42 protein-coding genes and 1 other RNA gene (1 of these 43 running past the window's edge) are annotated in these 57671 nt (G+C 72.7%); 27 read left to right on the top strand and 16 right to left on the bottom strand.

Annotated features, from left to right (window positions below):
* Nucleotides 1–280, bottom strand: the beginning of a protein-coding gene (gene galE / locus AB0I06_RS31295; RefSeq protein ID WP_363122216.1) for a UDP-glucose 4-epimerase GalE. 701 nt of this gene lie to the left of the window's left edge; only the first 280 of its 981 coding nucleotides appear in the window; it begins with the start codon at nt 278–280; its stop codon lies off the left edge, out of view.
* Nucleotides 281–356: 76 nt separating this feature from the next.
* Nucleotides 357–2033, bottom strand: a complete 1677-nt coding sequence (locus tag AB0I06_RS31290) for a glycosyltransferase family 2 protein (protein WP_363122215.1) — start codon at nt 2031–2033, stop codon at nt 357–359.
* Nucleotides 2034–2190: 157 nt separating this feature from the next.
* On the opposite strand from AB0I06_RS31290, the gene AB0I06_RS31285 reads away from it, so the two are divergent.
* The gene (locus AB0I06_RS31285) at nt 2191–3753 is read left to right on the top strand and encodes a glycosyltransferase family 39 protein (protein ID WP_363122243.1); all 1563 of its coding nucleotides are present in this window, start codon (nt 2191–2193) and stop codon (nt 3751–3753) included.
* 349 nt (nt 3754–4102) lie between these two features.
* On the opposite strand, the gene AB0I06_RS31280 is transcribed toward AB0I06_RS31285, so the two are convergent.
* Nucleotides 4103–4591, bottom strand: a complete 489-nt coding sequence (locus AB0I06_RS31280; protein WP_363122214.1) for a MarR family transcriptional regulator — start codon at nt 4589–4591, stop codon at nt 4103–4105.
* 123 nt (nt 4592–4714) lie between these two features.
* Here AB0I06_RS31280 and AB0I06_RS31275 point away from each other — a divergent pair, with 123 nt between their 5' ends.
* Nucleotides 4715–5128 (top strand): organic hydroperoxide resistance protein, encoded by a 414-nt coding sequence (locus tag AB0I06_RS31275; RefSeq protein ID WP_010039835.1) that lies wholly within the window; start codon nt 4715–4717, stop codon nt 5126–5128.
* Between the two features lie 18 nt (nt 5129–5146).
* Here the strand turns inward: AB0I06_RS31275 and AB0I06_RS31270 are convergent, their stop codons facing one another.
* From AB0I06_RS31270 to AB0I06_RS31230, 9 genes are all read right to left on the bottom strand, one after another.
* Entirely contained in the window at nt 5147–6487 is a 1341-nt protein-coding gene (locus AB0I06_RS31270) for a hypothetical protein (RefSeq protein WP_363122242.1), read from the bottom strand.
* A 297-nt stretch (nt 6488–6784) separates the two neighbouring features.
* Entirely contained in the window at nt 6785–8623 is a 1839-nt protein-coding gene (locus AB0I06_RS31265) for a hypothetical protein (RefSeq protein ID WP_363122213.1), read from the bottom strand.
* On the bottom strand, nt 8620–10860 hold the full coding sequence (locus tag AB0I06_RS31260; RefSeq protein WP_363122212.1) for a bifunctional glycosyltransferase family 2 protein/CDP-glycerol:glycerophosphate glycerophosphotransferase: 2241 nt from the start codon (nt 10858–10860) through the stop codon (nt 8620–8622). Before AB0I06_RS31260 ends, AB0I06_RS31265 begins: the two co-directional genes overlap by 4 nt.
* Nucleotides 10861–10868: 8 nt before the next feature.
* Nucleotides 10869–13067: a CDP-glycerol glycerophosphotransferase family protein gene (locus AB0I06_RS31255; protein ID WP_363122211.1), complete on the bottom strand. Its 2199-nt coding sequence runs from the start codon at nt 13065–13067 to the stop codon at nt 10869–10871.
* A gap of 172 nt (nt 13068–13239) precedes the next feature.
* On the bottom strand, nt 13240–15501 hold the full coding sequence (locus tag AB0I06_RS31250) for a bifunctional glycosyltransferase family 2 protein/CDP-glycerol:glycerophosphate glycerophosphotransferase (RefSeq protein WP_363122210.1): 2262 nt from the start codon (nt 15499–15501) through the stop codon (nt 13240–13242).
* A 142-nt stretch (nt 15502–15643) separates the two neighbouring features.
* Nucleotides 15644–16504, bottom strand: coding sequence for a carbohydrate ABC transporter permease (locus tag AB0I06_RS31245; RefSeq protein ID WP_363122209.1), 861 nt, complete (start codon nt 16502–16504; stop codon nt 15644–15646).
* Nucleotides 16501–17847: a sugar ABC transporter permease gene (locus AB0I06_RS31240; RefSeq protein WP_363122208.1), complete on the bottom strand. Its 1347-nt coding sequence runs from the start codon at nt 17845–17847 to the stop codon at nt 16501–16503. The genes AB0I06_RS31245 and AB0I06_RS31240 overlap by 4 nt, the downstream gene beginning before the upstream one ends.
* A 4-nt stretch (nt 17848–17851) precedes the next feature.
* Entirely contained in the window at nt 17852–19264 is a 1413-nt protein-coding gene (locus AB0I06_RS31235; protein ID WP_363122207.1) for an ABC transporter substrate-binding protein, read from the bottom strand.
* Nucleotides 19265–19439: 175 nt separating this feature from the next.
* Complete coding sequence (locus tag AB0I06_RS31230; RefSeq protein WP_363122241.1) at nt 19440–23516, bottom strand: FHA domain-containing protein; 4077 nt, start codon at nt 23514–23516, stop codon at nt 19440–19442.
* Between the two features lie 362 nt (nt 23517–23878).
* Between AB0I06_RS31230 and AB0I06_RS31225 the strand changes: the two genes are divergently transcribed.
* The 4 genes from AB0I06_RS31225 to AB0I06_RS31210 all read left to right on the top strand — a co-directional run bounded on the left by AB0I06_RS31225 (nt 23879) and on the right by AB0I06_RS31210 (nt 29040).
* Nucleotides 23879–25585, top strand: coding sequence for a serine/threonine-protein kinase (locus AB0I06_RS31225; protein ID WP_363122206.1), 1707 nt, complete (start codon nt 23879–23881; stop codon nt 25583–25585).
* Between the two features lie 122 nt (nt 25586–25707).
* A complete protein-coding gene (locus tag AB0I06_RS31220; RefSeq protein WP_363122205.1) occupies nt 25708–26955 on the top strand; it encodes a serine/threonine-protein kinase in 1248 nt (415 codons plus the stop codon).
* Between the two features lie 58 nt (nt 26956–27013).
* Nucleotides 27014–28117, top strand: coding sequence for a peptide chain release factor 2 (gene prfB / locus AB0I06_RS31215; protein WP_363122204.1), 1104 nt, complete (start codon nt 27014–27016; stop codon nt 28115–28117).
* 290 nt (nt 28118–28407) lie between these two features.
* Nucleotides 28408–29040: a hypothetical protein gene (locus tag AB0I06_RS31210; RefSeq protein WP_363122203.1), complete on the top strand. Its 633-nt coding sequence runs from the start codon at nt 28408–28410 to the stop codon at nt 29038–29040.
* A 108-nt stretch (nt 29041–29148) separates the two neighbouring features.
* Here the strand turns inward: AB0I06_RS31210 and AB0I06_RS31205 are convergent, their stop codons facing one another.
* A complete protein-coding gene (locus tag AB0I06_RS31205) occupies nt 29149–29340 on the bottom strand; it encodes a hypothetical protein (RefSeq protein WP_363122202.1) in 192 nt (63 codons plus the stop codon).
* Between the two features lie 257 nt (nt 29341–29597).
* On the opposite strand from AB0I06_RS31205, the gene ftsE reads away from it, so the two are divergent.
* The 6 genes from ftsE to AB0I06_RS31175 all read left to right on the top strand — a co-directional run bounded on the left by ftsE (nt 29598) and on the right by AB0I06_RS31175 (nt 33995).
* Nucleotides 29598–30287, top strand: coding sequence for a cell division ATP-binding protein FtsE (gene ftsE, locus AB0I06_RS31200; protein WP_003990615.1), 690 nt, complete (start codon nt 29598–29600; stop codon nt 30285–30287).
* 40 nt (nt 30288–30327) lie between these two features.
* Nucleotides 30328–31245, top strand: coding sequence for a permease-like cell division protein FtsX (ftsX, locus tag AB0I06_RS31195; protein WP_363122201.1), 918 nt, complete (start codon nt 30328–30330; stop codon nt 31243–31245).
* A gap of 68 nt (nt 31246–31313) precedes the next feature.
* Nucleotides 31314–32483 (top strand): S41 family peptidase, encoded by a 1170-nt coding sequence (locus AB0I06_RS31190; protein ID WP_363122200.1) that lies wholly within the window; start codon nt 31314–31316, stop codon nt 32481–32483.
* A gap of 46 nt (nt 32484–32529) precedes the next feature.
* A complete protein-coding gene (gene smpB, locus AB0I06_RS31185) occupies nt 32530–33012 on the top strand; it encodes an SsrA-binding protein SmpB (RefSeq protein ID WP_363122199.1) in 483 nt (160 codons plus the stop codon).
* Between the two features lie 100 nt (nt 33013–33112).
* Nucleotides 33113–33501: a transfer-messenger RNA gene (gene ssrA / locus AB0I06_RS31180) on the top strand.
* Nucleotides 33502–33575: 74 nt separating this feature from the next.
* Nucleotides 33576–33995, top strand: coding sequence for a hypothetical protein (locus AB0I06_RS31175; RefSeq protein ID WP_363122198.1), 420 nt, complete (start codon nt 33576–33578; stop codon nt 33993–33995).
* Here the strand turns inward: AB0I06_RS31175 and AB0I06_RS31170 are convergent.
* The 3 genes from AB0I06_RS31170 to AB0I06_RS31160 all read right to left on the bottom strand — a co-directional run bounded on the left by AB0I06_RS31170 (nt 33975) and on the right by AB0I06_RS31160 (nt 38515).
* Complete coding sequence (locus AB0I06_RS31170; protein WP_363122197.1) at nt 33975–34985, bottom strand: LacI family DNA-binding transcriptional regulator; 1011 nt, start codon at nt 34983–34985, stop codon at nt 33975–33977. The two genes, AB0I06_RS31175 and AB0I06_RS31170, sit on opposite strands and share 21 nt — an antisense overlap.
* Nucleotides 34985–37234, bottom strand: a complete 2250-nt coding sequence (yicI, locus tag AB0I06_RS31165) for an alpha-xylosidase (protein WP_363122196.1) — start codon at nt 37232–37234, stop codon at nt 34985–34987. The genes AB0I06_RS31170 and yicI overlap by 1 nt, the downstream gene beginning before the upstream one ends.
* 75 nt (nt 37235–37309) lie before the next feature.
* Nucleotides 37310–38515, bottom strand: a complete 1206-nt coding sequence (locus tag AB0I06_RS31160) for an MFS transporter (RefSeq protein WP_363122195.1) — start codon at nt 38513–38515, stop codon at nt 37310–37312.
* A 250-nt stretch (nt 38516–38765) separates the two neighbouring features.
* Here AB0I06_RS31160 and AB0I06_RS31155 point away from each other — a divergent pair, with 250 nt between their 5' ends.
* The 15 genes from AB0I06_RS31155 to AB0I06_RS31085 all read left to right on the top strand — a co-directional run bounded on the left by AB0I06_RS31155 (nt 38766) and on the right by AB0I06_RS31085 (nt 57414).
* Complete coding sequence (locus AB0I06_RS31155; RefSeq protein ID WP_363122194.1) at nt 38766–39011, top strand: hypothetical protein; 246 nt, start codon at nt 38766–38768, stop codon at nt 39009–39011.
* Nucleotides 39012–39023: 12 nt separating this feature from the next.
* Nucleotides 39024–39863 (top strand): hypothetical protein, encoded by an 840-nt coding sequence (locus AB0I06_RS31150; RefSeq protein WP_363122193.1) that lies wholly within the window; start codon nt 39024–39026, stop codon nt 39861–39863.
* A gap of 278 nt (nt 39864–40141) precedes the next feature.
* Nucleotides 40142–41107 carry a LysR family transcriptional regulator gene (locus AB0I06_RS31145; RefSeq protein WP_363122192.1) on the top strand — a complete coding sequence of 322 codons (966 nt, stop codon included), beginning with the start codon at nt 40142–40144 and terminating at the stop codon, nt 41105–41107.
* A 271-nt stretch (nt 41108–41378) separates the two neighbouring features.
* Nucleotides 41379–42284, top strand: a complete 906-nt coding sequence (locus AB0I06_RS31140) for a hypothetical protein (protein ID WP_363122191.1) — start codon at nt 41379–41381, stop codon at nt 42282–42284.
* A gap of 412 nt (nt 42285–42696) precedes the next feature.
* Entirely contained in the window at nt 42697–44895 is a 2199-nt protein-coding gene (locus AB0I06_RS31135) for a glycosyltransferase (protein WP_363122190.1), read from the top strand.
* Nucleotides 44892–46181, top strand: a complete 1290-nt coding sequence (locus tag AB0I06_RS31130) for an acyltransferase (RefSeq protein ID WP_363122189.1) — start codon at nt 44892–44894, stop codon at nt 46179–46181. The genes AB0I06_RS31135 and AB0I06_RS31130 overlap by 4 nt, the downstream gene beginning before the upstream one ends.
* A 103-nt stretch (nt 46182–46284) precedes the next feature.
* A complete protein-coding gene (locus tag AB0I06_RS31125; protein WP_363122188.1) occupies nt 46285–47289 on the top strand; it encodes a hypothetical protein in 1005 nt (334 codons plus the stop codon).
* A 154-nt stretch (nt 47290–47443) separates the two neighbouring features.
* Nucleotides 47444–48829 (top strand): nitrate/nitrite transporter, encoded by a 1386-nt coding sequence (locus AB0I06_RS31120; protein WP_363122187.1) that lies wholly within the window; start codon nt 47444–47446, stop codon nt 48827–48829.
* A 116-nt stretch (nt 48830–48945) separates the two neighbouring features.
* The gene (locus tag AB0I06_RS31115; RefSeq protein ID WP_363122186.1) at nt 48946–50097 is read left to right on the top strand and encodes a uroporphyrinogen-III synthase; all 1152 of its coding nucleotides are present in this window, start codon (nt 48946–48948) and stop codon (nt 50095–50097) included.
* Between the two features lie 200 nt (nt 50098–50297).
* Entirely contained in the window at nt 50298–50891 is a 594-nt protein-coding gene (locus AB0I06_RS31110; RefSeq protein ID WP_363122185.1) for an ABATE domain-containing protein, read from the top strand.
* A gap of 352 nt (nt 50892–51243) precedes the next feature.
* Complete coding sequence (locus tag AB0I06_RS31105) at nt 51244–51765, top strand: sigma-70 family RNA polymerase sigma factor (protein ID WP_010039908.1); 522 nt, start codon at nt 51244–51246, stop codon at nt 51763–51765.
* 74 nt (nt 51766–51839) lie between these two features.
* Nucleotides 51840–52592, top strand: coding sequence for a zf-HC2 domain-containing protein (locus tag AB0I06_RS31100; RefSeq protein ID WP_363122184.1), 753 nt, complete (start codon nt 51840–51842; stop codon nt 52590–52592).
* 125 nt (nt 52593–52717) lie between these two features.
* On the top strand, nt 52718–55015 hold the full coding sequence (locus AB0I06_RS31095) for a UvrD-helicase domain-containing protein (RefSeq protein ID WP_363122183.1): 2298 nt from the start codon (nt 52718–52720) through the stop codon (nt 55013–55015).
* Between the two features lie 342 nt (nt 55016–55357).
* A complete protein-coding gene (locus AB0I06_RS31090) occupies nt 55358–56791 on the top strand; it encodes an NAD-dependent malic enzyme (protein ID WP_363122182.1) in 1434 nt (477 codons plus the stop codon).
* Nucleotides 56792–57132: 341 nt separating this feature from the next.
* Nucleotides 57133–57414, top strand: coding sequence for an HU family DNA-binding protein (locus tag AB0I06_RS31085; protein ID WP_003990598.1), 282 nt, complete (start codon nt 57133–57135; stop codon nt 57412–57414).
* The last annotated feature ends 257 nt before the right edge of the window (nt 57415–57671 follow it).

Raw genomic sequence — 57671 nt, 5'->3', positions numbered from 1 at the left:
CGTTCTCCCGGTAGTAGTGCAGCGGCAGTTCGACCGACTCGCCCACCTGCTTCTTCGCCGCGAGATGGACGACGCCGGTGACCGCGTGGTCCACCAGGGCGCGGGCGAGCCGCTCGGCGTCCAGGGTCGAGCCCACCACCAGCGGCACCCCGTCGGGCACGCGCTCGGCGATGCCGGTGGACAGGTCGTCGTACACCACCGCCCGTTCCCCCGCCGCGGTCATCGCCCGTACGACGTGCGCGCCGATGTAGCCGGCGCCGCCGGTGATCAACCAGGTCATGTGCGGCCGTCCCCTCGTCAGTTGACCGTGGTGGTGCTGTGCGCTGATCCGTCGTGGTCGTCGTACGCGCGTGCTCTCAGTGAAGCAGGCGGCGCAGTCGTGAGCGCGCGACCGACAGCACACCGCGTACGCCGGGAGCCACCCGCAGCGCCAGCGCTCCGGAGTGGGTGATGTACGGCTGTACAAGTACCACGCCGTGCCGGGCGCTCGGGACGGCGCCGCGGCGCAGCAGACCGGTGCCCGTGAGGGCGTGCGCGGTGACGTCGCGGCTCGCGCCGTCGCGGAAGCGGATGCGAAGGCGCAGGTCCCAGGTGCCCGCGCCGCGCGCGGCCAGGGCGGCGAGGTCGACGGTCGTCTCCGCCCACCAGCTTCCGGCGGACTCGGGGCCGGTCCCGGCGGCCTCGGCGCCCGGCTCGTACGGCGTGAGCGCCAGGGTCGCGCCGCGGACCACCACGTCCCCGTCGTCCCGGTGCCGCCACTGCGTCTCCACCGTCTCAGGACCCGCCTGCGCCACCCGCCCGTACAGCTCGTGCAGCCGCAGCCGCAGCCGCAGCCGGGCGTCCCGCCCCCGGGCCCGCAGCTCCGCGTCGACCGCGAGGGGCAGCGCACCCACCGGCCGGGCCAGCAGGGGTTCCAGGGAGACCTGGGGGAGGTCGGCCGACCATACGGGCGTGCCGTCCGCGGCGTGGGCGTACGGCGGGCACAGGCGGGCCGGGCGGGCCGCGAGTTCCCGCAGCCGGGGCAGGTCGCGCGGCTCCGGACAGGCCAGGACGACCCGCCCGGCCAGCCGGCCGGGAGCAGCCGGGTTGCGCGCCCAGTCGTCGGCGTCGTACTCGGCCAGATGCGCCCGCGTGAGTTCCCACCAGGCGCGCCGGTAGGCGGCGTCGCGCAACCCCAGTTCGCGCAGGTACATCCGAAGATCGTGGTCGAGGAACTTGGCGCGCACGGCCCGCGCGAGTTCCTTCTGCCCCGCGCCCAGCAGCACCTCGTACGCCTGCCGGCAGGCCTCCGTACGGGCCCGCCAGTTCGCGACCCCGGCCCGGTCCAGGGAGATCGACAGCCGCTCGGCGGACCGGCGCACGTGCCAGACGTACACCCGGTCCGGGATCAGGGCGATGCGTGGGGCCGCGGCGAGCACGCGCGCGGTGAAGACGACGTCCTCGTAGGGGAAGCGGCCCTCGGGGAAGCGGATGCCGTGCGCGCGCAGGAAGGCGGTGCGGTAGAGCTTGTTGACGCAGAGCGTGTCGTGGACCAGGCGTGTGCGCCGCGCGGGGTGCGGCACCACGGCGTGCAGCGCGTAGAGGCGGGGCTGCCAGGGGACTTCGCGGCCCGACGGCACCTCCCGGCGCACACACAGACCGCTCGCGACCTCGGCGCGCGCGCCCGATGCCGCCTCGAGCAGCGCGGCGACGGCGCCGGGCGGCAGGACGTCGTCGCTGTCCAGGAACATCACGTACGGCGAGGCCACCGCGTCGAGCCCGGTGTTGCGGGGGGTGCCGCAGCCGCCGCTGTTGACCCGGCGGCGGATCACCTTCAGGCGTGGCTCCGAGGCGGCGAGCCGGTCGAGCAGGCCCGCGCTGCCGTCCGTCGAGCAGTCGTCGACGGCGATCACCTCGCGCACGGCGGGCCCCTGGGCGAGCGCCGAGCGCACGGCGTCCGTCACATGGGCGGCGTCGTCGTAACCGATCACCACGACGGCGACCTCGGCGAGCGGCCCCCGGGTGTCCCTCTCGGCATGCGTCTCGGCGTTCATCACAGCGGATCGTAAGCCGGGCGAATGACATGAAAGTGATAACACACCACCAAACCCGATCAAAGAGCTTCAATCATCGCAGAATCGGGCCGTGGAGAGCGGACAGTCGAGGGGGAGCGGCCGGTTCGGGGCGGGCACGGCGGCGGTGGCGGTGTCCATGGCGGTGATGCTCTCGACCGGGTTGTGGGGTCTGGACCGCGGCGGCATGTGGGGCGACGAGAGCGTCACCTTCCAGGTCGCGCAGCGCACGGTCCCGCAGATCTGGCGGCTGCTGCACGAGGTGGACGCGGTGCACGGCCTCTACTACCTGTTCATGCACGCCGTCCTCGCCGTCCACCCGAGCGAGGTCGTGCTGCGCCTGCCGTCGGTGTGCGCGGCGGCGGCGACCGCCGGCCTGGTCGCGGCCCTGGGCGTCCGGCTGGCCGGCCCGCGGGTGGGCCTGTGGGCCGGTGTCCTCTACGCGATCACGCCGATGGCCGGCCACTACGCCCAGGAGGGACGGTCCTACGCACTCGTCGCGGCGGGCGTGGCGGGGGCGACCCTGCTGCTGGTGCGGGCCGTGGACGCGGGGGGCGTCCGGGCCTGGTGGCCGTACGGGACGGTCGTCGCCCTGACCTGCGCGCTGCACGAACTGGCGGTGCCGGTGCTGGGCGCGCACGCGGTGACGCTGGCCCTGCTGCGGGTGCCGAGGAGGGTCTGGTCCGGCTGGGGGCGGGCGACGGGGGTGGTCGCGTTGCTCCTGCTGCCGCTGGTGTGGGTGTCCCAGGGGCAGTCCGGGCAAGTGGCGTGGCTGGTGTCGCCGGGCTGGGACCGGGTCGAGAGGCTGGCCAGGAACTTCGCCCCGGGCCCGGCGGCGCCGGTGTTCTGGGGGGCGCTGGTGCTGACGGCCGTGGGGCTGCGGGAGCGGCGGACGGCGGCGGTCGCGCTGCCGCTGCTGCTGGTGCCGCCGGCGGTTCTGATGACCGTCTCGCAGGCCCGGCCGCTCTATCACGACCGGTACGTGCTCTATGCGCTCGCGGGCGCGTCCCTGCTGGCGGCGGCCGGGGCCGGGCGGGTGGGCCGGGCCCTGGGGCGTGTGCGGTTCGACGGGCGGCGGATGCGGGTCGGCGGCCGGCGGGTGCGCGCCGTGCTGGGCGTCGCGGGGGTCCTCGTTCTCACCACCACCTTCCTGACGCAGCTCCCGGTGCATCGCCAGGACCGGTCCGCCTCCCACCGCCCGGACAACCTCGCCTGGGTCTCCGCGCTCGCCGTCCGGCAGATGCGGCCTGGCGACCCGGTGCTGTTCGTGCCGTCGGTCGGCAGGCTCGCCGCGCTGGCCTACCCGAAGGGGTTCCGGCGGACCCGGGACATCGCGCTGCGGGAGTCCGCGCCTCACTCCGGGACGCTGTGGGGCCGGGAGGCCACGGCCGGGGAACTGCGCCGGCGGCTCGCCGCGGTGGACCGCGTCTGGGTCGTCGCCGAGCGATCCGCGCTGGACCCGCGCCGCAGCCCGTCCGACCCGGTCGAGCGCACCAAGCTCGCGGTCCTGGTCGGGGAGTTCACCGTCCGAGAGGAGCACGTCCGCGAGGAAGGCATCCGCGACGATGTCCTCCTGCGCCTCTACGTCCGGCGCCGGACCGGAGACATCCCGACCGGCGAGGAACCACCCCGCGAACCGGCCGACGGCCGCACCCCCGAAATCTCAGCCGGCGCCCCCGCCTCCGGCACGCCACCGCCCTGATACGGCATGCCGGCGCCTTGGCCCTGGTCCCGGTCCTGAGGCGCCCCGGGCGACGGGCCGTGCCGGCCGGTGGTCCGACGGTCGGCCGCCTGCCGCGTCCGCCGCCGTTCTTGCCGGTCCGGCTTTCTCCCGGGTGCTCGGGGCGCACGTGGCGTGGTGCTCGCGCTCCGGTTCCGGCGTGCTGGCGCGGCGCCTCGCCCTGGTTCCCGGCCCGGAGGCGCCCCGGCGGGCGATGGGCCGTGCCGGCCGGCGTCCGCCCGCCGCGTCCCCGTCCCCCGGCTTCAAGGTGCCCGCTCGGCAAGCACCCGCCTCCCTTACGGCCGCAGCCGCCCCCCGGCACCCGGTGCTGTCACGGCCGCTCGTCGGCCGGCGCGCCCTCCTGCGGCTCCGCGAGCGCGGCCGCGTCCAGGGCGGTGGTGAGTTCGTCGAGGCGGCTGCGCAGGGCTCGGATCTCCTCGGGGGCGAAGCCGGTCGAGACGGCGATCCGGCGCGGGACCTGAAGGGCCCGCCCGCGCAGGGCGGTGCCCTCCTCGGTCAGCCGCACCTCCACCGACCGCTCGTCGCGCGCACTGCGCTCCCGGCGCACAAGACCGGCCGCCTCCAGCCGCTTGAGCAGCGGCGACAGCGTGCCGGAGTCGAGCCGCAGGTGCTCGCCGAGCTTCTTGACGGGCAGCTCGTCGTGCTCCCACAGCACCAGCATCACCAGGTACTGCGGGTAGGTGAGCCCGAGGTCCTTGAGGATCTGGCGGTAGACGCCGTTGAAGGCGCGGGAGGCCGCGTGCAGGGAGAAGCAGATCTGCTGGTCCAGGCGGAGCCAGTCGTCGTCGGGCGTGTTCATGCGTCCAGGGTAGCTCGCGCTCGCCATTCAATTGCGCACAACTTAATTGTGTGCTCTAATTTCTGGGTGTCGGGCGGCCCGGAAGCGGGCCGCCGATCGTTGACGTGAGAGGGAAGGTTTTCCATGGACGCGCTCTACACCGCTGTCGCCACCGCCACCCACGGCCGTGAGGGCCGGGCCGTCAGCTCCGACGGCGTGCTGGACCTCGCCCTGGGCATGCCCCAGGCGCTGGGCGGCAACGGCCAGGGCACCAACCCCGAGCAGCTCTTCGCCGCCGGTTACGCCGCCTGCTTCGGCAGCGCCCTCGGGCTCGTCGGCCGCCAGGCCAAGGTCGACGTCAGCGACGCCGCCGTGACCGCCGAGGTCTCCATAGGCAAGCAGGGCGAGGGCTTCGGCCTCGCCGTCACCCTCCGCGTGGAGCTCCCCGACAGCGTGGACGAGGCGACCGGCCGCAAGCTCGTCGAGCAGGCCCACCAGGTCTGCCCGTACTCCAACGCCACCCGCGGCAACATCGAGGTCGACCTCGTCATCGAGTAAGCCCGGGGACACCGGACCTCACCCGACCCGCGCCAGCACCTCCCCCGTCCGTCTGCTCCACGCCACCACCACGGCCTCCTCGGGCACCGGGTGCCAGCGCGTCAGCAGCAGCCAGCGCACGTGATAGCGGCGGACGACGGCGGAGCGCTCGGCGCGGGTCGAACCGGCGGCCAGATAGGCGCGCACGTCGGCCGCCCGGCGCTTCCGCTCCCGCTCGTCCAGGGCGGGGTCGGGCCAGATGGGCGCCGCGAGGTTCGGCCCGTACCCGGCGATCGCGTGACCGGCGAGGTACCCGTCGGTGATCACCACCTCACCGGGCCCGATGTACCGCGCCGCCCAGTCGTACGACGGCCAGCGCGTCGGCTGCGGGAAGCCCACCGGATCGACCGAGCGCGGCACCACCGCACCGGCGTGCACGGTGAGGAACCCGACGCACACCCCGGCCGCCGCCGCCCCGCCCAGCACCCGCCGGGCCCGCCGCCAGGGCCGGGGCGCCGCAAGCTCCACCGCCAGGGCGAACTGCAACGGCACCAGCAGGGCCCACAGCGCCCGGGCGTACGTGTAGTGCCCGCTGACCCAGCCGTACGCCACGAGCAGGCACTCCAGCACGAACATCCACACCAGCGGATCACGCGCCGACCGGCGGGCCCGCACCCACAGCGCGGGCAGCCCGAGCAGCGCCAGCCAGGAATTGGCGGGCATCCTCTCGTACAGCTGCCGGTGCATCGCGTCCATGCCGGTGTCGCCCACCAACGTCCACACGTCGTAGTACGGCCAGGTCAGGGCGACCGTCGCGCAGGCCGCCGCGGTCAGCGCCCAGCGGGCCACGACCGGCCGGCGCCAGCCGCGCTGCCGGGACGCCACGAGCGCCACCGCCCCGGTCAGCGCCGAAGCCGCCGTGACGGGGTGGGTGAGCAGGATCAGCCCGTACAGCACGCCGATCCCGGCGTACCCCCACCAGCCGCCCAGCCCGCTCGGGCCGACGAACCGCACGGCGGGGGCGTCGTCCCGCGCGCGCGTGACCGTCCAGGCCCATGCCCAGAACGTCAGCCCGATGGCGAGGGCGGACGGGTAGCCCAGGTTCGTCGTCATCGACATCAGCCCGAGGTAGCCGCTCCACAGGATCCGCGCCGTGCCCCACAGCAGCGTCATGAACAGCAGTGCCCACACCGGCGCCCAGGGACGCGGGGTGAGGGTCCTGACGAAACGGCCGAGCCCCGTCACCAGCACCAGCAGGTGCACCGGCCCGGCGAGCTTCACGACCTCCCAGCCCGACAGCCCCGTCAGGCGCGCCAGCACGCCCTGGGCGACGGCGTACGGGCCGTAGTACGGGCTGCCCTCGCCCGGCAGATCGGCCATGGTGTGCGCCGGGTGCAGCAGATCGGCCTTGAGGCGCTCGACGACCGCCGCGTGCTGTCCGGCGTCGCAGCACAGCGGCACCCGCCAGAACGCCAGCGTCATCACCAGCCAGAACAGGGCGCCGTAGAACCGGTACGGGGTGAGCCTCCCGGCACGGCCGCCGCGCAGTGCGCTCGCGCCGCGCACGGCCCGCCGGACCAGGGCCGGGGCGCTCGGGGCGCTCACAGGAGGGGGGAAGGGGTCTGGGGCATGCGCCGAATGTTCCCGCCGCCGCGCACGCCCTGACCCCGGGTCACTTCATCGGGTGAGGCCGCTACGCCCACCTGCCGCCCCGTCGCACAGCGCCTGCCGCGCCGCCGCCGGCCAGCGCGCGAAACGGAACCGTGTCCGTTCGGCCGCCCCGGTGAGGTTCCGCCAGAACCGCTCGGCGGTGAGCGGGGCGCGCACCGACTCCCGCAGCTCGGCGAGTTCGCCGCAGCCCAGCGCGGCCCGGGCCGCCTCCACCGCCTCCCGCGACGTCCCGGCCCGCAGCAGATCGCGGTGAGGCGGATGCCTCACCGCCCACTGGGCGAAGACCCAGTGGTTGCGCAGGAACTTCTCGTGCCCGGGCCAGCTCCACCGCTCCAGCGCCAGATGCGCGCCGACCGGACTGGCCAGTCCCCAGGCGTCGTTGACGTAGGCGTCCAGCGGCGCCGCCGCACCCGTCACGCCGAGGTGACGGCCCACGATCACCACCTGGTACGGGGAGTCCGCGCGCGCCGGCGTGGCGTGCAGCCGCCGTCCGGCGTCGAAGTAGAGCAGCGTCGGCGAGGCGGCGCGCTCGGCCCGCGCCAGCATGGCGCGTCCCTCCGGCAGGGCGGGCCAGTTGGCCACCCAGGTCGCGGTGCGCACCGGGTTGTGGTCGCCGAGGCCCTCCACGTCGGAGCTGCGGACGTTGAACGAGCCGGGCGTGCTGCGCACGTCGAACGGCGTGCGCAGCGGACTGACCGCCGCGCACAGCCACACCACCAGCAGCACGCTCGCGGCGCCGGTGAACCGGGTCGCGGGCACGACCAGCACCGGCAGGAGCAGCAGGAGCAGGGCGGGCAGGATCATGCGGGCGTGCATGTAGTCGCCGCCGACCCGGACGACGTACCCGGCCAGCAGCGCTCCCGCCACCGACGGAGCCAGCAGCACCGCGAGCGAGGCCCGGCGCGGTGCCCGGTCCTGCCGTTGCCGCCGGGTCCGGCGCACCAGCAGCGCGGCCAGCGCCCCGAGCACGGGGACGACGGGCCACAGCCAGTACGGCCCGAGCGTCTCCTGCACGTACCCGGCGCCCCGGCTCCAGTCGCTGGCGCTCGCCTCCTTGGCGATGGCGGGCAGTGGCACCAGGATCCCGTAGTAGCCGGCCCGGAACACCTCGTACGCCAGCGGCACCGCCCCCGCCGAGGCCAGCGTCGCCGCCGTGCCGCGCCGGGAGGGACGCAGCACCCACCACTGGGCCGCCAGGAAGCACGCCGTGACCACCGCCAGGTCGGGCCGGACCAGTGGACCCAGCCCGAACACGAAGGCCGCCGCGCACGTCTTTCGGGCCTCCTGGCCGCGCCGGGTCCGGGTCAGCAGCCACCACGACAGGCCGGTCCAGAAGGCACCGAGGCCGCTCTCCAGACCCGAGGTCATGTACGACCAGAACGGCGGCACGGCCAGCAGCACGAACACACCCGCCGGGAGCAGCGGCCCCGCGCCCCGGTGCAGCCGGCAGGTGGCGAGCAGGGCGAACGCGAACCCGGCCGTGCTCAGCGCCAGGCCGAGCCCGACCGCGAGGAACGCCGGGTCCTCGCCGGTGACCCATGTGGCCAGCGCGAGCAGCCACTGCCACAGGGTGCCGGTCGAACTCTCCGCCCGCTCCCCGACGTTGAACACGGGCCCGTTGCCCGCCAGGATCTGCCGGACCGGGCGCAGGTAGATCAGCCCGTCGTCGCAGATCCAGCGGCGCCGGTAGCCCAGCACGAACAGGGCCGCAGTGGGCACGGCGACCAGGGCGGCGTGCCACCCGGGCACCCACGGCAGCCGCTCGGCGGCGGCGGGCGGCCGGGCCGAGGAGGCCCGCTGGCCCGGCAGGGAGGGGACGGCCTCGGGGGTCGCGGGAGTTCTCATCTCTCGATCAGCGCCTCGGGTCGGGTGCGGACACCCTCGGTCCGGCGGGCCGCGGGCAGCAGCGTGCCGCCCCGCTCACCCAGCATCAGCAGCCGGACGACCCGCTCGGCGGCCCGCCCGTCCTCGAACTCGCAGTAGCGCTCCCGGAAGCCCGAGCGCAGCCGCGCCGACTCCGCGTCCTGCCAGGTGCCGGACGCGAACAGCCAGGCCAGCTCCCGGTACGAGCGCGACACATGGCCCGGCGCGTCGGCCGTGATGTCGAAGTAGGCGCCCCGGCTGGCCGCGAAGGCGCCCCAGTCGTCGGCGTGGACCACGATCGGCCGGTCCAGCAGGGCGTAGTCGAACATCAGGGCGGAGTAGTCGGTGACCAGCACGTCGGAGGCGAGCATCACGTCCTCCACGTGCGGCTCGTCGGTCGCGTCCACCAGCACGCCCCGCCGGTGCAGGTCGGACAGGCCGAGGCCCCGCGCCACGCCCGCCGCCAGCGAGGGGTGCAGCCGGACGACCAGCGTGTGCCCGGGGCCCAGGTCCTCGGCGAAGCGGGCGAGGTCGAACCGCTCGACATGGCCGCCCCGCCGGTAGTCGCGGCGGGTCGGCGCGTACAGCACGACCGTGTCACCGGCCGGGACGCCGAGCCGTTCGCGCACCTGTCGGCCCCGCTCGGGATCCGCCCCGACCAGCGCGTCGTTGCGCGGGCTGCCGGTCCGCAGCGAGGTGAAGTGGCACGGGTAGGCCCGCTCCCAGACGCGCTCCGCGTGCCGCCCCGCGACCAGGCTGTAGTCCCAGCGGTCGGCCCGGCGCAGCATCTGCGGCACGTCGAAGCCGTGCCGGGCGCCCGGCTTGGTCAGCAGGTCCGCGCCCATGAACTTCAGCGGGGTGCCCTGGTGGGTGTGGATGTGCACGCTGCCGGGCCGCTTGGCCAGGGTGCCGGGCCAGTTGACGTCGTTCACCCAGTACGTGGCGCGCGCCATGACCTCGTGGTAGCGCCGCGAGCCCGGCGTCACATGGTCGATGCCGGGCGGCAGCGCGTCCACCGCGTCCTCCCGGACCACCCACACGCCCCGGATGTGCGGGGCGATCTCCAGGGCCTTGGCGTGGATCGCGGCCGGATCGCCCGAGACACCCCGGTGGTGGGACGCCGCGTAGACGGCGAGGTGCGGGTCCAGGGGGCGCTTCGACTGGGCCGTGTACCAGCCGCGCGCCGCCGTCTCCGACGCCTTCCTCACCGCCCGCCGCTGCCCGCCCAGGGCGGCCGCGCGCAGCTCCCGCAGCCCGCGCGCCGCCGCGTACGACGCGTACGGCGCCGAGGCCAGCAGCCGCATCTCGACCCCGCGCCAGCCGTCCGGCCGGGGAAAGCCGCCCTCGGGGAGGTGACGGCGGTGGAAGGAGCGGATCTCGCGGTAGAAGTCGCCCCGGTCCGCGGGCCGCACCCGGTCCTCGCGGGCCAGTACGAACAGCATGTGGTCCAGCGCCCGCTCCAGCAGCAGCGGCCGCGCCCAGTCCAGGTCGGGGCGCTGCTCCAGGAAGGTGAACAACCCCTCGTACTGCGCGAAGATGTCGAAGTGCCGGCGCCCGGGCGTCTTGGTGATCGCGCCCTGCCGGCGCTGCCGGTACTCCACGCCGATCCGGTCCAGACAGGCGATGCGTTCGGCCAGCACCATCGACCGGTAGGTCACCGGGGCGTCCTCGTACAGCCCCGCCGCGTACCGCAGACCGTGCTCCTGGAAGAAGGCCCGCCGGTAGGCCTTGTTCCAGGCCACCAGGAACAGCCTCAGGTACCGCGGGCTCTGACGGATGCCGAACGTCTCCAGACCGGCCGAGGCCAGCAGGTCCGCCGCCTCGCTGCGCCCGCCGCGACCCCAGTAGTGGGTGCGCACATGGTCGAAGACCAGGATGTCCGGGTCGTCGGTCACCGCGAGGCGCGCCGCGACGGCGGCCAGCAGACCCGGCGTGTAGTGGTCGTCGCTGTCCAGGAAGAGGACGTAGTCGCCGGCCGCCTCGGCGAGACCGGCGTTGCGGGCCCGGCCCAGGCCCACGTTCTCCGGCAGGTGCAGCACCCGCACCCGGGCGTCACGGGCGGCGTACTCGTCGAGGATGGCGCCGCTGCCGTCCGGCGAGCGGTCGTCCACGGCGATCACCTCGAAGTCGCCGTAGGACTGGCCGAGCACCGAGTCGAGACACTCGCGCAGGAAGCCCTGCACCTTGTAGACGGGGACGATGATGCTGAAGCGGGGCACTTCTTCGGTCAGCTCCTCACGAGGGTGGCGGCGGGGGCCGGGGCGCGCTCCGCGAGCGGGATCACGGGCGGGATCAACGCGGGCGGCTCCCCCAGCAGCACCCGGCGCACGACACGCTCCGCGGCGCGCCCGTCGTCGAACTGGCAGAAGCGCTCCCGGAACGCGGCCCGCAGGGACGCCGCCGACTCGTCCGCCCAGGAGCCGTCGCGGAACACGGCCGCCAGCTCCCCGGGAGTGCGGGCGACCCGGCCGGGCGGCAGTTCCATCAGGTCGAAGTAGACGCCCCGGGTCTCCCGGTAGACGTCCCAGTCGTCGGCGTACACGACGATCGGCCGGTCCAGGTTGGCGTAGTCGAACATGATCGACGAGTAGTCGGTGATCAGCGCGTCCGCGGCCAGGCACACGTCCTCCGACGAGCGGTGCCCGGTGACGTCGATGATCCGGCCACCGCCCCTGCTCGCCCCCCGGTCGTAGAAGTAGTGGGCGCGCAGCAGCACCACGTAGTCGTCGCCGATCGCCTCGCAGAACGCCGCCAGGTCCAGCCCCGTCTCGAAGCCGGTGGCGTAGTCGCGGTGCGTGGGCGCGTAGAGCAGGGCCTTCTTGCCGTGCGGGACGCCCAGTTCCTCGCGGACGCGGACGACGTCCTCGGCGGACGCCGTGCAGTAGACGTCGTTGCGCGGATAGCCGTACTCGAGGGTCTCGTGGGCGCTCGGGAACGCGCGCTCCCACATCTCGGTGGAGTGCCGGTTGGAGGTGAGGTTGTAGTCCCAGCGGTCCACCCGCGCCAGCAGCCTGGCGAAGCTGCCGGTAGCCGCGGCCACCACCGGGTACGTCGCCTGGTCGGCGCCCATCGTCTTGAGCGGTGTGCCGTGCTGGGTCTGCAGGTGCACGCTGCCGGGGCGCTTGACCACGGCGTCCGCGAAGTTGGCGTTGTTGACGAGGTACTTGGCGCGGGCCAGCACCTCCCAGTACTTCCGGCTGCCGATCACCGCGTACTCCACGTCCGGCGGCACACTGCCCACCGCGTCCGGCTCCACCAGGAACACCGCGCGCAGGTGCGGCGCCAGCTCGCGGGCCTTGGCGTGGATGGCGGCGGGGTTGCAGGCGTAGCCGCGGCCCCAGTACGCGCAGTACACGACGAGGTTCTCGTCGAGCGGGCGACGCAGAGCCGCCGCGTAGCGCAGCCGGGTGCGCAACCCCCGGGGGCGGGGGAGCAGGGCGGCGGCCCGCGACGCCGTCCGGTTGCCGGCCCGCAGGGCGCGGAAGGCCGCGTACGACCCGGAGGCCAGCAGCCGGTGCTGGACGCCGACGCTGCCGCCCGGCGCCCGGTGGCCGGCGGGGCGGTACTGCCGGTACAGCGCGCTCGCCCGCCGGAAGAACGCCCGGCGCCCGGAGGTCAGCCGCCGCGGATGGGCGGCCGTCTTCAGCACGGCGGCGAAGAGCTGCTCGAACAGCGGCACCAGCCGGTCCCCCGGCAACCCCTGCTCCACGGCCCGTGTCAGCACCAGCTCGGTCTGGTCGAGCAGCTCGGTGTGGTGCTCACCGGGGAGGTTCAGGCGGTTGCCCTGCCGGCGCAGCAGGTGCCGGACGACGACCGTGCGCAGGACCGCCACCCGCTCCGCCCGCAGGGTGACCAGGCCGCCGAACCCGACGTCGGTGAAGTGCTCCCCCGGGAAGGTGATGTCCTGCTCGGTGAGGAAGGCCCGGCGGTGCAGCGCGCTCCACGCCGGCAGTGCCACGCCCGTCAGCTTCGGGAACCGGCCGGGGGAGAAGGCACCGTCCGGCGCCTTGGCCAGCAGGGGCGCTGCCGGGTTGGTCGGCTCGCCCTCCCACCAGGGGGCGCGCTCGTGCTCGAAGTACAGGACGTCGACCTCGCCCACCGCGCTCAGCCGGGCGTCCAGCGCCGCCAGCGCCCCCGGGGCCAGGACGTCGTCGCCGTCGAGGAACAGCACATGGCCGCCGACCGCCGCCCGCAGCCCGGTGGTGCGCGCCCCGGCCAGACCGGCCGACGGCGGCGAGTGCACCGGCGTCACCCGCGAGTCCCGCTCGGTGTACCCGGCGACGACGTCCGCCGCCGGCGCGTCGGGTGCGTCGCAGACCGGGATCAGCTCGAAGTCGCCGAAGGACTGGGCGAGGACCGAGTCCAGCGCCAGGGACAGCCGGCCCACGACCCCGTGGGACGGAACGACGATGCTGAAGCGGGGCATGCTGCTCTTTCTGTCAGGAGGCGGGGCTGCCGGAGTCGGAAGTCCTCAGGCGGAGCGCGGACGTCCGGGCCGCCCGGACGGACGGCAGGAGGGCGGTCGGCAGGAGGGCGGCCGGCTGGGTCTCGGCCGCGACGGGCTTGAGGGCATGCGGACTCCCCGGGGTGAGAGGTGGTCAGTGGCTGTCGGCGACCGCGTGCGGCCCGGCCGGCAACGGCACCGTGGTGAGCGGCTCACGCGTCAGCGAGGCCGCCGCCGAGGGCACCGGCCGGCGCTCGCCGAGCGGCACGACCGGCGGCAGCTCCGACTCCCCGAGCACGACCCGGCGCACCACCCGTTCGGCGGCCCGGCCGTCGTCGTAGGCGCAGAACCGCTCGCGGAACGCCGCCCGCAACTGGGCCGAACGGGAGCCGCGCCAGTGTCCGGTGGCGAAGATGTCGATCAGCTCGTCCTCCCCGCGAGCGACCGCACCCGGCGGGAAGTCCCGCAGGTCGAAGTAGGTGCCCCGGGCCGCGTCGTACGCCTCCCAGTCGTCGGCGTGGATCACGATCGGCCGGTCCAGGTTGGCGTAGTCGAACATCAGCGACGAGTAGTCCGTGACCAGGGCGTCCGACGCGAGGCAGAGCGACTCCACGCTCGGGTGGCCGGAGACGTCGACGACCCGGCCGCAGGTGGTGGTCAGCGGGGCGTCGTAGGCGTGGTGGGAGCGGGCCAGGACGACGAAGCGCGGGCCGAGGCGCCGCACGATCCGCTGGAGGTCCAGGGCGTGGCGCTGGGAGCGGCGGTAGTCGCGGTGGGTCGGCGCGTACAGGATCGCCACGGCGCCCCGCGGGATGCCGAGTGAATCGCGCAGCCGGGCCACGTCCGCCTCGGTCGCCGTGCGGAACACGTCGTTGCGGGGGTAGCCGTACTCCAGCATGGTGTAGCGGCCGGGGTGGACCCGCTCGTGGGTCAGGGTGGTGTGGCGGTTGGCGGACAGCACGTAGTCCCACCGGTCGACGTCCTTCAGCAGCCGCGCGAAGTCCCGCCCCCGGGCCGCCGCCGGGCGCTCCTGGAGGTCGAGGCCGATGTGGCCCAGCGGGGTGCCGTGCCCGGTCTGGATCAGGACCTGGCCCCGGCGCTTGGCCAGACGGTCGTCGAAGCCGGTGTTGCTGACCAGGTACCGGGAGCGGGCGAGCGCCGTCCAGTAGGCGGCCGATCCGGGGACGAGGCGGCGCGGGCCGGGCGGGATGGTGTGGTGGTGCTCGCGGCGGGCGATCCAGGAGGTGCGGATGTGCGGCGCGAGATCGCGGAACGCGCCCTCCAGCGCACCCGGGTTGCAGCCGTGGCCGCGCCCGTCGTAGGCGGCGAAGACGGCGCGGTCGGCGCGCAGCGGCAGACACCGCTGGAGGCGGTAGTGGGTCCTCAGGGCGGCCGACCGCAGGCCCCGCAGCAGCTTCCCTGCGGTCCTGGCGGCGGCGCGGTGCAGGGCCGACGCCAGCTGGAGTGTGCGGTAGGTGCGGTGCAGGCCGAAGCGGATCAGGACGTGGTGGATCCGGCAGCGCAGGGGGACGGTGACGCCGGGGGTGCGGTAGCGGCGGTAGTGGGCGCGGGCCCGGCGCAGGAAGTCCGCGCGCGAGCCCCGGGGGAGCCGGTCCCGCCGGGAGTACACGATCGCCAGGTGGTGCACCATGCGGCGGAACAGCACCGGCCGCCACTGGGCCAGCGCGGGCCGCTCGTCGAGGTACGCGAAGACCCGGTCGTACTGCTCGAAGACGTCGAAGTGCCGCTCGCTGGTGGTGCGCAGGATGCTGCCCTGGCGCCGTTGCCGGTAGTGCACACAGACCCGGTCGAGGGTCGCGATCGACTCGGCGGTCATCAGCACCGGGTACGTCCACGGCGTGTCCTCGTAGACGCCGGGCGGGAAGGCGAACTGCTCCCGCTCGACGAACTCCCGCCGGTAGGCCTTGTTCCAGGCGACCATCAGCAGGCGCAGCAGCCCCGGCCGGTCCTCCAGGCGGAACGGCGCCGGGCCCCGCTCGGTGAGCTGGCGGGCCGCCTGGTTGCGGATCGCCTCCCCCGTCCAGTAGGTGCGGGCGTAGTCGAAGACCAGCACGTCCGGCTCGCCGGTCTCCTTCAGCCGGTCGGCGATCGAGCGCAGCGCGTCGGGCGTGAGCGTGTCGTCGCCGTCGAGGAACAGCAGGTAGTCACCGCTCGCGTGCGCCGCCCCTGCGTTTCTCGCGCGGCCCAGCCCGACGTTCTCCGGCAGATGGACGGGGCGTACGCGCGTGTCACGGGCGGCGAACTCGTCGATGATCGCGCCGCACGCGTCCGGGGAGCAGTCGTCGACGACGATCAGTTCCAGATCGGGGCAGGACTGGGAGAGCACCGACTCCAGGCACTCGTGCAGGTACGCCTGAACCTGGTACGCGGGGACAATGACACTGAACCTGGGCAAGAGGCCATCCATCGGTCGGCGCGGGCGTTCGGCCCGGGAACGGCCGGTGGGCCGACTTGGTTACGGTGGCTACGGCATCCGGGGGAACGCGGAAGGGGCGGACCGCCCCCGGCCCACCCCCTCAACTTGCTTGCGCTGACCCCTACTTGACCGCGCCCGCCATCACGCCGGACACGAACTGCCGCTGGAACGCGAAGAAGACGGCCAGCGGGACCACCATCGAGATGAACGCGCCGGGTGCCAGCACGTCGATGTTGTTGCCGAACTGCCGTACCTGCGTCTGGAGTGCGACCGTGATCGGCTGGCTCCCGGAGTCCGAGAAGATCAGCGCGACCAGCATGTCGTTCCACACCCACAGGAACTGGAAGATGCCGAGCGCGGCGATCGCCGGACCGCCGAGGGGCATCACGACACGGAAGAACAGGCGCAGTTCACCCGCCCCGTCGAGCCGCGCGGCCTCCAGCAGCTCCCGGGGGATCTCCGCGAAGAAGTTCCGCAGCAGGAACACCGCGAACGGCAGACCGAAACCGACGTGGAAGAGCACCACGCCGAGCACCGAGCCGAAGATGCCGATCTTGCCGAAGAGTTCGGCGATCGGGATCAGCGCGACCTGCACGGGCACGACCAACAGGCCGACCACACCCAGGAACCACCAGTCCCGGCCCGGGAACTCCATCCAGGCGAAGGCGTAACCGGCGAGCGAGCCGATGATCACCACCAGCAGGGTCGCCGGCACGGTGATCCACACCGTGTTCAGCAGAGAGCTGGTGATGTCCTCGTTCTCCAGCAGCTTCTGGTAGCTGTCGAAGGTGATCTGCGAGGGCTCGGTGAACACGTTCCACCAGCCGCTGGCCGAGATGTCCTCCGGGGCGCGGAGGCTGGACAGCAGCAGCCCGATCGTCGGCACCAGCCAGAACAGCCCGACGACGATGAGGAACACCCGCAGCACCCCGCCGCTGACGGCCTCGGCGAGCCGCGATCCCAGCGACTGTCCGGCCTTCATCGCCGCACCTCCCGCCGCAGCCTGCGTACGTTGAACCACATCACCGGGATCACGAGCAGCAGCAGGAACACCGAGATGGCGCTGGCGATGCCCGGCTGGTCCTCTGAGAAGCCCTTGCGGTACAGCTCCAGGGCGAGGACGTTCGCGTCGTCCTGGGAGGATCCCGGAGCGATGATGAAGACCAGGTCGAAGATCTTCAGCACATTGATCATCAGGGTGACGGCGACGACCGCGAGGACCGGCGCCAGCAGCGGCACCGTGACACGTCTGAACACCTGCCACTCGCTCGCGCCGTCGACCCGGGCCGCCTCCAGCAGCTCCCGGGGCACGCTCGCCAGCCCGGCCGCGATCAGCACCATCGCGAACCCCGCCCACATCCAGATGTACGAGCCGATGATGGCCGGGGTGACCAGGGACGGGCCGAGCCAGTCCAGGCCGTTGTAGGGCTCCTTGAAGTTGCTCGCCGGGAGCCTCAGTTGGGCCCCGTCGGCCGAGGCGGGCAGGGTGAAGGTGCCGTCGCCCGCGGCCGTCGCCGACGCGACGACCTTGCCGTCCTTCACGGCCTCGACCCGCATGCCGGCGTAGCCCAGTTCGGAGGTGTCGACACGGTTGAGGGTGCCGACGCCCTTGCCGCGGGTGAAGTCCTGCCAGGTCGTGCCCGTGATCTTGTCCGGCTCGGGTTTCGGCGCCACCGCGGCCTTCGCGCCGTCGGGCATCTGATCGGGCGCCACGCCCACCAGGGGCAGCGAGACGGCCTCGCCCGTGCGGACGGGCGACGTGGTGATGAACGCGCCCCCGCCGGCCGGCTTCAGCGGCGAGTCGCGGCCCGGGTGGGCCTTCGGGAACGCCGAGGCCTGGGCGAACGTGTCGTGCACGCCCACCCACACCGCGTTCGCGACGCCCTTGTCCGGGTCCTGGTCGTACACCAGGCGGAAGATGATGCCCGCCGCCAGCATCGAGATCGCCATCGGCATGAAGACGACCAGCTTGAACGCCGTGCCCCAGCGCACCCGTTCGGTCAGCACCGCGAAGATCAGGCCGAGCACCGTCGCGACGGTCGGCGCGAACACCACCCAGATGATGTTGTTCTTCAGCGCGGTGCGGATGCCCTCGTCGGTGAAGAGGGCCTTGTAGTTGTCTATTCCGGCAAAGCCGTCACCGGACTGGTCGTAGAAACTGCGTACGACCGAGTACCCGATCGGGTACACCACGAGCGCGCCGAGCAGGACGAGCGCGGGCAGCAGGAACAGTGCCGCGACGATCCTGCGGGTGCCGGTCACACTCTTGCGCGACTTGGGAGCGGCAGGGGGCGCGGTGCCCCCTGCCGCCGGAACCGGCGTCATGTCGTCAGTTCCCGTATGCCGCGGCCGCTTCGGCCTCCAGCTTCGCCTGCGTCCCCGCGATGTCCTTCGGGTTCTTCAGGAAGTCCTGGAGGATCTTCCACTCGCCCTTGCCGGGCGTGCCGCCGAAGGCCTGCGGGGCCTGGTCGGACATGTCGAAGCGGAAGTCGTCACCGGCGTCGATCAGCGCCTTGGCGATCTTCTGCTGCACCGCGTTCGGGTACGCGGAGTTCGGCACGTTCTTGTTCGGCGAGAGGTAACCGCCCAGCTTGGCCTGGATCTGCGCCGCGTCCGGCGAGGCGAGCCAGGTGGCCAGGGCCTGCGACCCCTTTGAGTCCTCCAGGATCACGGCCGCGTCGCCGCCCGAGACCACCGGTCCGTTGTCACCGACCGCGGGGAACGGGAACACCTTCGCGTCCGTGCCGATCTTCATGCTGGAGGGGATGTTGACCTGCGCGAAGTCACCCGCGGCCACCATGGCGGCCTTGGGCTGGTCCCCACCGGTGAAGACCTGTGTGACGGACGCCGGGAAGTCGGTCTGCAACGCCCCGTTCGCCCCGCCCGCGATCCAGTCCGGCTTGCCCCAGACCTGCGCCAGCGTGGTCAGCGCGTCCTTCACGGACGGGTCCGTCCACTTGATCTCGTGCTTGGCCAGCTGGTCGTACTTCTCCGGGCCGGCCTGCGAGAGGTACACGTTCTCGAACCAGTCGGTCAGCGTCCAGCCCTCGGCACCGCCGACGGAGAACGGGGTGACACCGGAGTCGAAGACCGTCTGCGCGGTCTTGAGCAGATCCGGCCAGGTCTCGGGCTCACTCGCCCCGGCGTTCTCGAAGACCTGGTTGTTGTACCAGATCAGGGACTTGTTGGCGGCCTTGTAGTAGACGCCGTACTGCTTGCCGCCCACCTTGCCGATGTCCTGCCAGCCCTGCGAGTAGTTCTCGCCGAGCTCCTTGGCCGCGTCGGAGCCCAGCGGCTTCGCCCAGCCCTTGTCGACGGACTGCTTGATGGCGCCCGGCTGCGGCAGCATCACGACGTCCGGCGGCTGCCCGCCGGCCACCTTCGAGCCGATGAAGTTGATGATCGGGTCCTGGGCGGGCACGAACGTCACCTTGGCGCCCGTGCGCTTCTCGAACTCCGCCAGGACCTTCTTGAAGTTGGCCTGTTCCGTACCGCTCCACACGGCGGCGATCTCCAGGCTCGTCCCGTCCAGCTTGGGAAGATTGACGCTGCCGGCGGTCTCCTCGCTGTCGCCCGTGCTTCCACTGGTGTCCTTGTCGCTGCCTCCGCAGGCGGAGAGCGAGAGCGCGAGCGCTCCCGCGGCGACGGCTGCCGCGGCCCTGGCGGCTCTGCGGTGCTGGGGGGTCGCCTTGTCCCGCTCGGGCGACCAGCGTGTCCGGATGGTGCTGCTCGTCATGCGCATGACTGCCCCGTTCTTCGTTCCTCGTCGAACGTCGAGCGCGCTCCCGTGCGATCTGGTCTACGCCCGGGTGTGCGGGGGCGGCAAGATGGCATCGGCTGTCAAGCGGGGGATCGTGACTCCCTCGTGACCAGGGACGCGACTTCATGACGCCGGTGGGGCCGGCGGCCGTCCTTGGTTACAGGAGCGACGGCACCTTCGCCGCCGCGACCTCCCGTGCCGCCCTTTCCAGCGCGCTGGCCAACAGTGCCAGGTCGGTGGGCCCGTTTCCGAGCTCCCGCACCGGACGGCGGGCCGGAGGGTCACCCATGCGGTGCCATTCCAGGGGCACGACCGTGGGGCGCAGCGTCGCCGTCCGGGGAATCCGGCCGGTGACCCGGCCGCCCTGGAACGGGGTGATCCGCCCGTCCGCACCGGTCAGCCTGCCCCGCCCCGGCGCCGGTTCCTCCGGGCCCTCGACCGGCGCGTCCAGCGCGACACGCAGGGTGGCCCGGCGCACCGGTTCCGTCTCCGCCGTACGGGCGCACGGGCCCGTGGCCGCCACCAGATGGACGCCGAGCCGCTCACCCTCCCGGGCCACGGCCTCCAGCGCCCGCATCACCGAACCGGCCGCCGGCCGCCCGGTCGAACCGAGCGCCGGGGAGACCAGCGCGTCCAGATCGTCGACGACCACCACGAGCCGGGGGAGCGGGGGCGCGGCCGCCTCCGTCTGCCGCCGGGCCGCGCCGGGCCGCAGCCGAACGGTGGCACTGGACAGGGAGTCGAGGTCGCCGGAGCCTTGCGACGCGGCCTCGGCCGGGGCACCGCCCCGCCCTGTCGCCGTGCGCTGGGCGACCATACGGCCCGACAGCTCGCGCCCGGTGTGCCACTCGGCGAAGTCGGACCGCCCGAGCAGCTCGGCACGCCGCTTCAGCTCGGCGCTCAGCGACTGCGCGAACTCCCGCATCCGCACCGGATCGTGGGCCATCAGCAGGGTGGTGACATGCGGTACGTCCGTACACACCCGCAGACCCTCGCCGTGCCCGCCGCCCGCGCCCGGGCCGCCCCGGCCGTCGACCAGCACGATGCCGAGGCGGTCCGGCCGCTCGGCGGCGGCCAGGGACGCGACGATCGACCGCAGCAGCTCCGTACGGCCGCTGCCCGGCGGGCCCTCGATCAGCAGATGCGGCCCCTGGGCTGCGAGGTCCGCGCAGACCGGGCCGCGCGGTCCGGCGCCCAGCACCGCGCGCACCCGCCCGCCCAGCGCGTCGGCGTCGTCGGCCGCGTCCGCCCAGCGGGCCATCAGCGAGGCAGGGGTGGCCCGGGCCAGGCCCAGCTCGTCCAGCAGCCGGGCCGCCTGCGGCAGGGGTGCGGAGACACGCGGCGGGCGGTCGCCCGCCGGGCCGTCCGTCCGCAGCGGCGCCAGCGCCCGCGCGAACCGCTCGGCCCAGGCCGCGGAGACGGCGTCGACGGTGGCGACGGTGCCGTGCCCGACGGGCGCGGCCGGTGCGCCGTCGCCCCCGGCCCGGGCCACGCGCATCAGCCGCAGGGCCGTGGCCACGTCCCCGCTGAGCAGCGCGACCGCGCCGCACTGCCGGAAGGTCGGCGTCACCGAGCAGGCCGCCTCGTAGGTCTCCGTCACCGGCGAGGCCGGGGAGGCGGCGGCCGTCTCGGCCAGGCAGACCACGTGGATCCCGGCCCGGGGGCCCTCCAGCGCCAGTCGCGCCACGGCGCCGCGCAGGTCGGCACCGCCGGGGTCGCCGTCCACGACGAGCACCGTGTACGGGCCGCCGAAGGGACCGGCCCGGCCGACGGCCGGGGCGTCCTCGCGGGCCCAGGAAGGGCGGCGGGGCGCCGGGACGGAGGCGCTCGGGGACGGGCCGGTACCCGTGGGCGTGGCACCCTCGTGTGCCGGGACATCCGCCGGCTTCGGGGCGGTCGCCGCGGCGCCTCCCGGAACCGCCTCCGCGAGGTGGTCCTCCAGACGGCGCGTGAGCTCGTCGGTGCGGGCCGCGGCCTGTTCGCGGTCGTAGGCCAGGAGCAGCCGGCAGTCCTGCCCGTGCCCCGGGCGGACATGCGGCAGCCAGCCCAGCCAGGACCACTCGGCCGTGCGCTCCTCCAGGGAGCGGGAGCGGTCCGCGGCGATCAGGACGATCTCCAGCGAGTCGGGGGAGTGCAGCGCGGTGAGCTGGGCCAGCACGGCACGGGCCAGCCCGGACAGCCGCGCCCGCGGCCCGGCCAGTCCCAGGGCGCCGACCTCGCGCAGTCCGGCGGTCACGGGGACGGCGGGCAGCAGGCCCGAGCCGTCCGGCGCCGCCCGGTCGGCCGTACCGAGCCGCACGGCGAGTGCCTCCGGGTGCCCGGGGCCGCGCTCCCACAGCCGGGGCCCCGGCCCCAGCGCGGTCAGCAACAGGGTGGCCGGGTCGGGCCAGGTCTCCTGCGCGGCCGGCACGACGGCCGGGGGCCGCTCCGCCGGGACCTCGGCGACGACCGGCTCCTCCTCGTACACGCCGTGGGGGTCGGCCGCCTGCTCGCCGCGTCCTCCTCCGGCCAGTCGCCGGGCCCACGCACCGATGCCGCCGCGCCTGCGGGTGCCGGGGGGCACGTCGGTGCCGCGCAGGGGGGTGCCTTTGCGCCCCTGTCCTGCCTGTGCGGCCTGTCCGTCCTGTCCGTCCGCGAGGGCCGGGCCACCGGCACCGTCCCGGCTGCCTCCGGGGCGGGACCCGCCGCCGCCCGTGGCCCCGGCGTCGTACGCCGTCCCGGCGCCGACCGGGCCGGACTCGGCGAACGCCCCGGCCCCGAACCGTCCGGCATGCGTGTCCCCGGCGCCGCCGGCCGGCCGGGCGGCGTGCGCCTGGGCACCCTCGTGCGCGCGGGGGTGTGTTCCGCGCGTGCCCTGTGCTCCCTGGGTGCCCTGCGTTCCCTGTGTTTCGGAGGCGCCCCGCGTGCCGCCGGGGGCGCCGGGGGTGCCGGACCACGATCCACCGCTCCCCGCCGATGGACCCGCGCTCCGGTTGTCCGCCGGATGGGCCCGCCGGGCGGTCGCCTCGCCCCGGTGGTCTCCTCCGTGTGCCGCGCCACCCGCGCCTCGGGGTGGGACCTGGCTCCGGCTGCCGCCCGACCGGGCCTCGGCCCCGGTGCCCCGGGAGTGGCTCTCGCCCCGGCCGTCTCCCGCGTAGGCAGCGTCTCCGGTACTCCGGGCCGGCCTCCGGCTGCTGCCCGGCCCGGCCTCGCCGGCACCCGGCGAAGGCGCCTCGCCCCGGCCGTCCCCCGCGCGGGCCGCGTCCTCGTCCCCCCGGGCCGGCACACGGCTCCAGCCGCCCCCAGTGCCCGGGGAGGGCGCCCCGCCCAGGGTCTCTCTGGCGTAGGCCGCGGTCCCGGTCGCCACCTGGTTCCGGCTGCCGCCCGCGGGGGCCTGGTCCGCGCCCGCGTCTTTCGTCTCGATGCGCGGTGCCCCACCCTGCCCCGGCACCACGGCCGGGTCGTCCGAGCCACGCCCCGACGGGCCCGGCGCGCCCCAGGACGCCGAGCCGTGGGAATGATGCGTGGGGCCCGAGGGCCGGACCGGGCCCGGCTCCGCCGCGCGCGCGGGGCGTTCCGCCTCCTCCGCGGCGGGCCCGGGCACGCGCACGTGCCCCTCCCCGTCCGGGGTCGTCTCCACCCGGCCGCCCCCTGGCCCCCCGGCGGGAGCCAGCCGCAGGGCCGACTCGCCGATCCGCAGCAGCGCGCCCGGCGCGAGGGGGACCGCCCGGCCGCCCACCCGGGAGCCGTTCACCGTCGTGCCGTTCGTGGAGTCCAGGTCGGCGACCGCGACACGCCCGTCCGCGCTCACCGTCACGGCGCAATGCAGCCGGGAGACGTCCGGGTCGTCCAGCGGCACGTCCGCGTCGGCGGAGCGGCCGATGCGGATCTCACCGCCGTGCAGCAGGTGGACGCCACCGGCGTCGGGGCCGGCGACGACCTGGAGCTGGGCCGGGGCGTCGTCCAGCTCGGGGTGCGGCTCGGGCTCCCCGGGGGAGCCCACGGCCAGCACGGCACCGTCGGTCAGCGGGGGCTCGCCGAGCGTGCAGCGCTGGATGTCCAGCCGCTGCTCCCCGGCGTACAGCACCGGCGTGCCCGAGCCGTCACCGCCGTGGACCACCTGGGCGAGCGCCGACGCCACCGCCGCCAGCGCCGTACCGGCGGGTGCGGTGACCAGCACGTCGCTGCGCGGGGCGCGGTCCCGCGCCGGCGCCGACGGGCCCAGCGGATCTACGACGGTCAGCCGGATCTGCATCGCCGTCAGCGGTCCCTTCTGCCCGGGCGCGGAGTCCCCCGCCCCGCCCCGGCACGTCGGCCAGTACTGCACGCATCCTCGCACCTGCCACTGACACCGCGCCCGTCTCTCAGGAAAGAGTGATCTTGATTGGTCGGCTCTGCCCGCAAAAGTGCCTGAGAGAAGACCCACGGGTGACCGCTTGGGATCGGTCACGTTCGTTCCCGGCAACCACAAGACCGAGGTCAGCGTCTTTCCTTCGAACGACTGTGAGAGCGGATACGTAGGACCCACAGAAAGACGACACTCCGGTCCTCGGCTGCCCGGCACTACAGTGGTTCGGACAGGCCAGCAGGCAAGGCAAGCACCAGGGAGCGCATGACGTGCGGCCGGTAGGCAGCAAGTACCTGCTCGAGGAGCCGCTCGGACGCGGCGCCACGGGCACCGTCTGGCGAGCCCGCCAGCGCGAGACGGCGGGCGCCGAGGCGGCCGTGCCCGGACAGCCCGGCGAGACCGTCGCCATCAAGGTCCTCAAGGAGGAGCTGGCCGGCGATCCCGACATCGTCATGCGGTTCCTGCGCGAGCGGTCCGTCCTGCTCCGGCTCACCCACCCCAACATCGTCCGGGTCCGCGACCTGGTCGTCGAGGGCGAGCTGCTGGCCTTGGTCATGGACCTCGTCGAGGGCCCGGACCTGCACCGCTACCTGCGCGAGAACGGGCCGTTCACCCCGGTCGCCGCCGCCCTGCTCACCGCCCAGATCGCCGACGCGCTCGCCGCCAGCCACGCCGACGGCGTCGTCCACCGCGACCTGAAGCCGGCCAACGTCCTGCTCCAGCAGTACGACGGGCGGATGCACCCGCTGCTGACCGACTTCGGCATCGCCCGCCTGGCCGACTCCCCGGGGCTGACCCGCACCCAGGAGTTCGTCGGCACGCCCGCGTATGTCGCGCCGGAGTCCGCCGAGGGCCGCCCGCAGACCTCCGCCGTCGACATCTACGGCGCCGGCATCCTGCTCTACGAGCTGGTCACCGGCCGGCCGCCGTTCTCCGGGAGCTCCGCCCTGGAGGTGCTGCACCAGCACCTGAGCGCCGAGCCGCGCCGCCCCTCCACCGTCCCCGAGCCGCTGTGGACGGTCATCGAGCGCTGCCTGCGCAAGAACCCCGACGAGCGCCCCAGCGCCGAGAACCTCGCCCGCGGTCTGCGTGTCGTCGCCGAGGGCATCGGCGTGCACGCGAACTCCGCGCAGATCGCCGCGGCCGAGGGCGTCGGCGCGCTTCTCGTGCCCGACCCGGCGCCCGCGCCGGTGCCGGACACGCCCGGCGCCGCCGATCCCACCCAGGTCCTCCCGCAGGGCGCCGGCGCGTACGACCCGAACGCCGCGACCAGCGTGCTACCGCACACCGGCGGCCCGGCCGGCGCCGCCGATCCCACCGCCGTCCTGCCGCACCGGGGCGCGGCCGACCCGACCGCCGTGATGCCGCCGGTCCCGCCGGGCTCGCCCGGCCACCCCGGACAGCAGGGGCAGCAGGGCGGCCCCGAGGACCCGCACCCCTGGCAGAACCAGCTGCGGGCGGCCCGCGACCGCAACGAGCAGACGCAGGTCCAGTACCTCGACCCGGACCAGGACCCGCTGCGCCGCCGCCCCCAGCGCCAGGTGGCCCGGCCGCAACAGCAGCCCCCGCGCCGCCAGGCGCCCCCGCCCGGCCGAGGCTACGGCTACCCGAACCAGCAGCAGCCCCAGCAGTACGCTCCCCAGCCGCCTCAGCCGCAGCGCCCCCAGCCGCCGCAGCGCTACACCCCGCCCGCGCCGCCGGTCCAGCCCCAGCAGCCGCAGCGGCCCCAGCGCGAGCCCCGGCAGCCCCGGCAGCGCAGCGCCAACCCGATGCGGATCCCCGGGCTCGGCTGCCTGAAGGGCTGTCTGTTCACGATCGTCATCCTGTTCGTCGCGGGCTGGCTGATCTGGGAACTGAGCCCACTCCAGGAGTGGATCGGCACCACCAAGAGCTACTGGGACCAGCTCACCGACTGGTTCGGCACCGTGACCGGCTGGCTCGAGAAGCTCGGCGGAAGCGGTTCCGGCACGAACTGACCGGAACCGCCCCGCGGGGTTGGTGATTTGTCGACACCTGGCGGGTGATTTCCACCTCCCAGGTGAAGGTTGGCTCTTCGGACGCGTAGTTTTAGCGACAACACGCGTCGGTAGGAGCAGCCTTGGCACGGAAGATCGGCAGCCGGTACACCGCCCACCAGATCCTGGGGCGGGGCAGCGCCGGCACGGTGTGGCTGGGCGAGGGCCCCGAGGGCCCCGTCGCCATCAAGCTGCTGCGCGAGGACCTAGCGTCGGACCAGGAGCTCGTCGGGCGCTTCGTGCAGGAGCGCACGGCGCTGCTCGGCCTGGAGCACCCGCACGTGGTGTCGGTGCGCGACCTGGTCGTCGACGGCAACGACCTGGCCCTGGTCATGGACCTCGTCCGCGGCACGGACCTGCGCACCCGCCTGGACCGGGACCGGCGGCTCGCCCCCGAGGCGGCCGCCGCCATCGCCGCCGACATCGCCGACGGACTGGCGGCCGCCCACGCCGCGGGCGTCGTGCACCGGGACGTCAAGCCGGAGAACGTGCTGCTGGACATGCAGGGCCCGCTCGGCCCCGGCGGCTCGCACCGCGCGCTGCTGACCGACTTCGGCGTGGCCAAGCTCATCGACACCCCGCGCCGCACCAAGGCCACGAAGATCATCGGCACTCCGGACTACCTCGCCCCGGAGATCGTCGAGGGCCTGCCCCCGCGCGCCTCCGTCGACATCTACGCGCTCGCCACGGTCCTCTACGAGCTGCTCGCGGGCTTCACCCCGTTCGGCGGCGGCCACCCCGGCGCGGTCCTGCGCCGGCACGTCACGGAGACGGTCGTCCCGCTGCCCGGCATCCCGGACGAGCTGTGGCAGCTGCTGGTGCAGTGCCTGGCCAAGGCCCCGGCCTCGCGGCTGCGGGCCTCGGAGCTCGGGGCCCGGCTGCGGGAGCTGCTGCCGATGCTGGCGGGCATGCCCCCGCTGGAGGTGGACGAGCCCGACGCCGAGTCCGCCGAGGAGGCCGACCGCGAGGAGCAGCCCGCCGGGCCGGCACCAGCCCGGGAGCGGGTCCGGCGGCGGGGCGCGGTGCCGCTGGTGCCGGGCGCGAAGCCGGCCGACTCCAACCGGGACACCCACACCTCGATGCGCGTCCCCGCGCCCGACGAGCTGGCCGGCGGCGCCCACGGCACCGCCCGGGCCCCCCGCGCCCCTGGCGCCCCCCGCCCTGGTTCGGCCCGCAACCGCGCGGCGACCCGGCGCCGCCGGATGGCGCTCGGGGCGGGCGCGGTCGCCCTGGCGGCGGCGATCGGGGTCGGCGCCTGGCTCACCACCTCGGGCGACGACGACAGCGCCCCTCCCCAGGACACCAGGAACTCGGCGCCCCAGGCCCCCTGAGCCGCCGTCTCCGGCCGCCCGGCGATGGCCGCCGGGCGGAGCCGTTACGCTGGAGGGCGTGGCAGTCGTCGACGTATCCGAAGAGCTCAAGTCCCTCTCCTCGACCATGGAGTCGATCGAGGCCGTTCTGGACCTCGAGAAGCTGAGGGCAGACATCGCCGTGCTCGAGGAGCAGGCGGCCGCGCCGTCCCTCTGGGACAACCCCGATGAGGCGCAGAAGATCACCAGCAAGCTGTCCCACCTCCAGGCCGAGGTGCGCAAGGCCGAGGCCCTGCGCGGTCGCATCGACGACCTGGCGGTTCTCTTCGAGATGGCCGAGGAGGAGGACGACCCGGACACCCGCGCCGAGGCCGAGTCCGAGCTCACCGCCGTCAAGAAGGCGCTGGACGAGATGGAGGTCCGTACCCTCCTGTCCGGCGAGTACGACTCCCGTGAGGCCCTGGTGAACATCCGCGCCGAGGCCGGTGGCGTCGACGCCGCCGACTTCGCCGAGAAGCTCCAGCGCATGTACCTGCGCTGGGCCGAGCAGCGCGGCTACAAGACCGAGATCTACGAGACCTCGTACGCGGAGGAGGCCGGCATCAAGTCGACCACCTTCGCCGTCCAGGCGCCCTACGCCTACGGCACGCTCTCCGTCGAGCAGGGCACGCACCGGCTGGTGCGCATCTCGCCCTTCGACAACCAGGGCCGGCGGCAGACCTCCTTCGCGGGCGTCGAGATCCTGCCGGTGGTCGAGCAGACCGACCACATCGAGATCGACGAGTCCGAACTGCGCGTGGACGTGTACCGCTCGTCCGGCCCCGGCGGCCAGGGCGTCAACACCACCGACTCCGCGGTGCGGTTGACCCACCTTCCCACCGGCATCGTCGTCTCCTGCCAGAACGAGCGCTCGCAGATCCAGAACAAGGCGACCGCCATGAACGTTCTCCAGGCGAAGCTGCTGGAGCGGCAGCGCCAGGAGGAGCGGGCCAAGATGGACGCCCTCAAGGACGGCGGCAGCTCCTGGGGCAACCAGATGCGTTCTTACGTGCTGCACCCGTACCAGATGGTCAAGGACCTGCGCACCGAGTTCGAGGTCGGCAACCCCGAGGCCGTGTTCAACGGCGAGATCGACGGCTTCATCGAGGCCGGAATTCGCTGGCGCAAGCAGCAGGAGAAGTAAGTTTGTCGACAAGGCAACTGCCGCCCACGGGGCGGTAGTTGCCTTTTCTGTGCCCACATGTCTGGGTTTTACGTCACACTCACAGACTCAGACTCCCGGCATAGCCCCCGTAGTTGGACATGGCGGCTGCAAACGGCCTTGACGTGCACTTGAAAAGTGGGAAGGGTGAAGCGCGGCATGCGTGTCTCTGGGGCGCATGTGAACCGGGGGGCCCTTCACCGTGGCTTTTCCCGTCGAGCACAGCCCCGAGCGCTGCCTAATGACGATGAGCTACTGGGGGTAGCAACCACATGACGAAGAAGACGCGGATCCGTGTCGCGCGGATAGCGGCCGGTGCCGTGATCGCCGCCGGTGCCTCGCTGACCGCCGCCGGTGCCGCATCCGCCGCGGAGACCGAGGACTGCCTGCTCGGCATCCTGTGCGCCGACGAGTCCCCGGCCCCGACGCCGACGGACCCGCCGACCGAGGTCCCGACCGACCCGCCGACCGAGGTCCCGACGGATCCGCCGTCCACCGAGGAGCCCACCGAGGAGCCCACCGAGCCCACGGAGGAGCCCACCGAGCCGACCGAGGACCCGACCGTCGCCCCGAGCGACCCGGGCAACGGCAACGGCGGCGGCAACGGTGGCGGCGACGCCAACGGCGGCAACAACGGCGGCGGCAACAACGGCGGGGGCAACAACACCGACCCCGACGGCGGCACCTCGCCGCAGGAGGAGGGCTCCTCGGCCCTCACCGAGATCGGCTCGGACTCCACCCCGGCCCCGCAGGCGCAGGCGCAGGGCAGTGGTGAGGAGCTCGCCGAGACGGGTGCCGCCCAGACCACCTTCCTGGTGATCGGCGCCGCCACGATGATCGCCGGCGGTGTCGGCTTCCGTCTGCTGCCGCGTCTCGTGGGCGGACGCGGCGGGGCTGCCGTCTGACGGTGGCCACGTCCGTACGGACCGTGCACACAGCGCACACCGAGGGCCCGGAGCGAAACGCTCCGGGCCCTCGGCCCATGTCCGGAGGCGGGCGGGCCGCCCTCGCCCTTACGCGGTCTGGTGCGCCAGCAGGGCCACCGCCGCGATCAGCACCGTCAGCAGCGCGATCAGAGCCGTCGGGCTGATATTCGCGAGGAAGCTCTCCTGCTGAAGCCGCTCGCGGTTCGCGCGGCACACGGGGCACCGGCCCTCGTTCACGGGGGACGCGCAGTTCGCGCACACCAGCCGGTCGTACGTCATGCGCTTGCCCTCCTTGTGCCGGTTCCACGAGTCCAACGTCCGTGGGAGTGGGAATGTTCCCCCCTCCACTTTGCCAGGTTCCGTCGGCTGTCGCGCGGCTGCGCGTTTTCTGTGGTGGTACGCACAGTCTGCCCGCGCCCCGCGGCGCTCGGAACAAAACGGCACATCCGTGGCGCAACCACGGTCGGTGACTGCGGTGCCCTACCCGGTTCGCGTATGGTCACGCTCATCTACCCCCGGCGACCCGTGGTGCATCCGTGATCCGATTCGACAATGTCTCCAAGGTCTACCCCAAGCAGACCCGCCCCGCCCTCAGGGATGTCTCCCTGGAGGTCGAGAAGGGCGAGTTCGTCTTCCTCGTGGGGTCCTCCGGCTCCGGAAAGTCCACCTTCCTGCGGCTGATCCTCCGCGAGGAGCGGTGCAGTCACGGGCAGGTGCACGTTCTGGGCAAGGACCTCGCCCGCCTCTCCAACTGGAAGGTCCCGCAGATGCGGCGCCAGCTGGGGACGGTGTTCCAGGACTTCCGCCTGCTGCCCAACAAGACGGTCGGCGAGAACGTCGCCTTCGCGCAGGAGGTCATCGGCAAGTCGCGCGGCGAGATCCGCAAGTCCGTGCCCCAGGTGCTCGACCTCGTCGGCCTCGGCGGCAAGGAGGACCGGATGCCTGGCGAGCTGTCCGGTGGTGAGCAGCAGCGCGTCGCCATCGCGCGGGCCTTCGTCAACCGGCCCAAGCTGCTCATCGCCGACGAGCCCACCGGCAACCTCGACCCGCAGACCTCCGTCGGCATCATGAAGCTGCTCGACCGCATCAACCGGACGGGCACGACCGTGGTGATGGCCACGCACGACCAGAACATCGTCGACCAGATGCGCAAGCGCGTCATCGAACTGGAGAAGGGCCGCCTCGTCCGCGACCAGGCCCGCGGTGTCTACGGCTACCAGCACTGATACCGCACCCGAGATCCACGGAAAGGCATAACCCGTCGCCATGCGCGCCCAGTTCGTCCTGTCGGAGATCGGAGTCGGTCTCCGCCGCAACCTGACGATGACCTTCGCCGTCGTCGTCTCCGTCGCCCTGTCGCTCGCCCTGTTCGGCGGGTCGCTCCTGATGAGCGACCAGGTCAACACCATGAAGGGCTACTGGTACGACAAGGTCAACGTCTCGATCTTCCTCTGCAACAAGAGCGACGCCGAGTCCGACCCCAACTGCGCCAAAGGCGCGGTGACCGACGACCAGAAGAAGCAGATCAAGGCCGACCTCGACAAGATGGACGTCGTCCAGGCCGTCACGTACGAGTCGCAGGACCAGGCGTACAAGCACTACAAGGAGCAGTTCGGCGACTCCCCGCTCGCCAGCTCCCTCACGCCGGACCAGATGCAGGAGTCGTACCGCATCAAGCTGAAGGACCCGGAGAAGTACCAGGTCATCGCCACCGCCTTCAACGGCCGGGACGGCGTGCAGTCCGTGCAGGACCAGAAGGGCATCCTGGACAACCTCTTCAAGCTGCTGAACGGCATGAACTGGGCCGCCCGCGCGGTGATGGCGCTGATGCTGGTCGTCGCGCTGATGCTGATCGTCAACACCGTGCGCGTCTCGGCGTTCAGCCGGCGGCGCGAGACCGGCATCATGCGCCTGGTCGGCGCCTCGGGCTTCTACATCCAGGCGCCGTTCATCATGGAGGCCGCGGTCGCCGGACTCATCGGCGGCACCCTCGCGTGCGCCTTCCTGCTGATCGCCCGGTACTTCCTCATCGACCACGGACTGGCCCTGGCCGACCAGCTGACACTGATCAACTTCATCGGCTGGGACGCCGTCCTCACCAAACTGCCGCTCATCCTCGCCACGAGCCTCCTGATGCCCGCGTTGGCCGCGTTCTTCGCGCTGCGCAAGTACTTGAAGGTGTGACGCATGCCAAGAGGGGCCGTACGGTCAACCGGCCGTGCGGCCCTTCCCCTTGTCCTAGACTCACCGGCATGTCAGGTCGTGACCCGTTCTGTCAGCCCCGTCGCATCCGCCGCGGGGCCGCCCTGACCTTGGTGTTCGCGAGCGTGCTCGTCGCCGGTGCGGCCACCGGGGCGTTGCCGCGGGACGACCGGAACTCCGCCCCGGACGAGGTCCGTTCGGCCGGTGCGGCAGGGCGTCAGGCGGACGTCGCCAGGGCGGCCGAGGAGGCCATGGCGGACGGCAAGTCCCCGATGGAGGCCGCGAAACGCGCCGTCAGCCGCAGCGGGGACCGCTGGGGCGCCGTCTACTCCCGGGGCGAGTACGAGGAGTTCGAGGAGGCGCTCGACGGCCAGTACACCGGCGTGGGCCTGTGGGCCCGCAGCGAGCGGGACGGCCGTATCGAGGTGACCAAGGTGCGCGCCGGCTCGCCCGCGGCCACCGCCGGAATCCGCCCCGGGGACCTGCTGCGCAGCGTCGACGGCGAGCGGACCGACGGGCGGCCCGTCACCGAGGTGGTCTCCTTACTGCGCGGGGACGCCACCGACGCCACCGCCGGCACCACCGTCCGCCTCGGACTGGAGCGCGGCACGCGCGCGTGGACCCTGACCTTGCGCCGGGCCCAGCTGTCCACGGACTCCGTCACCGTCCGGAAACTCGCCGGCCCGGTCACCCTCATCAAGGTCGCCACCTTCACCAAGAACTCCGGCCACCAGGTCCGCGACGCCGTCCGGCGGGCCCCGTCCGGCGCCGGGATCGTCCTCGATCTGCGCGGCAACTCCGGCGGCCTGGTCACCGAGGCCGTGACCGCCGCCTCCGCCTTCCTCGACGGCGGTCTGGTAGCCACCTACGACATCGACGGCAAGCAGCGGGTCCTGCACGCCGAGCCCGGCGGCGACACCACGAAACCCCTGGTCACCCTCGTCGACGGCGGCACGATGAGCGCGGCCGAGCTGCTCACCGGTGCCGTGCAGGACCGGGGACGGGCGCTCGTCGTCGGATCCCGCACCTTCGGCAAGGGCTCGGTCCAGATGCCGAGCCGGCTGCCCGACGGCTCCGTCGCGGAGCTGACCGTCGGGCACTACCGCACCCCCTCCGGCCGCGCGGTCGACGGCCGGGGCATCACGCCCGACCTGGAGACCGACGAGGACGCCCTCCAGCGGGCGCGGGCCGTGCTGCGCGGCCTGGCGAGCCCCTCGTAATCGACTTTCCGCAAGGCCCCTCCGTAGTGCGAAAATGGTCGGCACTATGGCTAAGGAAAAAGGGCGCAAGCTGATCGCGCAGCACAAGAAGGCGCGGCACGACTACCTCATCATCGACACCTACGAGGCCGGTCTGGTCCTCACCGGGACCGAGGTGAAGTCCCTGCGCCAGGGACGGGCGTCGCTGGTCGACGGCTTCGTGCAGCTCGAAGGGCACGAGGCGTGGCTCTACAACGTGCACGTGCCGGAGTACAGCCAGGGCACGTGGACCAACCACAGCGCCCGGCGCAAGCGGAAGCTGCTGCTGCACCGCGCCGAGATCGACAAGCTGGAGTCGAAGTCGGCGGACACGGGCCACACCATCGTGCCGCTCGCGCTGTACTTCAAGGACGGCCGGGCCAAGGTCGAGATCGCGCTGGCGAAGGGCAAGAAGGAGTACGACAAGCGCCAGACGCTCCGGGAGAAGCAGGACCGGCGGGAGACCGAGCGGGCGATCTCGGCGGTGCGGCGCAAGCAGCGCGGGGCGTAGGGAATGCGCTGGCACCGAGCTGCGTTGGTCACGTACGATGGTGCGTGCACCCCACGGTGGGTGCGGGCCCCTCTGTAGGAGGGGATTGTCAACACAACATGGGGATGATCGGTTTCGACAGCGGCTGTCGAAGCAGGGGAAGCGTGTCGAGGAAGCGGCAATGATCTCGTAAACCATATGTCGCAAAAAATAATCGCCAACACCAAGCGCGATTCCCAGTCCTTCGCCCTCGCTGCCTGATAAGCAGTGACTGAAGGACCCTAAATGGGTGTCAGCCCGGGAGTGTTCCCGGCCCGGATCCTGGCATAATCTAGGGAACTAAACCATCGAGCCCGGTCACGGGGTTCGATGGGAAACCAAACAGTGACTGGGCCCGTCGGCGACTTGTTCGCGTGATCGCCGGGGCCGAGAAAATCACAGCGAACTGCACACGGAGAAGCCCTGATTCTGCACCGTTGGACGCGGGTTCGATTCCCGCCATCTCCACTCATCCCATGTGGGCTAAGGCCCCGTCGCTTTCGAGCGGCGGGGCCTTTGCCATGGGCCGTCGTCGAGGAGGTCGGGTGGGTTACAGCCCGTCGATATACAAGTTCGCTGGGGGCGCCGACGTTCCCGTCCCGCTGGATCTCGAACTGGTCCAGGCCGTACTGGAGCCTTTTGACGTCGGGGATCCCGGACTGCGTTCCGACCCCGGCGGCTGCCTCCAGTTCTGGATCCGGGCCGGTGACGGCAGCGAGGCCGAGATCTTCGCCGGTGACACCGGCATCCTGGTGGAGCGCCCGCATTCCGGCGGGGTCTTCGGCATCATCGCCGAGCTGATGTCCCGGCTGGGGGCGGTCGCGCTCGATCCCGGCGAGGGCCGGATCGTGTGCCGCGCGCAGGAGTACGCGCAGCTGCCCCTCGGCATGCGGAAGGACGCCGTGGTCATCGAGATGACGGGGGAACGGCTGGAGGCCGCGCTTCTAGGCCGGTCCCCGGTGTGAGGAGCCGGGGCGTTTCGTCAGGCGGGGTGGCAGCAGGGTCGTCTGCGGTACCGGGGTGCCGTGCAGCTTCCGCATCAGGAGTTCCACCGCGTGGGTGCCCAGCTCGTCGGCCGGCAGGGACACGGACGTGACCGGGACGCGGAGTGCGGCGGCCAGGTCGTCCGGGCAGACGGCCGTGACGGAGAGGTCGGCCGGGAGGCGCAGGCCGAGGTGTTCGAAGGCGGCGAGCAGTGGATCCAGAAGAGCCTCGTTGTGCACCACCACGGCGGTCAGGGCCGGGTGTTCGCGCAGCAGCCGCTCGGCGAGCGGCCGGGCCGAGGTGGGGTCCGGACCGCTCGGATGGACGGACGAGGCCAGGCCCAGGCGGGTCGCGGTGGCGGTGAAGCCCCGCATGAGGTGATGGGCGTAGGCCGTCCTTCGGAGGTAGACCTCCGGCGGCGAGCCGATCAGGGCGACCGTGCGGTGGCCCAGGCCCGCCAGGTGGCTCACACATGCCTCGCCCGCCGCCTCGAAGTCGAGGTCCACGCAGGTCAGGCCGTGTGGGTCCGCGGGGAGGCCGATCACGACCGACGGGCGGTCGAGGGAGCGGAGCCGGCGCAGGCGGGGGTCGTCGAGCTCGACGTCCGTGAGCAGCAGCGCGTCCACCGAGGCCGTGTCCAGGGCACGGCTCAGCGCCTCCTCGGCATCCTCCTGGGTGAGCAGTAGGACGTCGTGGCCGTGGGCGCGGGCCGTCGTCACCACCGACACGGCCAGCCGCATGATCACCGGGACGTGCACGCCGGGGCGCAGCGGCGCGGCCAGGGCCAGGACGTTCGGCATGCGAGCGGCCGGGGCGCGGGCGCCCGTGTGGGGGCGGTAGCCGAGTTCGCGGACGGCGGCCTCGACGCGCCGCCTGGTCTCGTCGGAGATCGGGCGCTTGCCGCTCAGCGCGTAGGAGACGGTACTGGGGGAGACCCCGGCCCGTCTCGCCACGTCCGTGATCGTGACCATCAGTCCAGCTCCAGGGTGAGCGCACCCGTGCCGGGCGGGGCCTGGACCTCGCGGTCGCCCGCCGCCAGGCTCCAGGCCGCCGCCGGGGCGCCGCAGGTCGCCCGCAGGGTGTTCCCCTCGCGGACGACCGTGAAGGTCACGTCCCCGACCGGCACCGTCACCTCGTCACCGGGCCGCAGGCCGTACGCCCGCAGGGTGACGCCGTCGGCGTGGTCGTAGTCCGGCCGGTCGTCCCGCGCTCCCACCGGGATCACCGCGCCGGGCCGCACCAGCAGCGGCGCGCTCAGGAAGCCGTGCCGCTCGCGCACCCAGCGCGGGCCGGTCACCGTCGCGCCGGTCAGGTAGTGGGTCCAGGTGCCCTCAGGGACGTAGTACGTGACGTCGCCCTCGTCGCTGAACACCGGGGCGACCAGCAGGTCCGGGCCGAGCATGTACTGCCGTTCCAGGTGGGCGCACCCCGGGTCGTCCGGGAACTCCAGCACCATGGCCCGCATCATGGGCAGTCCCTCGGCGTGGGCCGTGCGGGCCGTCTCGTAGAGGTAGGGCATCAGGCGGAGCTTCAGCCGGGTGAAGTGGCGTGCCACCTCCACCGACTCCTCGTCGAAGTGCCAGGGGACCCGGTAGGAGCTGCTGCCGTGCAGACGGCTGTGGGAGGAGAGCAGGCCGAAGGCCAGCCAGCGCTTGAACAGGGCCGGGGTGGGGGTGCCTTCGAAGCCTCCGATGTCGTGGCTCCAGAATCCGAAGCCCGACAGGCCGAGGGACAGTCCGCCGCGCAGCGACTCCGCCATCGACTCGTACGTCGCCTCGCAGTCACCGCCCCAGTGCACCGGGAACTGCTGGCTCCCCGCTGTCGCCGAGCGGGCGAAGAGCACGGCCTCCTGCTCACCGCGGTGCTTGCGCAGCACCTCGAAGACCGTGCGGTTGTACAGGTACGCGTAGTAGTTGTGCATCCGCTCCGGATCGGAGCCGTCGGACCAGACCACGTCCAGGGGCACCCGTTCGCCGAAGTCGGTCTTGAAGCAGTCGACGCCTTGGTCGAGCAGCGCCTCCAGCTTGGCGGCGTACCAGTCGCGGGCTGCCGGGGAGGTGAAGTCGACCAGGGCCATGCCGGGTTGCCACAAGTCCCACTGCCAGACACCGCCGTCCGGTCGCCTCAGCAGGTGCCCGAGCGCCTTGCCCTCGGCGAACAGCGGGGAGCGCTGGGCGATGTAGGGATTGATCCAGACCGAGACGCGCAGGTCACGGGCCTTCAGCCGGGCCAGCATGCCCTCCGGGTCGGGGAACACCCGTGTGTCCCACGTGAAGTCGCACCAGTGGAACTCCCGCATCCAGAAACAGTCGAAGTGGAAGACGGACAGCGGCAGTTCACGCTCCCGCATGCCCTCGATGAAGGACGTCACCGTCTCCTCGTCGTACGAGGTCGTGAAGGACGTCGACAGCCACAGGCCGAACGACCAGGCGGGCGGCAGGGCCGGGCGGCCGGTCAGGGCCGTGTATTTGCGGAGGATCTCCTTCGGGGTGGGGCCGTGGATGACGTAGTACGTCAGCTCCTGCGTCTCCGCGCTGAACTGCACCCGGGACACCACCTCGGAGGCGACCTCGAAGGACACCTGGCCCGGGTGGTCGACGAAGACGCCGTAGCCCGCGTCCGTGAGGAAGAAGGGCACGTTCTTGTAGGCCTGTTCGCTGCACGTGCCGCCGTCGGCCTGCCAGACGTCGACGACCTGCCCGTTCTTCACCAGCGGGCCGAAGCGCTCACCGAGGCCGTAGACGGAGGTGCCGACCTTCAGGACCAATTGTTCGCGCAGGTGGTGCGCGCCCGAGGCGTCCCGCATGATGCCCGCGTTCTTGTGGCCGCTGCTGGTGAGCGTGCGGCCGTGCGCGAGGAACTCGACGTGCCAGGGGCCGCCCCTGGCCAGCCGGACCGACAGCGCGCCCGAGGTGAGGGTCGCGTGCTCGTCGTCGTACGAGATCTCCGCGGCGGCGTCCGACCTCGTCAGCTCGAAGTCGGGGCCGCGTGACGGTCCGCCGGTGAAGTGCGTCAGCGTCAGGCCGATGACGTCCGGCATGGGGGCGTGCGCACGGACCGTGAGGACCGGGCCGGTCAACAGGTCACCGCGGGAGCGGACGGGCCGGGTCGGGGCGTGGATCTCCAGTGCGCCGTCCGACTCGGCCACGTCGAGGACCTGGGCCGGGTGGGCGGCGGTGACGCCCTCACGCAGGAGCCAGTAGCCGTCGGTGAACTTCATGTGGGTGTCCCTACTTCCCGGCGCATGACGTCGAAGCGCTTCGACGATCGAACGTATGCGGGGTGCGTGAGGGCGTCAATGGGGCGTGAGACTCTCGGTGAAGCGATTCGAAGCGGGGCGCAGGGACAGCGCCAGGGCCAGGGCCGCCGCCGTCACAGGGACCGCGTAGCCCGCGGTCGGCGAGAAGTGCTCCACCGTCCAGCCGCCGAGCGCGCTGCCGCAGGCGATGCCGCCGAGCAGACCGGTCACGGCGAGGGTCATGCCCTCGTTCAGCCGGCCCTCGGGGGTGCGCTCCTGGACCAGCGTCATGGTGGTGACCATCGTCGGGGCCGTCGCCATCCCGGCGACCAGCAGCGTGGCCCCCACGAGGAGCAGCGAACCGGTGAAGGCCGCGGCAAGCGGCAGAAGCAGCAGCGCGGCCATCGCCGCCACGCACCGGGGCAGCCGGGCCGCGGCCGGACCGGTGGGCTTCGCGGCGCCGTACAGCAGGCCCGCCGCACAGGAGCCCGCGGCCTGGAGCGCGAGCACGATTCCGGCCACCGACGGCCGGCCCTGCGCGTCGGCGAACGCCAGCGTGACGACCTCCGTCGCGCCGAAGACGCCGCCCATCGCCAGGCAGACCGCGAGCAGCGGGGGGATCCCGGGGGCGCGCAGGGGTGCCTTGCCGGGTATGTGCGCGCGGACCGGGGGCTCCGTCGCGCGCCGGGTCGTGAACAGGACCATGCCGGTCAGCAGCAGCACCGCGCCCACCAGGGTGCCCGCCTCGGGGAAGAACGTCCCGCACAGGAACGCCGCGAGCACCGGGCCCAGCATGAAGCACAGTTCGTCCGCCGCCTGCTCGAAGGAGTTGGCCGTGTGCAGTGTCTTAGGGTCGCCGGCCAGCAGATGGGCCCAGCGGGCCCGGGACATCCCGCCGGTGTTGGGGGTCGTGGCGGTGGCGGCGTAGGACGCGAACAGGGTCCAGTCGGGGGCGTCGTGGCGTACGCACAGCAGCAGGGACAGGGAGCCGAGGACGGCGACGACCGTGGCGGGCAGGGCCACCCGGGCCTGACCGTGCCGGTCCACGAGCCGGGCGATCCCCGGGGCGACCAGTGCGGTCGCCGCGAGTCCCGTCGCCGTGACGGCGCCGGCCAGGGCGTACGAACCCCGGCTGCCGGCGATCATCACGACCGCGCTCACGCTGAACATGCCCATCGGCAGCCGGGCGATGAGGTTCCCGGCGGTGAACGCGCGGGTGCCCGGCAGACGGAACAGGCGGCGGTAGGGCTGGAGTCGAGGCATGCGCCCACCGTCGCCCGGGGGCGATCAAGCGGTCCAACACCTGTTCCGCGCGCAGTCACACACCTGCGTTGTGAATCCGCGCCGAGGTGGCCGAAAGGGGGGTGGCCGGAAACGGTCGCTGCCTGTTCTTCATACAGGGATATGGAGTTTCCTAATGCTCCTCATGACGCATGGAAAAGATGCTCATTCGGGAAAGTCCTTCACTCGTTTGCCGCGCATCCGCCGAAGAGGGCCGACGGTTAGTCGGTACATGACCGAGGCGACCAGGAAAGACGGCTGGGCGGTAACGCTCGGCCCATACACCTACATTCCGGCTCCGGCGCACTCGTCGGCAACAGTCAACGGCACGCTCACCAGAGGTGGTTGTCCGGTCGCGTTGCAGGTGACCGAGTCGGTGCTGCGCGATTTCATCGATGCCATGAGCACCTTGGAAAAGGATCTCGCCCGGCGGTGGATCAGTGCGACGGATTGGCCGGCTTTCGCGCTTTCGAAATAGTCGGGGCGCGCCATGTACGAAAAAGTCGAAGGCACCGGCCGGCATCGGGCTCCGGCCCGGGACTTCATCACTCCCCTGACACCACCGGACCCGACCTGGGACCCCGCCGAGGAACTCGCGTTCATCCTCGAGGAGGCCCTCGGCGAGCAGGCGACGAGGATCCCAGGACCCCGTGACGTGGACCTGGCCGAGCCCGCCGAGCCGGCACCGGTCCCACCGATCCCCCAGGCCCCCACCCCGGCCACCCACATGCGGCGGCTCCAGGACATCACCGAGGAACTGCCGCCCGTCCGGGAGCTTCCCCGGCGGCACCGCAAGGTCCGGCCCCGCAAGGCCCCGGGCGTGCTGCGCACCACCAGCTTCCTCGTCGCCGCGATGGCGGCCGTCATCGCCCTCGCCGTCAGTCTGCTGAGCGCGGTCGTCGCCTACGACCCGCTGCGCCTGGTCGCGGTCTCACCCGCGGCGCGTGGCCTGCGCACCTGGTGGCCGCTGCTGGTGTACGGGCCCTGGCTGGTGGGCTCCCTGTCCGTCCTGCGGGCCGCGCTGCACCAGCGCCGTGCCGTGCACTCCTGGTGCGTGGTCCTGGTCTTCTCCTGCATCGCCGTGCTGCTGTGCGTCGTGCAGGCGCCCCGGACGATCATGGGCACCGCGGCGGCGGCCCTGCCCGGGCTCGCCGCCCTCGCCTGCTTCCAGCAGGTGGTCCGCCAGATCACCCTGACCCGCCCGCCGATGCGCTCGGTCCCGCGCCACCGGGTGGGACAGGCCCCGGCGCCGTCCGGCACGGAGGGCCACCAGGTCGCGGACGCCCGCCCGGGCGAGACGGGGACGACCACGAGGAACACGGGCCCTTGAGCCCGGACCCCCGGCCCTGACCTCCGCCCGGGCCGACCCCGCCTGAGCGCACCCGGCCCGGGGCCCCTGCACCGGGCCCCGCCCGGGTCCGCCCTGGGGTCGCGCCTGGCGCCCCCGGCCGGCACCCTTCCCGCGCAACTCCGGGGCGGGACACCCGCGACCCAGCCTGGCACCCCGGGCCGGGGCACCCGCGGCCCAGCCTGGCGCCCCGGCCGGGTTCCGCCCGCGTCCTCCACGGCGCCGGTACCCGCACCCCTCGCCCGTTGTAGGTTCGGCGCATGCCCGCCCACCTCGACCCCCGTCTGCTGCGTGGCTTCGTCACCGTCGCCGAGGAACTGCACTTCACGCGGGCCGCCGTGCGGTTGCATGTGGCTCAGCAGGCGCTCAGCCGGGACGTGCGGCGGCTGGAGCGGGAGCTGAGGGCCGAGCTGTTCGTGCGGACCACCCGGCAGGTGACGCTGACCCCCGACGGGGAGCGGCTGCTGCCGTACGCCCGTCGGATGCTCCGGGCGCAGGACGAGCTGCTCGCGGCCTTCGGCCAGGCCCGCCCCCTGCTGGTCGACCTCAACTTCCCCGGCCTGGTCACCGCCCGCCGCGTGCTGCACCGGGCGCGGGAGCTCGCGCCGGGTCACGAACTGATGGCCCGCTACGAGAGCGGCCTGACCGGAGCCGCCGGTGAGCTGCTCGCGGGCCGGCTGGACGCGTCGTTCGGACGGTTCGCCGGGCTGGACCCGGCATTGCGGGCGGGGCTCGACCACCTGCCCGTGCGGTACGAGCCGATGGCGGTCGTGCTGCCCGAGGACCACCGGCTGGCCGCTCTGGAGGCGGTGCCGCTCGCCGAGCTGGCAGGCGAGACCGTCTACGCGGGCGCCGGCAATCCGCGCACGCCGGAGTGGACCGGCCTCGCCAGGCTGCTGTTCGAGGGCCGGGGCATCGAGATCGCCCCACCCGCGCCACTGGCCGTCGGGGAGGAGGAGTTCCAGCGGGTCATGGCCAGAACGCGCAACCCCATCCTGGCCGTTGTGGGCTTCCCGGCACTGCCGTCGACGGTGTTGCGGCCCCTGGTCGACCCCGTGCCGCTGTCCCCGCTGTCCCTGGTGTGGCGCAAGGGCCTGACCCACCCCGCGTTCGACGCGCTGCGGCGGGCGGCGGCTCGGCTCGCCGCCGAGGAGGGGTGGCTGCGGCGGCCCGCCGGGGGATGGATTCCGGCCGGTGACGATGTCCTCATGACGTCTCACGACTGACACGATTCGATACCCGCGCTCACACACAACCTCCCCGTGCGCTACATTCAACGTCTGAGCACGGTGTGGTAATAGGGGGCGTTCGGACGGGTGGGGGCCCGATCCGACGGCGGGTGTTCAGGTCGTAGACGCACCCGAACCATCCCGTGGGGGGAAGTACGTGCCTGTGAAAAGTTGGCGAGAAGACGCCCAACCCGAGTGGCCCGAGGCCGCTGCGGCGACCGGGGAACTCCCTGCGGACGGCAGCGTCCGGGACCGGAGAGCCACCCAGGTGCGCGACGGAGACGACCGGGTGAGCGGCTACCGGCTGCCCGCCGGTACGGAGATACTGCGCGGCATCCCCCGGCAGAGCGAGGGCGAGGCCGACTCGTTCGGCTCGTTCGACTCGGGCACCGAGTCGCGGACCGCGGTCCGCGACCCCTGGCAGGAGGACGCCCATGCGGCCGGGCGCGCCCACGCCCCCGCCGGGACCCCTGGCCCCGCCGGGCAGACCCACGACCCGCACGAGGTCACCATCCAGCTCGACGCCGTACAACTCGGGGACGGGTTCGTGCGGCGGGTCGAGGACGGCATGGGCGCGGCCCCCGCCGACCGGCCGGTCTTCGTGGACGAGTCGGGCCGGCGCAGCCGTCGCTTCCGCCGGATCGGCATAGTCATCGCCCTGGCCTGCGGGGTGTACGCCGTCGTCATCGTCGCCACGCTGCTGTCGGGCAACTCCAACGCGCCCTGGCTGCCCGTACCGGGCCAGAAGCAGGATCCGTCGGCCGGGCAGGTCGACACCCCGCCGCTGCCCGAGCAGTCGGACCCGGCCGCCGACACCGGCACCACCGCCCCGAGCAGCGCGCCGACGACCGACGAGGCCGTGTCACCCTCGCCCGATGCCGGTGCCGGCACCGTCGAACACGCCGACACCGCCGAACCCGGCCGCCGCGGCGCGACGGAACGCCCCTCGCCGACCGCGACCCGGACCACACCGGCCCCGGGCACCGGCGTGACCGCCCCGGCCCCGACCAAGCCCGCCGATACGCCGACCACACCTGCCCCCGACCCGACGCCGACGGGCGAGCCCACGCCCGAGCCGACCGAGACCCTGGGGGCCGGCGACAGCGACGACACCGGCACGGTCGCCGAAGGCCCGGCCGAGACGCCGAGCGCCGAACCGACGCCCACCCTCTAGTGCCGACGGCCGGAAAGGCTCGCCGGACAGCTCGCGGCGTCCGGTGCGGTGCGCACGGCGGAGCATCGCCCGCGCACGAGAGACACCCGGGTGATGCGACGACGCGGCGAGGTGCCGTGCCGAGCATCGCGAGCCGGTGACCCTTCCCGGCCATCGGCACTGGTCCCGGCCGCGCGAGCGGTGCCTGCCACGTCGCCCCCGGAGGGAGATCCGGGGGAGGGCGCTCCGGCGCCTCACAGCTCAGCGGGACCCCGGCTCGCGGTTGCGCTGAGCTGTGAGGGACCCGCCGACGGCGCCGCGAAACCCGCCGACACCGTCCGCACCGCCCACCGTCCCCGCAGCACCGACGTCCCCGCACCACTCACCGTCCCCGCAGCACCCCATCCCGCACCACCCCGGAGTACCACCACCCATGGCATCCCGTACCCGCCGTTCCGGGCCGGCGCCCCGAGCCCGTGGCGGTTCCAAGCGCCGCCTGCCGCTGCGCCTCCTCCTGCCCCTGCTCGTCCTCGTCGCGCTGATGGCGATGCTCATGCTGCGCGGCTACGTGCACAGCGAGATCCTCGCCGACCACCGGGTCCGGCCGCCCGCCGCCACCGACCAGGTGCCGGAGAAGATCATGAGCGGCGGGCCCGTCATCGACACCCGCAGCGGCCGCACCGAGAGCCTGCGTGTGCCCGACCACCGCCTGGTGCTCACCTTCGACGACGGCCCCGACCCGGTCTGGACGCCGAAAGTCCTGGACGTCCTGAAGAAGCACGACGCGCACGCGGTCTTCTTCGTCACCGGCACCATGGCCTCGCGCTACCCCGAACTGGTCCGGCGCATGGTCGAGGAAGGCCACGAGATCGGCCTGCACACCTTCAACCACCCGGACCTGTCCTACCAGTCCAAGAAGCGCATCGACTGGGAGCTGTCCCAGAACCAGCTCGCCCTCTCCGGCGCGGCGGGCATCCGTACCTCCCTCTTCCGGCCGCCGTACTCCTCCTTCGCCGACGCCATGGACAACAGGTCCTGGCCGGTGACCGAGTACATCGGCGACCGCGGCTACATCACCGTCGTCAACAACACCGACAGCGAGGACTGGCGCAGGCCCGGCGTCGCCGAGATCGTCCGGCGTGCCACGCCCAAGGGCGGCAAGGGCGCGATCGTCCTGATGCACGACTCCGGCGGGGACCGCCACCAGACCGTCGCGGCACTGGACCGCATGCTGCCCGACCTGCGCGCGAAGGGCTACGCGTTCAGCAACCTCACCGAGGCACTCGACGCCCCGAGCGCGCACTCCCGCGTCACCGGCCTCGACCGGTGGAAGGGCGCGGCGTGGATCTTCCTGGTCCAGGTCTCCGAGCACCTCACCGACGGGCTGGTCGTCGGACTCGCCATCGTCGGCACCCTCGTCATCGGCCGTTTCGTGCTGATGCTGCTGCTCTCCGGGGTGCACGCGCGCCGGGTGCGCCGCCGCGGCTTCCGCTGGGGAGCGCCGATCACCGAACCGGTGTCGGTCCTGGTCCCGGCGTACAACGAGGCCAAGTGCATCGAGAACACCGTCCGTTCCCTCGCCGAGAGCGACCACCCCATCGAGGTGCTCGTCATCGACGACGGCTCCTCCGACGGCACGTCACGGATCGTGGAGGCCATGGGCCTGCCGAACGTCCGGGTCGTCCGCCAGCTCAACGCGGGCAAGCCGGCCGCGCTCAACCGCGGTGTGGCCAACGCCCGCTACGACCTGATCGTGATGATGGACGGTGACACGGTCTTCGAGCCGTCCACCGTGCGTGAACTGGTGCAGCCCTTCGGCGACCCGCGCGTGGGCGCGGTGGCGGGCAACGCCAAGGTCGGCAACAAGGACACCCTCATCGGCGCCTGGCAGCACATCGAATACGTGATGGGCTTCAACCTCGACCGCCGGATGTACGACGTGCTGCGCTGCATGCCCACGATCCCCGGCGCTGTCGGAGCCTTCCGCCGCAGCGCGCTGGAACGGGTCGGCGGCATGAGTGACGACACCCTCGCCGAGGACACCGACATCACCATGGCCCTGCACCGCGACGGCTGGCGCGTGGTCTACGCGGAGAACGCCCGTGCCTGGACCGAGGCGCCGGAGACGGTCCAGCAGCTGTGGTCCCAGCGCTACCGCTGGTCCTACGGCACCATGCAGGCCATCTGGAAACACCGCCGGGCCCTGGTCGACAAGGGCCCCTCGGGCCGCTTCGGCCGCGTCGGCCTGCCGCTGGTGTCCCTCTTCATGGTCCTGGCGCCCCTGCTGGCCCCGCTGATCGACGTGTTCCTCGTCTACGGCCTCGTGTTCGGCCCCACCCAGAAGACGATCATGGCGTGGCTCGGCGTCCTGGCCATCCAGGCGGTCTGCGCGGCCTACGCCTTCCGGCTCGACCGCGAGCGCATGACCCACCTCGTCTCGCTGCCCCTTCAACAGATCCTGTACCGCCAGCTGATGTACGTCGTACTGCTCCAGTCCTGGATCACCGCCCTCACCGGCGGCCGGCTGCGCTGGCAGAAGCTGCGGCGCACCGGTGTGGTCGACGCGCCCGGCGGCGGCCCCGTACCGCGCCAGCGGTCCCAGAACAGCTCCGAGCGGAGGCCGGTGGCATGACCCACGGAAACCCGATCCCCACGTCGTCGGCGGCGTCCGGCATGCCGGGGGCGTCCTACGGCATGCCGCGGCAGCGCACGACCGACACCGCACCGGAGGGCGGAACCGCCACCGCGACCGCCCCGACCGCGCCGGCGAGCAAGGGCGGCGGCCGTGACCGCTACCTCGACCTGCTGCGCTCCATCGCCCTGGTCCGTGTCGTCGTCTACCACCTGTTCGGCTGGGCGTGGCTGACGGTGCTGTTCCCGTCGATGGGCGTGATGTTCGCGCTGGCGGGCTCGCTGATGGCGCGCTCGCTGAACCGCCCGGCGCTCGGTGTGATCCGGGGCCGGATCCGCCGGCTCCTGCCCCCGCTCTGGGTGTTCGGCGTGGTGGTGCTGGCGATGATGTTCGCGGCCGGCTGGAACCCGCTGAAGGACCCGGACCACGGCGGTGCCTGGGGCCTGATCGACCTGCTCAACTACGTCTTCCCCGTCGGCGCCCCGCCCTTCCCCTGGCACCTCGGCGCCAAGTCCGGGCTGCTGGAGGAGACCTGGGCGGTGCAGGCGGCCGGTCCGCTGTGGTACCTGCGGGCCTACCTCTGGTTCGTCATCGCCTCCCCGCTGCTGCTGTGGGCGTTCCGCCGGGCACCGTGGCCGACGCTGCTGGCACCGCTGGGCCTCACGGCGGTCGTCGGCACGGGCCTGGTGAAGATCCCCGGTGAGACGGGCAACGCTGTGACCGACTTCGCGGTCTACGGCGGCTGCTGGATCCTGGGCTTCGCCCACCACGAGGGTCTGCTCAAGCGGATCCCCCGCTACCTGGCGATCTCCTGCGCGGCCCTGCTCATGGCCTTCGGCCTGTGGTGGGCCTCGGGCCACCTGGGCCCCGACGGCTGGGACCTGAACGACATCCCCCTGTCCCAGGCGGCCTGGTCCTTCGGCTTCGTGGTGATCCTGCTCCAGTACTCCCCGTCCTGGCGCGAACTCCCGGGCCGCCTGGCCAGGTGGGACAAGCTCGTGACCCTCTCCAACAACCGGGCCGTCACGATCTACCTCTGGCACAACCTCCTCATCATGGCCACGGTCCCGATCCTCGACCTGCTCTACGAACTGCCGTTCCTCCAGAGCGACAGCGCGGTGTCCGCCCTGGACAGCACGTACACCGTCTGGATGTTCGCCCTGGTCTGGCCCCTGATCGGCGCGGCGATCCTCATGTTCGGCTGGGTCGAGGACATCGCGGCGAAGCGGTCGCCGCGGTGGTGGCCGAACGGGCAGGGCGGCAAGAGCAGGAGGCGTCGGCGGTAGGGGTGGGCCGGCGCGGGGGAGGACCCCGTTCCCCGGGGCGCTGCCCGTGTGGAAAACTGCCCCGGTTGCGCTTGTGAACAAGGTGGTCGGCGGGAGCGGTGGGATGAGTAAGCGGCAGACACAGAAGATGCTGCGGCTGATGGCGAGCGGGGAACCCGTGGAGCTCACCAGCCCGATGGCGTCCGTGAAGAAGCTCGCACGACTGGCTTTCGTGGCCCAGCAGTTCGGCTACGAGTACGCCGACGTCCGCCAGAGCAGCGGTCGCAACGGCGCGCTCACCATGCTGCTCGTGCCCGACCCCGGCCCGCAGGCCAGGGCCCGGGCCGGGCAGAACTGGGCGCGGTACCCCGACGCGGCGGACGGTGTCTCCCTGCCGCCGCTCGTGCCCGAGGCCTTCGAACTCCTCAAGGCCCGCATCAACTTCGACCTCACCGGCAAGAACGCCGAGAAGCGCATGGGGTACGCGGCTCTCGGTGTCACCGTCGGCTGCGCGATCCTCGGCTTCCGCTTCGGGGGCGAGTCCGCCGACTTCATCGTGGCCGGCGCGGTGTGGCTGGTGATCATGGCGATGCTGGGCATCGGCCTGGCGGTGACGCGCAAGCGCAACGCCAAGTTCGCGGCCCGGTTGCGGGCCGCGGGCTTCACGCCGGTGCACGACGAGAACGGGCGGCTGCGGTATGTGCCGCCGGGGGCGCAGGTGCCCGGGCAGGGCAATCCGTTCGCAGGCGGGCCGTACGGCGGCGCAGCGCCGGGCCCGGTGACGGCAACGCCGCCGGCCTACGGACAGCAGACGCCCGGGCCGTACGCCCAGCCGGCGCCGGGCCCCTACGCCCAGCCCGCGCCGGGGTCCTACCCCGGTCAGCCCGCGCAGGCGCCGTACGGTGGTCAGCCCGCGCAGGCGCCGTACCCGGGTCAGCCCGCGCAGGCGCCGTACCCGGGTCAGCCCGCGCAGGCGCCGTACCCGGGTCAGCCCGCGCAGGCGCCGTACGGCGGCCAGCCTGCGCCCGGCCCCTATGGCGCGCAGCCCCCGGGCCCGTACGGGCAGCCGTACCACCAGCCGCAGCCGCAGCCCGGGCAGAATCCCGCCTGGCAGCCTCCGCAGCACTGACCCCGAAACCCCCGGAACCTCTCATCCCGCCCGAGCGCGGGGTGAGAGCAACGTTCCCTCGCGGTCACTCACTGCCACAGACAGGAAACGCATCCTCCCTACCTTCGGGATCAGTCACGAGTACGACCGAGCCCCGGAGCACAGTGGAGGCGTCATGACAGGCCCTGGCACGGCACCCGTACCCCCGAGCAAGGGCGGACGCTGGATCCGGCACTGGGATCCCGAGAACGAGACGTTCTGGAAGGAGACCGGGGAGAAGGTCGCCCGCCGGAACCTGTTCTTCTCCGTGCTGTCCGAGCACATCGGCTTCTCGATCTGGACCCTGTGGTCCGTGCTGGTGCTCTTCATGGGCCCGGAGTACGGGCTGAGCCCCGCCGACAAGTTCATGCTGACCTCGATGGTCACGCTGGTCGGCGCCGTCGTCCGCGTCCCCTACACCTTCGCCGTGGCGATCTTCGGCGGACGCAACTGGACGATCATCTCGGCGGCCCTCCTGCTGATCCCGACCTGCGCCGCGTTCGCCGTGATGGAGCCGGGGACCTCGTTCTCCACGTTCCTGCTGGTCGGCCTGCTCGCCGGTGTCGGCGGCGGCAACTTCGCCTCCTCCATGACCAACATCAACGCCTTCTTCCCGCTGCGGAAGAAGGGCTGGGCGCTCGGCCTGAACGCGGGCGGCGGCAACATCGGGGTGCCGGTGGCGCAGCTGGTCGCGCTGGCGATCATCGGCGCGGGCGGCGGTCCGCGGGTGCTGCTCGGGATCTACATCCCGCTGATCGTCGTGGCCGCCGTGATGGCCGCCCTCTTCATGGACAACCTGGAGAACGTCAAGAACGACACCGGCGCCGCCAAGGACGCCGCGCGGGACGGCCACACCTGGATCATGTCCCTCCTCTACGTCGGCACCTTCGGCTCCTTCATCGGCTACAGCTTCGCCTTCGGCCAGGTGTTGCAGAACCAGTTCGGCCGGACCCCGCTGGAGGCCGCCTACGTCACCTTCCTCGGCCCGCTGCTCGGCTCCCTGATCCGGCCCGTCGGCGGCCGTCTCGCCGACCGGTTCGGCGGCGCGCGGATCAGCCTGTGGAACTACGTCGCCATGGGCGTCGCGACGGCGGTCCTGATCGGCGCTTCCATGGAGAAGTCGCTGGCGCTGTTCACCGGGGCGTTCGTGGTGCTGTTCGTGCTCAGCGGGCTGGGCAACGGCTCGACGTTCAAGATGATCCCGGGCATCTTCCAGAACAAGGCGCTGGCCAAGGGACTGACGGGTGAGGAGGCGGCGGCGTACGGGCGGCGGCTCTCCGGGGCCTCCATGGGGCTGATCGGCGCGGTGGGCGCGCTCGGGGGCGTCGCCATCAACCTGGCCTTCCGCCAGTCGTTCCTCTCCTACGGCTCGGGCACCGGGGCGTTCGTCGCCTTCCTCGCCTTCTACGCGGTCTGCTTCGTGGTGACATGGGCCGTATACCTTCGCCGTACGGTTCCCCGGGTACCCGTCACCACGGCGACCTCGGAGGCGAAGCCGCAGCTCAGCTACGCCGAGGTGTGACGTAACACCAGCGACATCACGCCGATCCGAGCCTGTCACGAGCCGTTGACAGGCTCGATCGGCATGTAGGTACGCCGTACCCACGAAGTACGACGACTGGATGCGGGACGAGAGCCATGTACGAGGAAGAACAGCGACCGGACCACGGACCCCTGGCGGGTTTCACCGTGGGAGTGACGGCCGCGCGCCGGGCCGAGGAGCTCGGGGTGCTGCTCCAGCGACGGGGAGCCGCCGTCCTGCACGCCCCCGCCCTGCGCATCGTGCCGCTCGCCGACGACAGCGAACTGCTGGCCGCGACGAAGGAGATCATCGAGCGGCTGCCGGACATCGTGGTGGCCACGACCGCGATCGGCTTCCGGGGCTGGGTCGAGGCCGCCGACGGCTGGGGGCTGGGCGAGGAGCTGCTGGCGCGGCTGGGCGGCGTACGGATCATGGCGCGCGGACCGAAGGTCAAGGGCGCGGTGCGGGCCGCCGGACTGACGGAGGAGTGGTCGCCGTCGTCGGAGTCCATGGCGGAGGTGCTGGACCGGCTGCTGGAGGAGGGCGTCGACGGTCTGCGGATCGCGATCCAGCTGCACGGTGAGCCGCTGCCCGGGTTCGTGGAGGCGCTGGAGGAGGGCGGGGCCGAGGTGCTCGGGGTGCCCGTCTACCGCTGGATGCCGCCGGAGGACATCACGCCGGTGGACCGGCTGCTGGACGCGACGGTCGCCCGGGCCCTGGACGCGGTCACCTTCACCAGTGCCCCGGCCGCGGCCTCCCTCCTGTCCCGGGCGAAGGAGCGCGGACTGCTCGACGAGGTCCTGGCGGCGCTGGGCCACGACGTGCTGCCGGCCTGCGTGGGCCCGGTCACCGCGCTGCCCCTGCAGTCCCGCGGCATCGACACGATCCAGCCCGAGCGCTTCCGGCTCGGCCCTCTCGTCCAGCTCCTCTGCCAGGAACTCCCCGCCCGGGCACGCTCGTTCCCGGTCGCCGGGCACCGTCTGGAGATCCGCGGCCATGCCGTCCTGGTCGACGGGGACCTCAAGCCGGTTCCGCCCGCCGGGATGTCCCTGCTGCGGGCCCTGGCCCGCCGCCCCGGCTGGGTCGTCGCCCGCGCCGACCTGCTGCGCGCCCTTCCCGGGTCGGGCCGCGACGAACACGCGGTGGAAACGGCCATGGCCCGCCTCCGCACGGCCCTCGGCACCCCGAAGCTGATCCAGACGGTGGTCAAACGCGGCTACCGCCTGGCCTTGGACCCCAGCGCGGAGACGAAGTACGCGGACGCGTGATCCCGCCCGGGGGTTGAGCGCGAACAGGCCGGACGTGAGGGTGCCGGGTGGTGGCCGGCCCGGGGTGCCGGGGTGAGGCGTGCGCGAGGGGTTTCCGGCGTCGGCGCGGGCAGGCACTGTAAGAGGGAACGGTTCCCGGCTCTCTCACGGCGTCTCGCCGAAGCCTCGCGACCGGGGTGAACCTAGGCGGTGACAGGCACATGGCACTGGGTACGGTCACGACCCCGTACGAGCTGCGCTTCGACGCCGGGCGGATCTGTCTGGACCTGCTCTCCACCACGCATCCGGAGGAGCGGCTCGACTCCGTGGACGTGCTGCGCGCCTGGATCACCGGCTCCGGACTCGTCCCGGCGGACACCGCCCTGGCCCACGCCGACACCGGCTGGCTGCTCGCCTTCCGCGAACTGCGCGCCCAGATCGACCGGTTGGTGCGCTGCCGGCCGAGACCGGGAGCGGCGGCGTACGACCTGGCGCTGGCCCGCGTCAACGACCTGGCCCGCGCCGCGCCCCCGGCCCCGCGCGCGGTCCGCGGCGAGGACGGCCAGCTGCTGCGGCGGCTGGACGCCCCGCCCGGCTGCGCCGCCCTGCTCGCGGCCGTCGCCCGGGACGCCGTGGAGATGCTGACCGACCCCGCCGCCCGCGCGGCCCTGCGGCAGTGCGAAGGCGACAACTGCCCCATCGTGTACCTCGACACCTCCCGGGGACGCAGGAGGCGCTGGTGCTCCAGCGAGGTCTGCGGGAACCGCGAACGCGTCGCCCGGCATCGTCGCCGCGCGGCACTCGCCCGCGCCTGAAACGGAATTGAGTGGTCCGTGCACTCAATTTCCCTGTCCTAAATGCGACTTCTGAGACCGCGACGGCAAAGTGATTTCAATTACATGCCGTTTACCTACGCCACCGTAGGGAAGGCCTGGCTTGATCTGGCCGATGTGGCGGAAATGTAAAGAACGCGGGGTGGGAATGTGCACCCATGTCCACCTCGTCACGTCACTCGGAAGAAAACTGTCACCTCTCTTTGAACGCCCAACAGCTCCCGTCCGTACGGCTTGTGGAGCGACCGACTGGGGGAACCCCCGGACATCGGAGGTGGGCGTGCGCAAGGATTCCGTCGTGGCCAATGAACGAGCACCGAGGGCCCGACATCGCATGTCCCAGCCCTCGGAACCCGACGAGGAGCTGATGCGTGCGCTCTATCGCGAACACGCCGGACCCCTGCTGGCATACGTCCTGCGCCTGGTCGCCGGAGACCGGCAGCGCGCCGAGGACGTCGTGCAGGAGACGCTCATCCGTGCCTGGAAGAACGCCGGTCAGCTCAATCGGGCGACCGGATCGGTACGCCCCTGGCTGGTGACGGTCGCCCGGCGCATCGTCATCGACGGCCACCGCAGCCGGCAGGCCCGGCCGCAGGAGGTCGACCCGTCGCCGCTGGAGGTCATCCCCGCGGAGGACGAGATCGACAAGGCGCTGTGGCTGATGACTCTGTCGGACGCACTCGACGACCTGACCCCCGCCCACCGGGAGGTGCTCGTCGAGACGTATTTCAAGGGGCGTACCGTCAACGAGGCGGCCGAGACCCTGGGCATACCCAGCGGCACCGTCCGCTCCAGGGTGTTCTACGCCCTGCGTTCGATGAAGCTGGCACTGGAGGAGCGGGGGGTGACGGCGTGATGAGTGTTTACGGGGGTAATCAGGGATTCGGTACGGGAGGCATGGGTATGTCTGGACCCATGCAGGAATCTCCGGTGCCGAACGAACACGAGACCGTCGGCGCCTACGCCCTGGGCATCCTCGACGACGCCGAGGCCACCGCGTTCGAGGCCCACCTCGCGACCTGCGAATGGTGCGCCCAGCAGCTCGACGAACTGGCCGGCATGGAGCCCATGCTCGCCGCCCTCGCCGACCTGCCCGGCTCCGGCAGCACACCGGCGATCGGCGAGTCGCTGTCCGCGAAGCCCCGCCCGCGCCTGGTGGAGAAGCTGGTCGACGAGGTCGCCGACCGCCGCGCCCAGAAGCGCCGCCGCAGCTTCTACATGGTGGCCGCGGCCGGTGCGCTGATCATCGGCGGCCCGTTCGTCGCGGTCGCGACGAGCGGCGGCGACAGCGGTGGCTCGGGGAACCGCCCGCTCGCCGCGAGCCCCGCCAAGGAGGCCTTCGACGGCATCTCCGACAAGATCTCGGCCACCGACCCCACCACCAAGGTCACCGCGACGGTCGCCCTCCAGAAGAAGGACTGGGGGACGGGCGTGGTCACCGAGATCAAGAACGTCAAGGGCCCGCTCAAGTGCGCCCTCGTCGCGGTCGGCAAGAACGGCGAGCGCGAGACCCTGTCCTCCTGGTCCGTCCCGGAGTGGGGCTACGGCCTCCCCGACGCCGAGACCGAGAAGGCCAAGCAGCCGCTGTACGTCCAGGGCGGCGCCGCGTTCGACCCGAACCAGATCGACCACTTCGAGGTCGTCACCTTCGACGGCAAGCGGCTGGTCGAGGTCGACGCGTAGGACTGTTCGGCCGTACGGCGGGCGCCATCGGGGCAACAGCTCCCGCGCCTGCCGCCGGCCCGTAGCTTCGAGGGGCCCCCTTCGCGTACGGTTGACGGCTGCCCAGCACGTCAGAAGGGGGCCCGGTGGCCGCTCAGGCTCACAGACAAGACGCGGTCGGTTCGGTACACGACTCGGTTCGTGACCGGGAGATCCGTGTCGAACAGGAACACCTGGACCGGGTGTACCGGCGCCTCGAGGAGAAGATCCACGAGGCGGAGTTCCTCATGCAGGACGCGGCCCGGCGCGGCCAGGTCGGCACCCCCGGCGCACTGGCCGAGCGGGACGCCCAGGTCTTCCGCGCGGGCATCCACCTCAGCCGGCTCAACAACGAGTTCGAGGACTTCCTCTTCGGCCGTATCGACCTGCTGACCGGCAAGGACGGCAAGAAGGGACCCGACGGGGCGTACACCGCGATCGAGCCGGCGGAGGGCGCCGTACGCCCCGACGCCACCGCCGACATCGCCGAGACCCTGCACATCGGCCGTATCGGCGTCCTCGACCAGGACTACGCGCCGCTGGTCATCGACTGGCGGGCCCCCGCGGCGGCCCCGTTCTACCGCTCCACCCCCGTCGACCCCGGCCGTGTCGTCCGCCGCCGCGTCATCCGCTCCAAGGGCCGCCGGGTGCTGGGCGTCGAGGACGACCTGATGCGCCCCGAGCTGACGGCGTACCTCGACGGCGAGGAACTGCCCGTCATCGGCGACGGCGCCCTCATGGCGGCGCTCGGACAGGCCCGCGGCCACACGATGCGCGACATCGTCGCCTCCATCCAGGCCGAGCAGGACATGGTCATCCGCGCCCCCGCCGCCTCCGTGACGTACGTCGAGGGCGGCCCGGGCACCGGCAAGACCGCCGTCGCCCTGCACCGCGCCGCCTACCTCCTCTACCAGGACCGGCGCCGCTACGCCGGCGGCATCCTGATCGTCTCGCCGACCCCGCTGCTCGTCGCCTACACCGAGGGAGTGCTGCCCTCGCTCGGCGAGGAGGGCCAGGTCGCCATCCGCGCCATCGGCTCCCTGGTCGAGGGAGCCGAGGCCACGCTCTACGACTCCCCGTCCGTGGCCCGCGCCAAGGGGTCCTCCCGCATGCTGAGGGTGCTGCGGAAGGCCGCGCGCGGCGCCCTGGAGCTGAACGACCCACCGGCCCGGCTGCGCGTGGTCGCCTTCGGCCGCCGCCTGGAACTGGAGGCCGGGGAGCTGGACGGCATCCGCCGCGCCGCCCTCGGCGGCACCGCCCCGGTCAACCTGCTGCGCCCCCGCGCCCGCAAACTCCTGCTGGACGCCCTGTGGGAGCGGTCCGGCGCGGCCGGCCGGCACAGCGACCCGGAGCTCGCGGCGGAGCTGCGCTCCTCCTTCGACGAGGACATCACCTCCGAGGACGCCTTCATCGCCTTCCTCGACGCCTGGTGGCCGGAGCTGACCCCGGCGGCCGTCCTGGACGCCATGGCCGACGAACGCCGCCTCGGCCGCTGGGCCCGGCGCGTCCTGAACCCCGGCGAGGTCCGCAAGGTCGCCCGTTCCCTCAAGCGCGAGGGCCGCTCGGTGCACGACATCGCCCTGCTCGACGAGCTCCAGGCCGTCCTCGGCGCCCCGGCCCGCCCCCGCAGGAAGCGCGAACTCGACCCGCTCGACCAGCTCACCGGCCTGGAGGAGCTGATGCCGGTGCGCGAGGAGACGCAGCGCGAGCGCGCCGAGCGCCTCGCCCAGGAGCGCGTGGAGTACGCCCACGTCATCGTCGACGAGGCCCAGGACCTCACCCCGATGCAGTGGCGCATGGTCGGCCGCCGCGGCCGGCACGCCACCTGGACGGTCGTGGGCGACCCGGCCCAGTCCTCCTGGTCCGACCCGGACGAGGCGGCCGAGGCGCGCGACGAGGCCCTCGGCAGCCGTCCGCGCCGCCGCTTCGAACTCACGGTGAACTACCGCAACCCGGCCGAGATCGCCGAACTGGCCGCGAAGGTCCTCGCCCTCGCCATGCCCGGCTCGGTGTCGCCGAAGGCGGTCCGCTCCACCGGGGTCGAGCCCCGCTTCACCGTCGTGCAGGACACGCTGGGCGCGACCGTCCGTGAGGAGGCGGCCCGGCTGCTGGAGCGGGTCGACGGCACGGTCGGCGTGGTCGTCGCCATGCAGCGCCGCGAGGAGGCGCGCCGCTGGCTCGCCGGCCTCGGCGACCGCGTCGTGGCCCTCGGCAGCCTGGAGGCCAAGGGCCTGGAGTACGACGCGACGGTCGTGGTCTCCCCGGCGGAGATCGCCGACGAGTCCCCGGCCGGCCTGCGTGTCCTGTACGTCGCGCTCACCCGCGCCACCCAGCAGCTGACGGTCGTCTCGGCGGACCGGGACGAGCCCGACGCGGCGGGAGTACCGGATCTGCTCAGGGACTGAGGACCGATACCCACTTGCCGGCGAAATGAACTACCGGTACGGGAATGGCCTTACGGGATCTGTTTGTTAGCCTGGACGTGGCACCGGCTCGATCCAAGCCCCCGGGCCCAACCTTCGTCGCTACGAGCGACCACTTGCCGCGAGGCGAGCATGGCGGGTCGGTGCCACCTACTTGAGGAAGAGACCCACGTCCACGTGACGTGGGTCTCTTTTTTCTGGCCCCTCGCCCCCCGTTCCGCGAACAAAACGTTCGCAATCGAGGGCGGCTACCTGCTACTCAGCGGTAGGTGCGACGATCGGACGGCACAACTCAGCGTCAGGTGAAAGCAGAGGAAGTCGGCCATGGCAACGGCGCCCAGCGTCTCCTACTCGATGACGGTCCGGCTGGAGGTGCCCGCGAGCGGAACCGCCGTTTCGCAGCTCACCACCGCCGTGGAGTCCTCCGGAGGCTCGGTGACCGGCCTCGACGTCACCGCGTCCGGTCACGAGAAGCTCCGCATCGACGTCACCATCGCGGCGACGTCGACCGCGCACGCGGACGAGATCGTCGAGGAACTCCGCGGCATCGAGGGCGTCACCCTGGGCAAGGTCTCGGACCGGACCTTCCTCATGCACCTCGGCGGCAAGATCGAGATGGCGTCGAAGCACCCCATCCGCAACCGTGACGACCTCTCCATGGTCTACACGCCCGGCGTCGCCCGCGTCTGCATGGCGATCGCCGAGAACCCCGAGGACGCCCGCCGCCTCACCATCAAGCGCAACTCCGTTGCGGTCGTGACGGACGGCTCCGCCGTGCTGGGCCTGGGCAACATCGGCCCCAAGGCCGCGCTGCCCGTCATGGAGGGCAAGGCGGCCCTCTTCAAGCGGTTCGCCGGCATCGACGCCTGGCCGATCTGCCTCGACACCCAGGACACCGACGCGATCGTCGAGATCGTCAAGGCGATCGCCCCCGGCTTCGCGGGCATCAACCTGGAGGACATCTCCGCCCCGCGCTGCTTCGAGATCGAGGCCCGGCTGCGCGAGGCCCTCGACATCCCGGTCTTCCACGACGACCAGCACGGCACCGCGATCGTCGTCCTCGCCGCGCTGACCAACGCGCTGCGCGTCGCGGGCAAGGCGATCGAGAACATCCGCGTCGTCATGTCCGGCGCCGGGGCGGCCGGTACGGCCATCCTGAAGCTGCTGCTCGCCGCGGGCGTCAAGAACGCCGTCGTCGCCGACATCCACGGAGTCGTGCACGCGGGCCGCGAGGACCTGGTGGACGCCGCCCCGGACTCGGCGCTGCGCTGGATCGCCGACAACACCAACCCCGAGGGCCTCACGGGCACCCTCAAGGAGGCCGTGCGCGGCGCCGACGTCTTCATCGGCGTCTCGGCCCCGAACGTCCTCGACGGCGACGACGTGGCCGCCATGGCCGACGGCGCGATCGTGTTCGCGCTCGCGAACCCGGACCCCGAGGTCGACCCGGCAATCGCCCGTCAGACGGCCGCCGTTGTCGCCACGGGCCGCTCCGACTTCCCGAACCAGATCAACAACGTCCTGGTCTTCCCGGGCGTCTTCCGCGGCCTGCTGGACGCGCAGTCGCGGACGGTCAACACCGAGATGATGCTCGCCGCCGCCACGGCTCTCGCGAACGTGGTGACCGAGGACGAGCTGAACCCGAACTACATCATTCCGAGCGTCTTCAACGACAAGGTCGCGGGCGCGGTCGCCGGTGCCGTCCGGGACGCCGCCAAGGCGGCCGGCGCGACGGCGGGCAGCACGGCCGGCGTCTGAGGCCCGGGCCGCCCGGGCCCCCGCCGGGGGCCCGGGGGCGCCGGATCCGCGGACTGTGAGTAACCCCACGGCCGCCGGGAACCCGGCGCGTCGCACGACCCCTGTCAGCAGCGCAGCTATCGTGGCGCCAGGCTCAGGCCCTCTTTTCGTGTGACTCCCCAAGGGTGTTCTCACGACTCCTGCGGGTGCCGGATTGGCTTTCCCGCCGCAGGTAGAGGCAGGATGCGTCCCTGGGCGCGAGGGTCTGACGACGGACCCGGGTCCGGGGACTCACACAGGACCCTGGCAGCATCGGCTTCGATCTGACGCCTCAACGGCAAGATGAACACGGGAGTAACAACATGAACCGCAGTGAGCTGGTGGCCGCGCTGGCCGACCGCGCCGAGGTGACCCGCAAGGACGCCGACGCCGTGCTGGCCGCGTTCGCCGACGTCGTCGGCGACATCGTCTCCAAGGGCGACGAGAAGGTCACCATCCCCGGCTTCCTGACCTTCGAGCGCACCCACCGTGCCGCTCGCACCGCCCGCAACCCGCAGACCGGCGAGCCCATCCAGATCCCCGCCGGTTACAGCGTGAAGGTCTCCGCGGGCTCGAAGCTCAAGGAAGCCGCCAAGGGCAAGTAAGCGGCCCCTCGCGTGCGCCGTGGGCGACTGCGGGCCGCCTGTGGCCGGTCGCGCAGTTCCCCGCGCCCCTGAGGGGCGCGCCACGCGGAGCCGTATGGAAATGCCGAGGGGCGGCCACCTGGAATCAGGTGGCCGCCCCTCGGCGTGTGCGATACGGAACTACCCGAGCGCCTTGCCGGGCAGTTCGACCTTCGCGCCCAGCTCCACGAGCTTCTCCATGAAGTTCTCGTAGCCGCGGTTGATGAGGCCGATGCCGT

This window comes from Streptomyces sp. NPDC050674 (genome assembly GCF_040654575.1).
Lineage (GTDB): Bacteria > Actinomycetota > Actinomycetes > Streptomycetales > Streptomycetaceae > Streptomyces.
This window is presented reverse-complemented; position numbering and strand designations above follow the sequence as displayed.

Coding starts and splice junctions, on each gene's coding strand:
- AB0I06_RS31265 (WP_363122213.1), bottom strand. CDS start 8,623: ATGAGAACTCCCGCGACCCCCGAGGCCGTCCCCTCCCTGCCGGGCCAG.
- AB0I06_RS31170 (WP_363122197.1), bottom strand. CDS start 34,985: ATGGTCACGATCACGGACGTGGCGAGACGGGCCGGGGTCTCCCCCAGT.
- AB0I06_RS31155 (WP_363122194.1), top strand. CDS start 38,766: ATGACCGAGGCGACCAGGAAAGACGGCTGGGCGGTAACGCTCGGCCCA.
- yicI (WP_363122196.1), bottom strand. CDS start 37,234: ATGAAGTTCACCGACGGCTACTGGCTCCTGCGTGAGGGCGTCACCGCC.
- AB0I06_RS31255 (WP_363122211.1), bottom strand. CDS start 13,067: ATGCCCCGCTTCAGCATCGTCGTTCCGTCCCACGGGGTCGTGGGCCGG.
- AB0I06_RS31120 (WP_363122187.1), top strand. CDS start 47,444: ATGACAGGCCCTGGCACGGCACCCGTACCCCCGAGCAAGGGCGGACGC.
- AB0I06_RS31110 (WP_363122185.1), top strand. CDS start 50,298: ATGGCACTGGGTACGGTCACGACCCCGTACGAGCTGCGCTTCGACGCC.
- AB0I06_RS31115 (WP_363122186.1), top strand. CDS start 48,946: ATGTACGAGGAAGAACAGCGACCGGACCACGGACCCCTGGCGGGTTTC.
- AB0I06_RS31135 (WP_363122190.1), top strand. CDS start 42,697: ATGGCATCCCGTACCCGCCGTTCCGGGCCGGCGCCCCGAGCCCGTGGC.
- AB0I06_RS31290 (WP_363122215.1), bottom strand. CDS start 2,033: ATGAACGCCGAGACGCATGCCGAGAGGGACACCCGGGGGCCGCTCGCC.
- AB0I06_RS31210 (WP_363122203.1), top strand. CDS start 28,408: ATGACGAAGAAGACGCGGATCCGTGTCGCGCGGATAGCGGCCGGTGCC.
- AB0I06_RS31245 (WP_363122209.1), bottom strand. CDS start 16,504: ATGAAGGCCGGACAGTCGCTGGGATCGCGGCTCGCCGAGGCCGTCAGC.
- AB0I06_RS31280 (WP_363122214.1), bottom strand. CDS start 4,591: ATGAACACGCCCGACGACGACTGGCTCCGCCTGGACCAGCAGATCTGC.
- AB0I06_RS31145 (WP_363122192.1), top strand. CDS start 40,142: ATGCCCGCCCACCTCGACCCCCGTCTGCTGCGTGGCTTCGTCACCGTC.
- AB0I06_RS31230 (WP_363122241.1), bottom strand. CDS start 23,516: ATGCAGATCCGGCTGACCGTCGTAGATCCGCTGGGCCCGTCGGCGCCG.
- AB0I06_RS31160 (WP_363122195.1), bottom strand. CDS start 38,515: ATGCCTCGACTCCAGCCCTACCGCCGCCTGTTCCGTCTGCCGGGCACC.
- AB0I06_RS31085 (WP_003990598.1), top strand. CDS start 57,133: ATGAACCGCAGTGAGCTGGTGGCCGCGCTGGCCGACCGCGCCGAGGTG.
- AB0I06_RS31240 (WP_363122208.1), bottom strand. CDS start 17,847: ATGACGCCGGTTCCGGCGGCAGGGGGCACCGCGCCCCCTGCCGCTCCC.
- AB0I06_RS31125 (WP_363122188.1), top strand. CDS start 46,285: ATGAGTAAGCGGCAGACACAGAAGATGCTGCGGCTGATGGCGAGCGGG.
- AB0I06_RS31130 (WP_363122189.1), top strand. CDS start 44,892: ATGACCCACGGAAACCCGATCCCCACGTCGTCGGCGGCGTCCGGCATG.
- ftsX (WP_363122201.1), top strand. CDS start 30,328: ATGCGCGCCCAGTTCGTCCTGTCGGAGATCGGAGTCGGTCTCCGCCGC.
- AB0I06_RS31105 (WP_010039908.1), top strand. CDS start 51,244: ATGTCCCAGCCCTCGGAACCCGACGAGGAGCTGATGCGTGCGCTCTAT.
- AB0I06_RS31205 (WP_363122202.1), bottom strand. CDS start 29,340: ATGACGTACGACCGGCTGGTGTGCGCGAACTGCGCGTCCCCCGTGAAC.
- AB0I06_RS31190 (WP_363122200.1), top strand. CDS start 31,314: ATGTCAGGTCGTGACCCGTTCTGTCAGCCCCGTCGCATCCGCCGCGGG.
- AB0I06_RS31270 (WP_363122242.1), bottom strand. CDS start 6,487: ATGGCCGATCTGCCGGGCGAGGGCAGCCCGTACTACGGCCCGTACGCC.
- AB0I06_RS31275 (WP_010039835.1), top strand. CDS start 4,715: ATGGACGCGCTCTACACCGCTGTCGCCACCGCCACCCACGGCCGTGAG.
- AB0I06_RS31090 (WP_363122182.1), top strand. CDS start 55,358: ATGGCAACGGCGCCCAGCGTCTCCTACTCGATGACGGTCCGGCTGGAG.
- AB0I06_RS31235 (WP_363122207.1), bottom strand. CDS start 19,264: ATGCGCATGACGAGCAGCACCATCCGGACACGCTGGTCGCCCGAGCGG.
- smpB (WP_363122199.1), top strand. CDS start 32,530: ATGGCTAAGGAAAAAGGGCGCAAGCTGATCGCGCAGCACAAGAAGGCG.
- AB0I06_RS31285 (WP_363122243.1), top strand. CDS start 2,191: ATGGCGGTGATGCTCTCGACCGGGTTGTGGGGTCTGGACCGCGGCGGC.
- AB0I06_RS31150 (WP_363122193.1), top strand. CDS start 39,024: ATGTACGAAAAAGTCGAAGGCACCGGCCGGCATCGGGCTCCGGCCCGG.